A 57,671-nucleotide genomic window follows, 5' to 3' on the forward strand; every position below is an offset into this window, starting at 1 on the left:
ATAGGATTCGTCTTCCATTATATGCTGTAGCACTCGTTGCTTTTTTCTTGCCATTTATTTATAAGATTAATTGTAGAAATATAAAGTCAATTTATTGCGTTAAGCTTAAAAGTAACTTATTAAATTCAGTATAAACGAAATAATCTAACCCATTTTTAGAAATATTTTTTACTTTTTTTTGAATCCTTATTTGTAATTGCTTTAAAAATGAAATTTCTTCAATAAAACTTCCAAAGGAATTTGATGAATATCGATATTGAATCAATTTAACAATTTCCCATTTAGTCAAATTATTTGCATTAATAAAGAAGTTATAAAATTTTTGAACATTAAAATGGTTTAGGATGGATGATGATGACCAAGCGCTATCTTTGTTAGTAAGTTTATGGTCAAAAAGTTTAAAATCAGTATAATATAGATTTTCAAGATTCTCAGCTTCAAGAAGAATATTTTTTAATCTTATTTTTTCATTAATTTCAAGACAAGCATTTTTAATTGCTGTAAAGTTTTTAAAGAATTCAGATTTTTTGTCAACTTTAAGAAACATCTCAAGGTGAGGAATAAATACATAATTATTTATCCCCTTCTTTATCCCCATTATAACTCTTTTTTCTAAGGTTTCTAAAGATTTAAATTTTAAAGGATTATCAAATCTTGCTAAATAGTAAAAGATAGTTGAATAATCACCAAGTTTGTAAACTCCCTGATCTGTATATATTAATAATTGCTTTGTCAATTGTCTATATTCTTTATCATTTAAATCAAAAATATTAGAAGGGCTCAACTTATTGAAAACTAAATAGTGTTCGGGAATATTTTGATCTTCAATATTATATATTGTTTTTAAATCCTCCAAGAAATCCTCGCTTTCAAAAATTTTCTTTCCAATAATAAAATTATAAATAGATTCAAAAAAATGATATTCTGTGTCTTTATAATATTTTTCAAGAAAAATTTCTGTATATGTTTGTTTATATTCTTGCGCTTTGTTATTACTATTTTGTATAGCTCTTTTTAGACTTAATTTCCTTATAGCAATGGCAGTTAAACTATTTTTTGAATCACTAACATCTTGTTTATTATCACTGGATAAATCACCATTTCTATATTCAATAGAAACACTAATAATAAATCTGAGAGCCTTTTTCAATATACTATTTTTATTCTGCTTCAAAAATTTATGTTGATTAGAGATGAGTTCTATTAAATAAAAAACTTGTTTGAAATAAAGTAGGATAAAATTGAGGGTTCGGAGATTATTAGAATTGGTTTCAAATACCTCCAAAAAGAATTTTTCTTCTCTTTTCAAAAAATCTGTATAGAACATGTCTCCACTGAATTTGGTTTTAATAATATTATCGTAAACAGACTTTATATCAGGATTAAATTGAACTGTATTTCCTATAACTTTTTCTTTCAATTTATCAAACTTTTCTTTTTCCAATTTACCACTATTAGCAATAACTATTATTTTAGCATTGTTGCCCTCTGTTAGAGAATTTATAAATCCAATTAGAATTTCAATATTAAAGTCTGGATCCATTCTTTCCAAGTCATCAAAACAAATAACTAAACCATTAAAATTAATAAGGTCTTTTTTATCAATACCTATCTCTGAAACAATGTCATAATATTGATCTATATTTTTAAATTTCAATATTCCTTTAATGAATATTTTAGCAATTGCAGCACTTATCTTTACTTTTTTATTTCCTAAAATAGGATATAACGAGAGAAGTATTTGTGATTGTATTTCGTCAATTGATGAAATACCAAACAATGATACAACTATAGATTTATATTTCTTTTTATTATCAAAATAAGTGGGAAAAGTCTCAATTTCTTTTTCTAAAATATTTTTGTAATAATACGTTTTACCAACTCCCCAATCTCCCGTTATTAACAGTGAATTATTAGTTTCATTTTGTAAATAGAATTTGATAATCCCATCTAGATGTGTCATGTAATTTATATTTAAAATAATTAAATTTCAAAATACAATTTTTCTTCAAAAGAATGTAGCTAGAAAAGATAAATTTTGCTATTTAAAAATACAAGGGTCAAAGGAAAGGCAACAAAATATATCCTAGAATTCATAAAAAAAAATGAAGCAATCCTTTATAGTAGAATTTACCTCAATTTAACACCAATAAAATATTTGAGTGTAGGGATATTCCCCACTGAATGTAAAGGTATACCCTTAGGCGAGGTCTTTTTTCTATCCCCTACCCAAACTGTCAACATTTTTTCAAAAGTAAGTTTTACTTTATTTGGTTTTTGTAGATCTGTTTTTATTTTCCACTTACATTTTCTACTGGCTATACTCTTCAAACTATATGTCTTATTGATCTTTTTTTGACAGTTTTTGTTTTTTGCGGTTTGTACTTAAAAATATTTTAAAAACTTTAATTTTTAGATTAAAATCTCTGTCAGTTGGCATGAATATTGACTTTATTAGTATGGCAAAGAACTATTTCAGGTTCTTTTTTCTACATAGATTTTCACAATATATATAAAAAATGCCTAGAAGTATTGGCGTACTGCTAGGCAAGTCAATAAATTTTAAAACCAACTTAAAACTTATCAACATGACAAATTTAAAAATTTGTCTTGATTCTTGCAGTATCTATGTAGGAACATATCAGAAGTACAACAACAGAAACCTTTACGGAAAATGGCTCAATCTTTCGGATTATTTAGACTATGACAAGCTATTAGAAGCAATGAAAGAACTTCACCAAGACGAACACGATCCAGAATTTATGTTTCAAGATTATGAAAACTGTTCTTTTTTTGAAAAGCTAGGATTAATTGCAGAAAGTCATTTATCCAATGAAATATTTGAAATAGCAGAGCAAATAAATGATTCTAACTATGAACTTGAAATTTTTGAGGCTTATGTAAATTGTATTGGAAAAATGGATTTTCAAAGTGTTTATGATGGTGTAATAAATTATTATATTGGTGAATATTCAGACGATGAAACATTTGCACAGTATATTTTAGAAGAAAGTATTCCTGAAAGTTTGCCCAACTATATTTATATTGATTGGGAAAGTACAGCAAGAAATATAATGTGTGATTATTTTGAAAGTAACAGACATTATTTCCGAAGTTAAATAAAGATTATTCAGTTTACTTGTGTTTACTTTTAAACTTGACCTATACCTTGACCCATTACAAAACAAAAGCACCTACATTTCTGTAAGTGCTTGATTTAAAAAGTGGTCCCACCTGGGCTCGAACCAGGGACCACCTGATTATGAGTCAGGTGCTCTAACCAACTGAGCTATAGGACCTCAAAACTTGGTTAAATTTTGTGTTTGCAAAAATAGCAAAATTTCTTTTACTACAAAATTTTTTATTGCTTTTCTTGGCAAAGTTCTACCAGCACACCGTTTGTAGATTTCGGGTGCAGGAAGACAACTAATTTGTTATCAGCACCTTCTTTCGGTTCTTCGGAGATAAACTGAAATCCTTCTTTTTTCAATCTTTTCACTTCTTCCAGGATATTTTCAACCCCAAATGCCAGATGATGGATGCCTTCGCCCTTTTTATCGATAAATTTTGAGATCGGACTTTCAGGATTACTGGCTTCCAACAGCTCAATTTTACTTTCTCCGGTTTCATAGAAAGACGTTACCACGCCTTCTCTTTCTACGGATTCTTTTTTATAGGATTCTTTTCCTAATAGCTTGGCAAAAAGTTCATCAGAAACGCCTAAAGACTTTACGGCAATACCAATATGTTCTAGCTTCATAAATACTAATAAATATAATTAAATCGTAAATTTGATACTGCAGTTGAATTTCAAAGTATCAATTCAAACAAAAGTACTAAATTTGCAGAAATTATGGAAAGTAACAGACAAAGAAAAGTAGCACAGATCATTCAGGAAGACTTCGCAGAACTTTTCCGCAAACAGGCTTCAGACAGCAAACAGAGCATATTGGTATCTGTTTCAGATGTAAAAGTAACTGCTGACTTAGGAATTGCTAAAATTTATTTAAGCATTTTCCCTCAGGAGTTCCGTAGCGCTGTGATGAAGGAGATTGAAGAAAACAAACCTCAATACAGAAACTTCATTGGCCAGAAAATGGCAAAACAGGTACGTATTATTCCACAGCTTAACTTTTATCTGGATACAGCTCTTGATGATGTTGAAAAACTGGAAAGAGAATTAAGAGGCGAAGGCGACAATCCTGTTTTATAGATCTTGAAGAATATTGCATTTTACATAGCATCCAGATACCTTTTGGCTAAAAAAGGCAGTACTGCCGTTACGTTTATTACGTGGCTGGCTGTAGGTGCCATGACGGTTGCTGTGGCTGCAATGTTCGTCATTATTTCCGTCTTTTCCGGATTGGAAGAACTGAATAAAGACCTTATTTCCAATCTCCATGCGGATCTGACTTTAAAAAGTTCTGCAGGGAAAACTATTAAAAACCTGGAACAGGTTAATTCGGTTTTAAAAAGCAATAAAGAAGTAAGCAGCTTCTCCCGTGTTATTGAAGAAAAAGTATATATCAACTTCAATGGAAAAGGAGACATTGCCTATTTAAGAGGGGTAGATTCTGCTTATGTCAAAGTAAATCCAATTAATAAAGATGTTTTCTACGGAACCTATCCCAGCTTCAAATATTCTAATGAAGTGTTGATGGAAAACAGCCTGGACAACAGACTTTCTATTCCTGTAGATTCCTCCAATCATTATGCAACGGTCTTTATGCCAAAACCTGGAACAGGGATCATCAATAAGGAAGAAGACATCTATAATAAAAGGGATATTTCGGTAACAGGTGTTTTCCCCGGAAAAGATCAACTGGACAATTACATCATTTCTCCTATTGAACTTACCGAAGAATTGCTCAGCCTGCCAAAAAAATCGGCTTACGAAATCGTTATTAAATTAAAAAATCCGGAGAATGCAGATGCTGTAAAACAAAACCTGCTTTCTTCTCTGGGAAAAAATATTGAGATCAAAACCAAGGAAGAAGAAAATGCTGCTTTCTGGAAAATGATCAACACGGAAAAACTTTTTATCTACCTGATTTTTGCACTGGTTATTTTCATTACAACCTTCAATCTTGCAGGAGCCATCATCATCCTTCAGCTCGATAAAAAAGAGCAGGCAAAATCATTGATATCGCTTGGCTTCCCTTTAAGCCATTTAAGAATGACCTATTTCTACACCGGAATCCTTATTGTGGTTTCCGGAGTAATTACCGGATTAATCCTCGGAACAGCACTTTGCTATTTTCAGCTTTATACAGAGTTCTTCAGAGCCAATGAAGTTCTTCCATTCCCGGTGAAAATTGTAGGAAAAAATTATCTTATCGTAGCACTTACAGCTTCCATCTTTGGAATCACTATTTCATGGTTCTTTTCAAAAATAAGTAGAGAATATCTTACTAAAAGCTAATATCATAGGATTATATATTACATTAAATTAATACATCTCGTTTCCATTTTTTTGTACCTTTACGCCCCAATTTAAAAAAATGAAACGAATTTTATCTTTTTTTCTATTAAGTGTTATATTTATCAACACTTCAGCACAGGCCCCTGCAGGATACTACAATGCTGCTAACGGGTTAACTGGCCCAGCTCTTAAAACCGCATTAAAGAATATTATTACAGCTGGACATCAGGATCATGGATATGGAGGTTTATGGACGGCTTATCTTACTACGGATCGTGATTATTTCTACGAAAATGACGGTACAATTCTAGATATCTATTCTGAAAAACCTAATGGTCCGGATCCATACAATTATACCCCTGTTACCAATCAGTGTGGAAACTACTCAGGCGAAGGAAGTTGCTACAACAGAGAACATATCATTCCTCAAAGTTTATTTAATGAAGCATCTCCAATGGTTTCAGACATCAATTTTATCCGTGCGACAGATGGAAAGGTTAATGGAATGAGATCTGATTACCCATTTGGAATCGTAGGAAACAGTGTTTCATTTCAATCTCAAAATGGTTCTAAACTAGGTACTTCAGCTTCTTTGGGTTATTCAGGTACTGTATTTGAACCTATCGATGCATTTAAAGGAGATGTTGCCAGAATGATTCTTTATTTTGTAACAAGATATGAAGAAAAACTTCAAGGTTTCTCTTCAGGTGGAATGCTTGGAAACGTCGCATTTCCAGGGTTACAACCGTGGGCGCTAAACCAATATCTGGCATGGAATACTATGGATCCTGTATCACCGGAAGAAATAGCAAGAAATAATGCATCTTTTGCGTATCAGGGTAACCGAAATCCTTTTATCGACAATCCTAATTATGCTAATTTGATCTGGAGCAACATCACTCCTGATACAGAAGCTCCTACTGCCGCAACCAATTTAGTTGCCAGCAATCCTACTTCAAATACGATGGATCTTACATGGACAGCTGCAACCGATAATATTGGGGTAACCGCTTATGATGTGTATGCAAATGGATTATTAAAATCTACAGTTTCCGGTATATCAACATCTACTACAGTAACAGGATTATCTCCACTTACAGCATACAATTTTCATTTAATTGCTAAAGATGCGTTTGGAAATACTTCACCACAAAGTAACATTGCAGCAGGAACTACACTTGACGGACCTGCCGGAGGGGGAAGCTGTGGAACTGAAAACTTCTCAAATATACCAACTTCTACAAACCCTGCTTATGCCACAAGAGTTTGGACCAATAATAGCATAACATGGACTGCAGTTGACTCAAGAGTTGACGAGACGATCAATGGTAAGGCAATTACATTAAGAATTGGAAACTTATCCAGTTCTGTTCTTACAGGAGGAATCCAGAATTTAACAGTAACAACTGCATTAAAGTATGGAAGCGGATCCGGTGTTCTAAATGTAGAAATAAACGGAAATCTAGTAGGTACAATTCCTTATAGCGGAACAGCCAATGCAACAACGACAACAACCATTCCTAATATCAATGTAAGCGGAAATGTAGTGATCAAAATTACGAATCCAATTACAAGTCAAAGCGCGCAAAGAGTTGCCATAGATGATCTTAGCTGGACATGTTTTAGTACTTTAGCAACTGTTGAAACTAAAAAAGACAAATCTCAGTTCACGATCTACCCTAACCCGGTAAGAAATAATGAATTATTTGTAAAAGGGGAAAACCTTAACAAAGTTTCAAAAGCGGACATCTACGATCTTTCCGGAAAATTAATTGAAACAATCATTAATCCTTTCAAAAACACAAACAAAATCAGCCTTAAAGGGTTAACCAAAGGAACTTATATCCTGAAAACAGATAACTTCTCTACTAAATTTATCGTAGATTAATTAGTAAAAAATATTTCAACCCAAAGGCCGGATTTATCCGGTCTTTTTTTTATTTTTGATCTATGGATTCCAATAAAAAATTAGGATTGATAGGAAGAAATATTTCCTATTCTTTTTCTAAAAAATTCTTCGAAAATAAGTTCCAAAAGCTCATGCTGAAGAACTTCTCCTACGATATTTTTGATTTGAATGAAATCAATGAAGTGGAAAACCTTTTTTCTTCTCCGGAGCTCTTAGGATTCAATGTCACCATTCCTTATAAAGAAAAAATAATTGATTATCTTGACGAATTAAGTGATGAAGCGGAAAAAATAGGGGCTGTCAACTGTATTCTTATTCAGAATGGCAAAAAGACAGGGTATAATACGGACGCTTTCGGCTTTGAAAAAACGCTTCTCTTACACAAAAAACCTTCACAGGATAAAGCACTGATCTTAGGAAACGGAGGCGCAGCAAAGGCTGTAAAATATGCGCTAGACAAGCATAACATTCCTTCTGTAACGGTTTCAAGAAGCACAGAAATTAACTTTGAAAATCTTGATAAAGAAACTGTTGCAGCATACAAAATAATCATTCAATGTACACCTGTAGGTACTTTTCCAAATGTTAAAGACTGTCTGTCTTTCCCTTTTGATGGTCTTTCTCCAGAACACCTGGTGATCGATCTGATCTACAATCCCAATTACACCCAATTCATCATCAATGCCTCTGAAAAAGGAGCAAAAACAGTCAACGGGTATTATATGCTTGAACAGCAAGCAGAAAAAGCTTGGGAAATTTGGAATTTTCAAAAAAAATAACATAAATTAGTGCTTTAATTGGCCTTAAAGCTATATTTAAAGGATATTAACGCCACTCACATAAAAGATTTGCTATGACTACAGAAAACAATCTTTCTGAAAACGAAGAAAAGAAAAATCCTAACGAAGTATCTCAGGACACATCAGAAAACACAGTTTCTCATGATGCAATCCCACATGAAGATGAAGCAGAGCACCTGGAAGAACATGAAGAGGTAGAAATTTCCCTTACTGATGCTTTAAAGGAAATGGAAAAAATCATCAACACTCCTAACGCCGGTGAGAATTTTAAGAGATTCAACCAGCTGAAGGAAAAAGCAAGTCATTACATCCATGATGAAGTGGAGGATAAAAAGCATGAATACGCAGAAGCCGGAAATGCTCCTGAAAACTTCAGTTATGAGCACCCTTCTCAGGCTAAATATTCCGCATTGGTTAATATTTTCAGAGAAAAACATGACGACTTCCAGAAAGGACAGGAAGAAGAGCAAAAGAAAAACCTTGAGCACCGTCAAAGCATTATCGAGAGACTTAAAAATTTATATACCAGTTCTGAACCAGGAATTAATCTTTTTAAATCCATTCGTGAGATCAAAGAAGACTGGTCAAGAGCCGGACAGGTTGCAAAGTCTGAATTTAAAATTCTCAACAACAATTATTTCCACCACCTGAATCAATTTTATCAGATGCTGGATCTGAACAAAGAATTTTTGGAGCAGGAATACAGTCATAACCTGGAAAAAAGAGAGCATATCATTGCCCGCGCTAAAGAACTGGAAAATGAACCCGTAATTCAGAAGGCTTTAAATGAACTTCAATATCTTCATAAACTTTGGAAAGAAGAGGCTGAACCTGTTTCAGAAGAATTCCGTGAGAAAACATGGGAAGAGTTCAAAGAAATTTCAAATAAAATTCACGAAAGAAAATCTGAGCTTTCCGCTTCTATTGAAAAAGAGCAGACTGTGAATCTTGAAAAGAAAAATGAGATCATTACTGAAATAAAGAAACTTTCCGAACCATCAGAGACTCCTAATCACAATTATTGGCAAAACGCTATTAAAAGAGTTGAGGATCTTCGTTCAGAATTCCTAAAAACAGGAAGTGTTCCAAGAAAACTTTCCAACCAAAACTGGAATGATTTTAAAACAACACTAAGAGGTTTCAATACAACGAAAAACAACTATTATAAATCGTTGAAAGGATCTCAGCAGGCTAATCTTGAAGAGAAGTTAAAATTGATCCAGACGGCACAGGATAATATGAATAACGAGGAATGGGATATCTCAGTTCCTTTATTCAAAAAACTACAGGAAGACTGGAAAAAAATAGGGCACGTTCCAAAGAGCATGACCAATAAAATCTGGGATGAATTCCGTGATGCATGTAACGCGTTTTTCAACAATTACAGAGAGAAAAGCAATACTTCTACCGACAACTGGAAAGAGAATTATAAAAACAAAAAAAATCTTCTTGATGAATTGAAAATGGTTTCCAATGAAGAAGGCAGTATCGAAAAAATTGAGCAGATCAAAACTTCATGGAATAATATCGGTAAAGTTCCGAGAGATAAAATTTCAATCAACTCAGAATTCAATAAGACTTTAAGAGAGAAATTGAAAATAAACAAAATCAATGAACTTGAACTGAAAGAAGAAGGCTTATCTGAAAACCAGCTTACTGACAAAGCAAGAAAGATCAAAAATCAAATTTCAGATCTTGAAGGAGAAATCGTAAAGCTGGAAAACAACCTTTCTTTCTTCAACAAACCATCAAGAGAAAATCCTCTTTTAAGAGATACTTACAATACTATTGATGAGAAAAAAGCTCATTTGGAAACATTAAAACAGAATCTCCACAGCATTATCAGCGGAGATTAATAGATAACAAAATAAATAAAGGCGGAGCAAAGCAATTTGTCTTCGCTTTTTCTTTTTATAGAATATGAACAACGACGAACTTTATATCAAAAGATGTATCGAACTGGCACAGAAAGCCCTTGGTAAGACCTACCCTAACCCTCTTGTAGGAAGTGTAATTGTACACAACGGGGAAATCATAGGTGAAGGATACCATCATAAAGCAGGAGAAAATCATGCTGAAATCAATGCGATCAATTCCGTTAAAAATAAAGAACTGATCCCGGAATCAACGATCTATGTATCTCTGGAGCCTTGTGCTCATTATGGAAAAACACCACCCTGCGCTTTAAGAATCAAAGAATTAGGATTTAAAAAAGTTGTTATCGGCGCGATGGACTCCCACGATAAAGTAAATGGAAAGGGAAAGAAAATCATTCAAGACGCAGGAATTGAAGCCACTTCAGGAATTCTTGAAAAAGAATGTATTGAACTTAATAAGAGGTTTTTCACGTATCATGAAAAGAAAAGACCTTATATCATTTTAAAATGGGCAGAATCAGGTGATGGCTTTTTGGATAAAGATTTTAAACCTACTGCCGTTTCCAATACACTGGTCAATCAGTTCGTTCATCAATTGAGAGCCGACGAACATGCTATTTTAGTAGGAACCAAAACGGCTTTACATGACAATCCAAGTCTTACAGTAAGAAATGCCGAAGGGGTAAATCCTGTCAGAATTCTGATTGACTTTGATTTAAAAGTTCCGGAAACCTTCAACATTTATAAAAACGAAGCAAGAACACTGATTTTAAATTCTGTGAAAGAAAGTACTGAAGGTCATATTCAATTCATAAAAATCAACAAAGATCATTTTCTTCCGGATCTTATGGATGCATTGTATAAAGAACAAATACAGTCTGTCATTATTGAAGGCGGTCGTTTTACACTACAACAGTTTATCGATGCTAACCTTTGGGACGAAGCTCTTATCATTAAAAATAAAAGTCTGATACTGGAAAACGGAACAAAAGCTCCGGAATTTGATCATACAGCGGCCAAAACCGAAGATTTCAGGGATAATACAATTTCTTTCTTTAGACAAAAATAAAACCTTTTTATCACCTTTAAATGAAATAATTTATTTACATTAGTTTTACAAAAAAATTACTATGAAAAATCTAAAGAAAGTTTCAAGACAAGAGTTGAAAAAAGTATCTGGAGGAAATGCTCCTCAATGCTGTTCTTTTTATCCACCTTCATTACAGCATTGCTGTGCAACTCCTTCCAGTATGAGCTGCCCACCACCTTGGGTAGACGGAACATTCCCATGCTAGTATTGTAAAATGGAACTAATTAACCAAACAAAATATTACTATGAAAAATGTAAAAAAAGTATCCAGAGCCCATATGAAAACCATTAAAGGAGGTGTTTTTGTAACATGTACATTACCTAATGGGCAGCCTACAAGATGCAGAGATTACTGCCCAACAGATTTTTGCGGTCCTACAAGCTATATGTGCCTGATTCCAATGGATCTTTGTGGAGATCAAATGTAAGAGTATAATTTCACATTCAAAATACATAAGCCGTCAAGATTTGACGGCTTAATTTATGATTATGGTGCAGAATACTAAAGCATTTAATATTTTTGCATAAACAAAGCAGGAACTCCAATGACGTTTGAATACAAAACCATAGAAAAACCCATAGAAGATATTCTTTTAAAAGAAAAAGGAAGCAAGTTCATCGGATTTGCTTATCCCGTAAATAATGAAAAAGAGCTAAAGGCAGCTTTAGAGAAGGTCAGGGAAGAACATCCGAAAGCCACCCATCACTGCTACGCTTTCAGAATGGGATTAAATGGCGAAAACTATCGTGCTAATGATGACGGAGAACCTTCCGGAAGTGCAGGTCTACCTATTTACAATCAGTTATTGGCGAATGAAATTACAAATATTCTTGTGATTGTGGTCCGCTATTACGGAGGAACTAAACTTGGTGTTTCCGGGCTGGTAAAAGCCTATAAAGAATCTGCAAAGATTACATTGGAAGAAGCCCATATTATGATCCGGGAACTGGAAACGGAAGTTGAGATTCAGTTTAATTTCAATCAACAGAATACGATCTTCACCCTACTTTCAAAATTTGATGCCAAAGTGTTGAATTTTGATGCCAACGAGAACTGTATTCTCACGGCTTCGCTGAAACTGGCCCAAAAAGAAAACATCTCGGAAAAACTATCCGAGATGCAATATGTTTCATTTGAATTTAATGATTAATCCCTTCTTCCACCAAGAAGTAAAGACCCCCAGTAAAGAAGCTGTGCCAGGGAGCCCAGCGCTGCAACAACATAAGTTCTTGCTGCCCATTTTAAACTATCCTGTACCCCAACAAATTCTTCTGCAGTTACAGTTCCTGTATCTTTAAGCCATTTCATTGCTCTGTTACTAGCATCATATTCCACTGGCAATGTTACAAAAGCAAAAAGTGTTGTCATCGCAAACATCGCTACTCCAATTGCCAGAACAGTAGTATTTCCGTTTGGATTTTCAATAGTTCGTGATGCTGCCATTACCGCGATACCCGCTATAAGGACAAACTGCATCAGATTGGAACTTATATTAACGATAGGAACCAGTTTTGAACGTAAGTTCAACATAGAATATCCTACGGAATGCTGTACGGCGTGTCCGCATTCATGAGCTGCTACTGCGGCGGCGGCGGCATTTCTCTGCATATAAACCCCTTCAGAGAGGTTTACTGTTTTATCTGCCGGATTATAGTGGTCCGTCAACTGCCCGGGAACTGATATTACCTGAACATCATTAATCCCGCTATCTCTCAACATTTTTTCCGCTACTTCTTTCCCCGAAAGTCCATTTCGAAGGTGCACATTGGAATAATATTCAAATTTCGATTTCAACCGGGATGAAACCCACCAGCTCACCAACATTGAAATACCAATAATGATATAATAACCCACCATTTTATTTAGATTTTGTGTTTAATTTTTATCCATAATCAAATAAAAACTGTGCCAAAGTATAAGATTTTATTATTTATATTTGTGACTAAATTACCATCAAAAGTTATGTCTAAGGTTTCAATTATTGAAGTAAAAACAGCTGATCAACTCAAGCAATTCGTAAAATTTCCGATGGATTTGTACAAAAACAACCCGTACTATGTCCCATCTTTTATAAAAGACGAAATGAAAATATGGGATGCGAAAGAAAACCCGGCCTTACAGTATTCAGAATCTAAGCAGTTTCTGGCGGCAAAAGACGGTAAAGTAGTGGGTAGAATTGCTGTAATCATTAATCATAAAGAAGAGAAAGAATTAGGGAACAAAAAAGTACGTTTTGGCTGGATAGATTTCACTGATGATGCTGAAGTTTCCAAAGCTTTAATTCAAACCGCTATAGATTATGCCAATGAGCACAATATTGAAATGATTGAAGGACCTATGGGCTTTACCAATCTTGACAAAGCAGGCATGCTGACCATGGGATTTGATAAACTGGCAACAATGATTGGAATCTACAACCATGCCTATTATCCAAAACACCTTGAAAATCTTGGATTAACCAAAGAAAAAGAATGGGTAGAATATGAAATGAATTTCCCGAAAGTACTTCCGGAAAAAGTGGAGAAATTTAGTGGTCTGATTGCTCAGAAATACAAATTGAAAGTTCTTAAATTCAAGTCAAAAGAAGAAATCCTTCCTTATGTAGAACCCATGTTTAAGCTTTTAGATGAAACGTATAAACATCTTTCTACGTATACTCCCATTTCAGAAGAACAGATCAAAACATACAGAGAAAAATATTTCCCTTTTATCAATAAAAATTATGTAATCTGTGTGGTAGATGAAAATCAACAGTTGGTTTCTTTTGCTATCACAATGCCTTCTTATTCAAAGGCGCTTCAGAAATCAAAAGGAAAATTATTTCCATTGGGATGGTGGCACTTTTTACAAGCCGGGAAAAAGAATGATCGTGCCAATTTCTATCTTATCGGCATTCATCCGGAATACCAGAGACGTGGCGTAACGGCAATTATTTTCAAGGAAATTTTCGTACGGTTTACCAGTATGGGAATTGATTTTGCTGAGACCAATCCTGAATTGGAAGAAAACAAAAGCGTGCAGGTACTTTGGCAGGATTACAACCCTGTAAACCATAAACGAAGAAGAACATACTCTTTAATGGTAGGCAACCCAAAATAGGCCTTCTATAACTACTTCATACGAGCTGATGTTTTAAGGAACTCTAAACCTCAATACATCGCTCGTTATTCACAGTCACCACTTTCCTCTGATTTTCGTAAATTTACAGTATGAAACCACAACTCATTATTTTCGCTGTTTTGATCGCCGGATTTATTTGTTATAATATCTTTTTCCAGTTAAAAGATGACAGAATGAATACCATCATCAATATTGCTTTTGCCAGTATTCTTTTTGGATACATCTCATTTATAGCCTATACCCTTTTGAAAAAAATGAAAAAATAGACCCCAATTCTACAATGACCAACCCTTCAATACTTCTGAGAAAGGGAAAGTGGTAGTATTTCAAAATCACATGAGAGGATTTGTCTTTTGGGAGTGACTACAAAAAAAGGGGGAAAAACGCATCATAAAAACAATCATAAAAAGCTAATTTTTATTGATTCTAAATTACCGATTTAACTCATTTTCACCCGACTTTTAAGCTGATAAATTTCATGCTTTCTTGTTTATTCGCTAAATTTGCAAATTGAGATAATAATGCAAAAATGAATTTACCTGAAAGTTATATTCCAATCCTTATCCAGGCTGGTGTAGCAGTAGGATTTGTAGCTGTTTCTTTGCTTGGGGCACATTTCTTAGGGCCACAACAGAAAAAAGGAGACTCTGTAAAAAACCAAAGCTGGGAATGCGGGATTCCTGTAGAAGGAAATGCTAGAACACCGTTTTCTATCAAATACTTCCTGACAGCGGTATTGTTCGTCCTATTCGATATTGAAATCGTATTTTTTTATCCTTATGCGGTAAACTTCAGAGAATTCGGCATGGAAGGCTTCCTTGCCGTACTTACATTCGTTGCGATTTTCTTCGTAGCGTTTTTCTATGTTTGGAAACGCGGTGCGCTGGATTGGGATAAGTAGGATAATTAAAAATCAAAAATTATAAATTTTAGATCGGATTTTAAGCATAGAAAATGATGTTTTAATCTACAATCTGAAATTTAAAATCTAAAATCTAAGAGATGTCAGATAAAAAACCAGTAATAAGAACAGATGCACCTGCTCCCGAAGGCTATGAAGGAGAAGGGTTTTTCGCAACAAAACTGAGCAGTGTAATCGGGATGGCTAGAAAGTTTTCACTTTGGCCATTGCCATTTGCAACCTCTTGTTGTGGTATCGAGTTTATGGCTACCCTGAACCCCACTTATGATGCTTCAAGATTTGGTATGGAAAGAAACTCTTTCTCTCCAAGACAAGCAGATATGCTCATGGTTTGTGGAACTATATCAAAGAAATTGGGACCAGTCCTGAAAGAAGTTTACACTCAGATGGCTGAGCCAAAATGGGTAGTCGCAGTTGGAGCTTGTGCTTCCAGCGGTGGTATTTTTGATACCTATTCTGTACTTCAGGGAATTGATAAAATTATTCCGGTAGATGTGTATGTTCCTGGATGTCCTCCAAGACCTGAGCAGATTATTGAAGGAGTAATGCAGGTACAGGCTCTTGCAGAGAGTGAAAGTATCAGAAGAAGAGATATGCCTGAATATCAGAAATTATTAGATTCTTACAACATAAGCAACTAAACGGAGATGACAAACGAATTTGTATTAGAAGCAATCACAAGAGAATTTCCGGAATCTGTCATTTCAAGCTCAGAACCTTATGATATGCTAACGGTTGAAGTGAAGAAAGAAGATATTAAGAAAATCATTCATTATCTTAAAGATTCATCTTTGGAATTTAATTTCCTTACGGATATTTGTGGTATTCATTACCCTGAATTCCCTGACAAGGAAATTGGTGTTGTATACCATTTGCATAATATGATGGCCAATTTCAGATTACGTCTGAAAATCTTCATGTCCAGAGAAAATATAGAAGTAGATTCTCTTACAGAATTATATGCAGGAGCTAACTGGATGGAAAGAGAAACGTATGATTTCTATGGGATTAAATTTAAAGGACACCCGGATCTTAGACCTATCTTGAATATGGAAGATCTTGGATACCACCCAATGTTGAAAGAATATCGCCTTGAAGATGGTACCAGAACCGACAAGGACGATAATATGTTCGGAAGATAAAAAATATAAATGATTACTGATGATTGAGCCTATCAATTATCGCTTATCAATTATCAATTATATATTATGAAAGATAACTCATTATCTAATATACTAAACCAGTACGAAAGTAAGGAACAGATTGACGGACAATTATATACCCTCAATTTAGGACCTACCCACCCTGCTACTCACGGGATTTTCCAAAACATCTTAACGATGGATGGAGAGAGAATTCTTCATGCTGAACAGACGGTAGGATATATCCACAGAGCATTTGAGAAAATTTCTGAAAGAAGAAACTATTCTCAGATCACTACCCTTACTGACCGTATGAATTACTGTTCTGCACCGATCAATAACCTGGGTTGGCACATGACAGTGGAGAAGCTGATCGGAGTTAAAGTTCCAAAACGTGTAGACTATATGCGCGTTATCCTTATGGAACTTGCCAGAATTGGCGATCACCTGATTTGTAACGGGGTAACCGGAATGGACTCAGGAGCCATTACAGGTCTTACTTATATGTTCATCGAAAGAGAACGTATTTATGATATGTATGAGCAGATTTGTGGAGCAAGGATGACAACCAATATGGGAAGAATCGGAGGATTTGAAAGAGATTTCACGCCTAAGTTCCATGAGTTACTGAAAGATTTCTTAAAAACCTTCCCTGCAAGATTTAAAGAATTCGGTACCTTATTAGAGAGAAACAGAATTTTCATGGACAGAACCATCGGTACAGGAGCCATCTCTGCCGAGAGAGCTTTAAGCTACGGTTTCACAGGTCCAAACTTACGTGCAGCAGGAGTAGATTACGATGTAAGAGTTGCACAGCCTTATTCATCATACGAAGATTTCGACTTTATTATTCCTGTAGGAACTTCAGGAGATACTTATGACCGTTTCATGGTTCGTCAACAGGAAATCTGGGAATCCCTTAAAATCATCAACCAAGCATACGACAACCTTCCGGAAGGACCATTCCACGCGGATGTTCCTGATTTCTATTTACCTGAAAAAGCAGATGTTTACAGTAAAATGGAAGCATTGATCTACCACTTCAAAATTGTAATGGGAGAAACAGATGTACCGAAAGGAGAAGTTTACCATGCTGTAGAAGGTGGAAACGGAGAACTAGGATTCTATCTTGTGAGTGACGGAGGAAGAAGCCCTTACAGACTTCACTTCAGAAGACCATGCTTCATCTACTATCAGGCATACCCTGAAATGATTACAGGTTCTGTAATTTCAGATGCCATTGTAACGATGTGTAGTATGAATATTATTGCGGGAGAATTAGACGCATAAAAAGAAGAGGTCAGACATCAGATTTCAGATGTTAGACTCTTCGCTTTACATATAAATTTAAAAATCTGATGTCTAGAATCTGACATCTGAAATCTTAGATAAAAAATGAGCGAAACAATAGCTTTTAAACCGGAAAGTTTAGCACAGGTACATAAAATTATCGCAAGATATCCTGAAGGAAGACAAAAATCTGCTCTTCTTCCTGTACTTCACATAGCACAGAAAGAATTCGGAGGTTGGTTAGATGTTCCTGTGATGGATTATGTTGCCGGACTATTAAGTATCCAGCCAATCGAAGTATATGAAGTGGCTACTTTCTATACGATGTTTAATATGAAGCCGGTGGGTAAATATGTTTTGGAAGTTTGCAGAACAGGACCTTGTATGGTTTGTGGTAGTGAAAAAATTCTGGACCATATCAGAACCAAACTGAATATTAAAGATGGAGAAACTACTGAAGACGGTATGTTCACATTAAAGCCTGCTGAATGTCTTGGAGCATGCGGATATGCGCCAATGCTGCAGCTAGGAAAATTCTTTCATGAAAATTTAACGATAGAAAAGGTAGATGAAATCCTTGATCTTTGCAGACAGGGACAAATTGCTTTAGACTAAAATAATTTTAAATCCCGAATTTCGGATTTAAGCTTAGTTAATTTTTTAAATAATTACAAAAAAGCTAGAAGCCAAAAGCCAATAGCTAAAAGCATAATAAACAATGAGTAAAAAACTTTTACTTAAAGACGCACATATAGAAGGTATTCGCTACTTTGAAACATACCGTAAACAGGGAGGTTACACTGCAGCTGAAAAAGCCTTGAAGATGACTCCTGACGAAATTCTTGAAGAAGTAAAAGCTTCAGGACTAAGAGGTCGTGGTGGAGCTGGATTCCCAACAGGGATGAAATGGAGCTTTTTGGCAAAACCAGAAGGTGTACCAAGACACTTGGTGGTCAATGCAGACGAATCTGAACCGGGAACTTTCAAAGACAGATATTTGATGGAATTTCTTCCTCACTTATTGATTGAAGGAATGCTTATCTCATCTTTTACTTTAGGATCAAATGTTTCTTATATCTATATCCGTGGAGAATATTCATGGATTCCGGATATCTTAGAAGAAGCGATCGAAGAAGCTAAAGCAGCAGGATTTTTAGGTAAAAATATCTTAGGAACAGGTTTCGATCTTGAAATCTATGTTCAGAGAGGTGGTGGAGCATATATCTGTGGTGAAGAAACTGCATTGCTTGAATCCCTTGAAGGAAAAAGAGGAAATCCAAGATTAAAACCGCCATTCCCGGCTGTAAAAGGACTTTGGGAAAGACCAACAGTGGTAAACAACGTTGAGTCTATTGCGGCAATCGTTCCAATCATTGATATTACAGGTGCTGAATATGCAAAAATCGGGGTAGGAAGATCTACAGGTACGAAATTGATTTCTGCTTGTGGAAACATCAACAAACCGGGTGTATATGAAATTGATATGACTATCACTGTAGAAGAATTTATCTACTCTGATGAATATTGTGGTGGTATTAAAGACGGAAAAAAATTAAAGGCTTGTATTCCTGGAGGAAGTTCTGTTCCGATTGTTCCAGCTAATTTATTGTTGAGAACTGTGAACGGAGAGCCGAGATATATGAACTATGAATCATTGGCAGATGGTGGTTTTGCTACCGGAACGATGATGGGTTCAGGAGGTTTCATCGTTTTGGATGAAGATCAGTGTATCGTAGAACACACCATGACATTGGCGAGATTTTATCACCATGAAAGTTGTGGACAGTGTACACCTTGCCGTGAAGGAACGGGATGGATGCACAAGATTTTGAAGAAAATCGAGAAAGGAGAAGGAAAAATGGAAGATATCGATCTACTTTGGGATATCCAGAGAAAAATCGAAGGAAACACCATTTGTCCATTGGGTGATGCAGCGGCCTGGCCAGTTGCAGCAGCAATTCGTCACTTCAGAGATGAATTTGAGTGGCATGTGAAAAACCCAGAGTTGTCTCAGACTCAAAATTATGGATTGGCACATTATGCAGATCCTATCCCAGCTGTTGAAAAAAATGCTTAGTTAAAATGAAGAAGTTATTAGTTGTTGGTTTAATGATGTCGAATTTTGTATTTGCACAAAATAAGAAAACAGATACTGCAAACTATAATAGATCCGTTGAAGAGGATTTATCATATGTAGCGAGTGAGAAACAGCAGATTAAAGCTGAAAAAAAGGAAAAGCCTAATCCATTAAGTAAGAAAGGTCAGGTTTTCGTTTTTTATGGCTGGAACAGAGCTGCTTATAGTAATTCCGACATCCACTTTACTGGAAACGGATACGATTTTCAATTGAATAATGTAACAGCACAAGACAGGCCTACAAAATTCGGAATCGTTTATTTTGATCCAAGTTGGTTTACCGTAACGCAGTATAATTTCAGAATAGGATATTTTATTAAAGATAATTTAGCACTTGTTTTAGGGATTGACCACATGAAATATGTGATGGATCAAAATCAAACCGTTAACTTTAAAGGACATATCTCAGATCCTGAATATGCAGCAATGGTACAAAACGGACAGGTAAACCTGGCAGATGAGAAGTTCCTTACTTTTGAACATACAGACGGATTAAATTATGAAAATTTAGGTCTTGAGAAATACAAAAATCTTATTCATAAGAAAAATATAGATTTAGTATGGTCTTACGGAGCCGGGATCGGGTTCATGTTTCCGAAAAGTAATGTAAAACTTTTTGGAAATGAAAGAAGTGACCGTTTTCATGTTGCAGGGATGGGAACCGATATCAGATCCAGTCTTAACTTAGTTTTCTGGAAAAACTGGATGCTTAGAGTAGAAGGAAAAGCTGGTTATATTAATATGTGGGATATTAAAACTACATTAAATAACAAACCTGATAAAGCCCGCCAGGATTTTGTTTTCGGACAAGTTCTAGCAGGAATTGGATATACATTTAATACTAAGAAATATAAATAACAAAGCCTATTGCTTAGCGCATAAAGCTTAAAGCATACGATATGAGCGAAGAAGTTAAAAAATTCAAAATAACGATAGACGGACAGACTACTGAAGTTTTGCCTGGTACTTCTATTTTGGAAGCTGCAAGACAAATCGGTGGTAAATCTGTACCTCCAGCTATGTGCTACTACAGCAAATTGGAGACCAGTGGAGGAAGATGTAGAACGTGTCTTGTAGAAGTTTCTAAAGGATCTGAAGCTGATCCGCGTCCTATGCCAAAATTAGTTGCCAGCTGCAGAACTAATGTAATGGACGGTATGGAGGTAAAAAACCTTAGTTCTGAGAAAGCTCAGGAAGGAAGAAAAGCCGTTACCGAGTTCTTATTGGTAAATCACCCGCTGGACTGCCCTGTTTGTGATCAGGCTGGAGAATGTCATCTTCAGGATTTAGGTTATGAGCATGGAAACCTTCAGACGAGAACTGAATTTGAAAGAAATACTTACGAAGCTGATGATCTTGGACCGAACATCAAATTGAATATGAACCGTTGTATTCTTTGTGCAAGATGTGTATTGACAGCTAATCAACTTACAGAAACAAGAGAGCACGGTATTCTTTTCAGAGGAGACCACGCGGAAATTTCTACTTATTTAAATAAAGCTTTAGATAATGACTTCATCGGAAACGTTATTGACGTGTGTCCTGTAGGAGCATTAACAGACAGAACAGCACGTTTCACAAGCAGAGTTTGGTTCACAAAACCAATGAATGCTACATGTAAATGTGATAAGTGTTCCGGAAAAGCTGTAGTATGGATGAAAGGAGATGAAGTGGTAAGAGTAACTGCAAGAAAAGACCAGTGGGGTGAAGTAGAAGAATTCATCTGTGATACATGCCGTTTCGAAAGAAAAGAATTATCAAACTGGAATATCGAAGGTCCTAGACATATCGACAGACACTCTGTAATTTCATTGAACCACTATGAAAAGCCTAAAGATGAGCTAAGAGTTTTAGACAATCCGATGGCTAAAGAAATCAGTGAAAAAGACGAACAATAATTAATAAGACATCAGATTTCAGATACCAGACTTCAGACAACAAATTAATCTGACATCTAGCATCTGACATCTTAATATCTAAATAAAAATGGATTTACTTACATTTAAACTTATACTTGTACTAGCACTTTTCCTGCTATCGTTAACGATTGCAGCCTACTCTACCTGGGCAGAAAGAAAAGTTGCCTCTATCATGCAGGATAGAATTGGTCCTAACAGAGCTGGACCTTTCGGATTACTCCAGCCTCTTGCTGATGGTGGAAAGTTTTTCTTTAAAGAAGACTTTACTCCGGCCAATGCAGAAAGATTCCTATTCGTATTAGGACCTGCTTTGGTAATGTTTATTTCATTGATTACAGGAGCTGTTATTCCTTGGGGTAAAAGTTTAAATATCGCAGGTACTTCTTTTGATCTTCAGGTTGCTAACATTGACGTTGGTGTCCTTTTCATCATCGGAATGGCTTCCATCGGGGTTTACGGAATCATGATCGGGGGTTGGGCTTCGAACAACAAATATTCATTATTAGGTGCTATCCGTGCTTCTTCTCAGATGATTTCTTATGAATTGGCAATGGGATTAGCACTTCTTTCTATCATTATGATGACAGGAAGTTTAGATTTAAAAGAAATCACCGAAAGTCAGACTACTGGAAAATTATGGGGAGTAATTCCTTGGGTTTCCGGTATGAACTGGAACATTTTCTACCAGCCGATCGCTTTCCTTGTTTTCTTTGTAGCCGCTTTAGCAGAAACCAACAGACACCCTTTCGATTTACCTGAGTGTGAATCTGAATTGGTAACAGGATACTCTACAGAATACTCTTCCATGAAATTAGGTTTATATATGTTCGGGGAATACGTGAACATGTTTATTTCTAATGCTTTCATGGTCGTTCTTTTCTTTGGAGGGTATAACTATCCTGGTATTGAATGGGTAACTCAGAACTGGGGTGAAAACGCTGCAGGGATCTTGAGTGTTGTAGCATTCTTAACGAAGACTGTAATCGGAATTTTGATCTTCATGTGGATCAGATGGACGCTTCCAAGATTCAGATACGATCAGTTAATGCATTTGGGATGGAAAACATTAATTCCAATGGCATTGGTAAACCTATTAATTACAGGAGCTGTAATTTTAGCATTTGCAAACTAAGAAAATTTGAAAATGAGCTGACTTGAAAATTTGATAATGAAATCAAAATTTTATCTTTAGCCTATCATATTCAATCATCAATATTAAATAATTAAGATAGCAGACAAGATTAGTCTAAAATCTGGTGTCTAACATCTAATATCTATAATTAAATGAAACTTACAAACAGATCAAAAGTTGTTTCCAATAAAGAAATGACCCTTGCTGAAAAAATCTACTTGCCTGCGATCTTTACAGGGATGGGGATTACATTTAAGCATGCTGTAAGAACCGTGATAAAGGGTGCTCCCGCAGTATATTCGTATCCGGAAGTACAGAAGCCGAGAACTACCATCTGGAGAGGCCAGCACGTTCTGAAAAGAGACGAAGAAGGCAGAGAAAGATGTACAGCTTGCGGACTGTGTGCGGTAGCTTGTCCTGCAGAAGCCATTACGATGACTGCTGCTGAAAGAACTAAAGAGGAAAAAGGTCTTTACAGAGAAGAAAAGTACGCTTCAGTATATGAAATCAATATGCTAAGATGTATTTTCTGCGGAATGTGTGAAGAAGCTTGTCCTAAATCTGCGATCTATCTTACCGATAGATTGGTAGATGTAGAAACCAACAGAGGTTCTTTCATTTACGGAAAAGATAAATTAGTTGAAAAAATAAATGAAAGGATTGATATCACGACAAGACAATCCGAGAAACAAAAAAATGCGGTAAAATAATGGATCAGTTTTTATTTTTCTTGGTGGCGTTTTTAGCAGTGGCAAGTGCGGTTTACTTCGTGTTTGCAAGAAATCCTTTATATGCTATTCTGTCATTGATTGTTACGATGTTTTCAATTGCAGGAATGTACATTCTTTTGAATGCTCAGTTCCTGGCAATTATCCAGATTATAGTGTACGCAGGTGCCATCATGGTACTTTTCCTTTACATCTTAATGATGCTTAACCTTAATAAAGGAGACGAAAGTAAGAAGAACAATACTTTAAAATTTGTTGGAGTTTTTACTGCAGGTATTCTTTTAGTAGGAGTATTAGGCGTTTTCAGAGGAGTAAAAGACAACCATATTGTGGTTGAAAATGTAGACAGAGGTGTTGGTCTTACGAAAAATCTGGGTAGACTTTTGTTTAATGAATATGTTTTACCGTTTGAGCTTGCTTCCATCCTAATTCTGGCAGGTATTGTAGGCGCGGTATTAATCGGTAAAAAAGATTTATAAAATTATGGGAGAAGTAAATACTTTTATACAAAGCGTCCCTTTGGAATACTTCATCATTCTTTCATCAGTATTGTTCTGTCTGGGAGTAATGGGAGTATTGCTTAGAAAAAATGCTATTGTGATTCTGGGCTGTGTAGAGCTTATGCTGAATTCTGTAAACCTTTTATTGGCAGCTTTCTCAGCGTACAAAGGCAACGGCGACGGACAACTTTTAGTTTTCTTCATTATGGTGGTAGCAGCTGCTGAAGTAGCGGTAGGTTTGGCAATTATTGCGATGCTATATAGAAACACCCGTTCTGTAGATGTGAGTATATTTAATAAATTAAGAGGATAGGAATGGAGAATCTAGTATATGCAATAGTACTCTTACCACTTTTAGGGTTTCTTATTAACGGTTTATTCGGGAAAAATCTTCCAAAAATATTGGTGGGATCTTTGGCTACAGCAATGGTTTTCGGATCTTTCTGTATCGCTGTAAGTCTTTTTATGAATTTCAATTCTGAAAGCCAGCCTGTAATCGTAAAAGCTTTTGAATGGTTTAGAGTAAATGGTATTCAAATCAATTTTGGATTCCAGATTGATCAGCTTTCTTTAATGATGGTGATGATCATTACAGGTATCGGTTCACTGATCCACTTATACTCTATCGGATATATGAGTCATGATAAAGGGTTCTACAAGTTCTTTACTTATCTGAATCTTTTCATCTTCTCTATGTTACTTTTAGTGATGGGAAGCAACTACCTTATCTTATTCATCGGATGGGAAGGGGTAGGTCTTTGTTCTTACCTGTTGATCGGATTCTGGTACACCAACGAAGAATACGGTAAAGCAGCAAGAAAAGCTTTCATCATGAACAGAATTGGTGACCTTGCTTTGTTGATCGGTATCTTTATGATTGCCTCTCAGACAAATGCTGTAGATTATCTTTCTGTAGCAGAAAATGCTTCAAAATTTGAATTAGACGGAACAGTGATCATCTTTATCACAGCGAGTTTATTCATCGGTGCTACCGGTAAATCGGCTCAGGTTCCTTTATATACATGGTTACCGGATGCGATGGCCGGGCCTACTCCTGTATCAGCGTTGATCCACGCGGCAACGATGGTGACTGCAGGGATTTATTTGGTAGTAAGATCAAACTTCTTATTTACTTTAGCACCTACAGTACAGGGAGGAATTTTACTGATCGGGTTCTTGACTGCTGCTTTAGCAGGATTCTATGCACTTCGTCAGAACGACATCAAAAAAGTATTGGCATACTCTACCGTTTCACAACTTGGATTTATGTTCATTGCCTTAGGTCTTGGAGCATATACAACAGCAATGTTCCACGTAATGACACATGCATTCTTTAAGGCTTTATTATTCTTGGGTGCAGGTTCAGTAATCCACGCAATGAGCAACGAGCAGGATATGCGTTTCATGGGAGGTCTTAAGAAATATATTCCTCTTACACACGCTACATTCCTGATCGGAACATTAGCCATCTCAGGTTTCCCTTTATTATCAGGGATGATCTCTAAAGACGAAATTTTAGTAGCGGCTTTCGCAAAAAATCCAATCTATTGGGTAATCTTGTTTGTTTTAGCGGCAATGACTGCAACCTATATGTTCAGACTATACTACCTTACATTCCATGGAGAATTCAGAGGTACTGAAGAACAAAAACACCACTTACACGAAAGCCCGTCAAATATGACATTACCATTGATCGTATTGGCTATTCTTTCTGTAATCGGAGGTTTTATCAACCTGCCACACTTCATCGGGCACGGGCACTATGCCAAACTGATGGAATGGTTAAAGCCTGTTCTTACGGAACAAAGCTACAGCCAGATGGAAGCTACTCTTTCCGGAGTACCTTTCAATACTGAAATGATCTTATTAGCAGCTACAGTGCTTATGTTCTTTACAGTATGGTTCATCGTTAGAAATACTTATGTAAGTAAGAAAAAGATGGCTATTGCAGAAGAGAACTACACCGGATGGGAAAAGCTTTCTGCTAAGAAATTATATATTGACGAACTTTACAACGCATTGATTGTAAAAACTGTTGAAGGATTAGGACGCGGAGGAAAAATGTTTGATAAGGGTATCTTAGACCGTTTTGTAAACTTTGTAGGTGATGGTGCTGAAGACAGCGGTAAAGCTATGAAGCGTGTACAGAACGGAAATGTAGAGACATATATCCTTATCATGTCTTTAGCGGTGGGAATTATATTAATTGTTAACTTTTTATTACAATAATAATGTCTTGTTTATTATTAACATTATTACTATTACCCCTAGTAGGTTCGGGATTAGTTTTTGCATGGAAGAGTAATTCCAGCAAATATTTGGCGCTTGGAATTGCATTGATACAAATGCTTGTAACATTCTATATACTTTCGGATTTCGATTTTACTCCGACAGTAGACAGTGTATTGCAGCATGAGATCAATTATCCATGGTCACAATTTATGAAGAGCTCTCTTCACTTCGGTATCGATGGAATGAGCATGCTTCTTTTATTATTGACCAATATTCTGGCTCCAATTATTATTTTATCTTCTTTCAATGAAAATGTAAACTACAGAAATACATTCTACGGATTGATTCTGTTGATGCAGTTCGGTCTTATAGGAGTATTTACTTCTCTAGACGGATTGTTGTTCTACATTTTCTGGGAAGTAACATTGATTCCAATTTGGTTTATCGCCGGACTTTGGGGACAAGAAAATAAAAGGTTTGAATTCACTACGAAATTCTTCGTATATACATTCGTTGGATCTTTATTTATGTTAATCGGATTGATCTATGTGTACAACCACTCTGCATCATTCGCTTTAACGGATCTATACAATGCACAACTGAACGAAACACAACAGACTGTGGTATTCTGGTTTATCTTCTTTGCATTTGCAGTGAAATTACCGGTATTCCCTTTCCATACCTGGCAGCCTGATACCTATACCTACTCTCCTACTCAAGGATCGATGTTGTTATCCGGGATCATGCTTAAGATGGCAATCTATGGTGTAATGCGTTATTTACTACCCATCACTCCTCTTCCGATTGCGGGAATTTCAGGGCAGATCGTGATCATCCTTGCTATCGTAGGAATTGTTCACGGAGCTTTGATTGCTATTATCCAGACGGATATGAAGAGAATCATTGCCTATTCATCTTTCTCTCACGTAGGACTGATGGTAGCCGGGATCTTTGCTTCAGCAGTAGTTACTCTTAGAGGAACTTTCAATGTAGAAGGAGCAGAAGGAGCTTTGGTACAGACTTTCGCTCACGGGATCAACGTCGTAGGATTATTCTACTGTTGTGATATTTTATACAAGAGATTTAAATCAAGAGACATCAGACAAATGGGTGGTTTAGCTAAAGTAGCTCCTAAATTTGCAGTATTGTTCTTGATCATTATATTAGGCTCAATGGGAGTTCCATTAACTAATGGATTCATTGGGGAATTTATTCTATTAAAGTCTGTATATGATTTTAACGGAACAGCAGCAGTAATTGCTGGTCTTACGGTAATTCTTTGTGCGGTGTATTTATTGAGATTCTACGGAAAAGCAATGTTCGGAGAAGGAGATGCAGCAGTTTTAAGCACAGCAAAAGATTTATCCGGCGTAGAATTTTCTGTATTGGCAAGTTTAGCGGTTTTTGTGATTTTACTTGGTATTTTCCCACAACCGGTAATCGACATGGTGGGTAGTTCGGTGAAGTTTATCTACACAGCAATGGCTAATTAAGAATTTAAAGATTTAAAAATTAAAAAATTAAGAGATTAAGAAGCATAAAAGAGGAAAGACAGGAGCCTATTGAACCTGAAACTTGAAACCTTAAACTTCTGATCTCACATCTCAAATCTATATTATGAGTGTTTTAATTATTGTTTTCCTAACGGCAGTTATTGCGTTATTTTCAGGAGTTTTCGAACAAGGAAAATTCGCAAGATACATTGGGATTTTAGGATTAATCATCGCATTGTACGTAAGTTTTATGCCTGAATGTGCGTTCTTCGACCATTACAAGCATATGTATGAGTACAGTGACAATACGGCGTTATTTACTAAAATTTCAATCGTAACAACTTTATTATTATTCTTCCTGGGAGGTTTTGCATTCAGCAATCACAGAAGCCACCAGTCAGAATTATATGCATTGATGCTATTTGCATTATGTGGAGGGATTATCCTTTTCGGATATCAGAATCTGGTAACGATGTTCCTGGGTATTGAAATCCTTTCTATTCCATTATATGTAATGGCTGGAGCTAACAAAACTGATCTGAGATCAAACGAAGCTTCTATCAAATATTTCCTAATGGGTGCATTTGCAACAGGTTTCTTACTGTTCGGTATTGCGTTCATCTACGGAAGTGCTGGAAGTTTTGATCTGTATAAGATCCATGATTTCGGAGTAGCCAACTCAGGGAATGTAATGTTCATCTTAGGAGTATTACTGATTCTTTGTGCATTGGCATTCAAAGTAGCTTTAGCCCCTTTCCACATGTGGAGCCCTGATGTATATGCAGGTTCTCCATCATTGATCACCGCTTTCATGGCAAGTGTGGTAAAGATCTCTGGATTCTTTGCGCTCTTCAGATTGATGACTCTTGGTTTCGCCGGAGTTACCCATGAATGGATCAACGTTTTAGGCGTATTCTTAATCATTACTTTATTATTGGCAAACGTTATGGGTCTTGCTCAGACGAATGCAAAAAGAATGCTGGCTTACTCTTCAGTTTCTCACGCAGGATATATTGGATTGGTATTCTTCGGAATGACAAGCCTTTCTACATATAACCTTGCCTTTTACCTATTTGCATATTCTTTATCTACAGTAGGAGTTTTCATGTGTCTGATCTGGGTAGAGAAATTAAAAAGAGAAACATCTTTTGGAGCCTTCAAAGGATTGGCAAAAACTGAACCTTTATTAGCAACAGCATCATCGATCTCTATGCTTTCAATGGCGGGAGTTCCGTTAACAGCTGGGTTTATGGGGAAATTTGCTTTATTCTCCCAAGCGATGAACGGTGCTGCTTTCTTAGTATTGGTAGCCGTATTAGGTTCTGCCCTATCTATCGCTTACTATTTAAGACTGATCATTTCAATGTTCTTCTTTAAAGAGTCTACATTCAAGTCATCAGAAAAAGTAACACTTACTTACAACATTGTTGCGGTAGTTATCATTGCAGCGATTATCATTCTGGGAATTTTCCCTGACCTTTTTGCAAGAATGTTCGGATTGTAAAATCTGAATTTTAAGATAATAAAAAGCACAACTTTTCAGTTGTGCTTTTTTATTGTAAGCAGGGTGCATATATGGATAAAAACAAAAGCTTATATTTGAAAAAACAAAACCAGGAAACTCCGCATACACTTAACTTTTGTATCTGTTAATTTATACACCACGCTCTTTTAATTGAATATGAAAAACATTTTTTACCTCATATTTTTCACGCTGCTATCCATCTCTTGTCACTCTCAGAATACTAAAGATTATAATTTCGGGTTTGAATCAAAAACAGGAAATAATCTCTTATCTGACGGCTGGTTCAGCTGGGGAAACAATAAGGTAAAAATAGAGTCAACCCAACCTCATTCAGGGAAAAAATCGGTAAGTCTTCAATCTGATACGACAGACCGTACTGGAGGAATGGCGTATATTCTTATGAACAGCTACCGGGGAAAAGAAGTAACACTGGAAGGTTATATCAAAACAGAAAATGTGGAAAACTCCGCAGGCTTGTTTATAACTTTTGAAGATCAACAGGAAATTAACATTGAATCAAAAGACATCCAAACCGAAAACCTCAACGGAACTACAGATTGGAAAAAATACACGGTAACCGCTATTATACCTGAAGCCTCCAATACCATTATGATTGGTGGATTTCTTAAAGGAAAAGGCAAAGCCTTGTTTGATCAATTTAAACTTTATATAGACGGAAAAAATATTGAAGAACTTTCACCTCAAGACTTATCCCAATCTCCCGATGAATTCTTTCTCGATTCTCAATTCAGGATTAACGGGCTCCATAAACAACAAATCAATAACCTATATCAATTGGGGAAAACGTGGGGATATTTGAAGTATCACAGCCCGGAAAATTCAAAAGGAAATCTCAATTGGGATTATGAGCTATTTCGTTTTCTACCCTATATAAATTCTAAAAACTTTGACGCCTTATTATACAGCTGGAGCAGATCTTTCAGTACCGGTATAAAAACAGACATCAAAGAAAATTATTATATTGATTGGGTTCCGAATGAAGGAAATCCAATATTTAAAAATGAAGAGTCCTATCCACGGATGAAGTGGAATGATGACGGAATGAAACTTCTTGCATTATTCCGTTACTGGAATAGCATCAATTATTTTTTCCCTTATAAAGACGTCATAGGAAAGAACTGGGATCTTGTTTTGAAAGATTACATTCCAAAAATAGTTCATACCGATGATGAACTCAGTTACAAACTGGCATTGCTGGAACTTACTAAAGAGATCAATGATACCCATGCCTGCATTTACGATTTCGGAAGTGTTATTGATGAATTTTACGGCATCAATGAAGCCCCTTTGAAAACCCGATTTATCGGTGATCAACTGGTCATCACAGACATCTGGAAACAAAATACAGCATCGGGATTTGCCGTGGGAGATATTATCACAGAGATCAACCACAAAAAAGTAAATGATATTCTGGCCGAAAAAGTAAAATATATCCCTGCTTCCAACAAAGCTGCTCTTCTCAGAGATATCAGCAGTATCATTCTCAAAACAAATGAAAATGATATCGCCATAACCATACAACACCATAATGGAACACTTTCGGATATCAGTTTAAAAACAATACCCGGCCAGGATGAAATTGTGGAAAAAAGTATTCCGACACATAAAGAATTGGATCATAATATTGGGTACATCTACCCTGCTGTCATCACAAAAGAGGAAATTCATACGGTGATGAAAAAATTTATGAATAAAAAAGGAATGATCATTGATCTCCGATGTTATCCTAGAGAGTTTTCAACCTCCATCCTTTCCGATTATTTTTTTCCCACTTCCCAAGAATTTGCTCAATTTAAAGCAACATCATTACACCATCCCGGAAAATTTGAGGTGAATGGAAATGCAAAAATTGGGAAAACAAACCGTAATTATTACAAAGGTAAAGTAGCTATTTTAGTGGATGAAACAACGCAAAGCGCGTCAGAATTCCTTGCAATGGCCTTACGCACAGCTCCCAAGTCTGCTGTGATTGGTTCTCAAACAGCAGGTGCAGACGGAGATGTTTCCAAAATACTTCTTCCTGGTGGAGTAAGCACTTCAATAAGTGGACTGGGAATATATTACCCTAATGGAAAAGGAACCCAAAGAACAGGCGTTTCTATTGATATTCAGGTCAAGCAGACCTTACAATCCATACGAAGCGGAAAGGATCCTCTGATCGAAAAAGCAATAGAATTTATTAATCAATAACCTAGTAATCTGTCTTTCCAAAAAACAGCAAAGAATTACAAAATACATTGCAATATTTCCCAAAGTATCTGTAAATTATGTACAATAAAATAAAATTTCCACTCTACCCATATTCCGCTTTTTTCATAACTTTACTCTAAATTTCAGCTCTTGGCTAATCTCTACAAAAAAGACTCTCCTTTTCAGGTTTATATATCATTCAAAAAATATTTGGATGTTCTGGAGCATATCCGATATAACGATAGATTGGAATATAGAGTCAATTATGCAGAATCCCTGATCGAGAGTACCAAAAATTTTAAAGAACTTCGGGAAGGATTTGAGGATACGGCTCTTCTCGAAAAACATGAAGACCTCATCAGATTGCTGCTTGCCGATCTTTTCCCAACCGGTCTTACCAAAAATGAGATCAAAGCGGCAAGTATTCCTCTTTCTAACATCACATTCAATTATACAGAAAGGTTTAAAGATATTCTTAAAGATGCAGGAAAAGACTTCGAAATAGAACTCAGAAATATTTCAGATAATGAATTTTATGTGTTCTGCTGTTGTCTGATTCTTCAGAGCTACTTTAAAAAAGATATTAAAAGCACGATTCCGTTGTATTATGATATTCCCAACAAACAGGGAATCATGAAACATTATAAGATTACTGTCAACTCAGACTTTACGGAAATCAGCCCCACAGAAGATGCCAGGATCCCATCTGATGATATTTTGGAAATGCTTCTGGAAAACCTGGATGATTTTAAATTGTGGAAAAAATATTTCCCTTCCCAATCATGGATATTAAAAGGATTCACCATCATTTCACTGGTAGACTGTACCTCTGAAGTTGCACTTTCTGACCTGAAATCAAGCATGATCGAGATTGATCCTGAAAATTTGAATCCTAACGAAAACCTGACTGAAATTTTCAAATCCTATTTTGATGTCCCTGAACTTAGCTTTGGGCTGATGACTTTCAACAAAAAAGAACAGAAACTTGATAAACTTCCTATTTACGAAAGTCTTCTTACCAATCATATTCTTGATTTCTGGATCAACACTTTTGATGAAGAGACCCGTAAGAGTACATTTAATAATTTAAATCATAATTCAAAACCAGTAGTTGTTTCCAATGTAAACAAACTCGATGAAAATGTAAAACAGCTTCCTTCCTTTAGTATTTTAAAGGATAATAACGTCAACAGCTTTATGGTAATTCCGATCATGAAAGATGGAGAGCTCCTTGCTATCATGGAGTTTACCTCTCCTATTGCCGGAAGTTTCAATGGGTTGAAACTTAAAAAACTGGAATTTTTCACGGATATGGTTCTTTTCTCTCTGAACAGATTCTACTTTGAGAAAAACTATCAGATAGAAGCCATTATCCAACGTGAATATACGACGATCCACGACAGTGTAGTCTGGAAGTTCAGAAATGAAGCTGAAAAATACTTCACGGCATCACTGGGAAAAAAAATATATACCTTAAAGCAGATCTCATTTAAAACCCTTACTCCGCTATTTGGTGTTTCAGATATTCGTTCTTCTTCGGAAAAACGCTATAACCTGATGCTGCAGGATCTCAATCAGCAGATTGAATGGCTTAACGAGATTTTTCTACTCACCAATTCCGATTCTGAAAAATTTCTGCTGGCACTGGATATTTTTGAAAATGAACTGAATAATGAGATCAAAGCTGATACGGAACAGCGCTTCCAGAGATTACTAAGGGAAGAGATCCATCCTTTTCTACAGGGAAAACTTGAAGTAAGGACTTCCAGAGAAATAAAGGCAAAGATCAAAGACTATTTTTCACATATCTTTGCCCCAACAGACCTGTTTTACAACCATCGAAAAAAACTGGATGACTCTATCACTCTGGTTAATAGAAAGCTTGCTGATATGCTTGACGAAAGCCAGGTAAAAGCGCAGGAAATTTTCCCCCATTACTATGAAAGGTTTAAATCCGATGGTGTGGAACATAACCTGTACATTGGTCCTACGATTGCTCCCGAGCTTCACTATAACTCAAAAGTTGTTCACAAACTAAGATATTGGCAGCTGAAAACCATCTGTAAAATGGAGCTTGATTTCCAGTCTTTCAAAAAAGATCTTCCTATACAGCTGGATATTGCCTCGCTGATCTTTGTGTATAATGAAAAAATAGACATCCGTTTCAGAATGGATGAAAAACGCTTCGATGTAGACGGAGCCTACAATTCTTATTACGAGATCATTAAAAAGCGTCTGGATAAAGCTCATGTCAAAGATTCTTCGGAACGTATCACCGCTCCCGGAAAAATCACCATCGTCTATTTCGGAATGGAAAACCAGAAGGAATACCTGGACTACATCTCAAAACTTCAGAAAAAAGGAGTTCTACAAAGTGATATAGAATTCTTAAAGGTAGAAGATCTTCAGGGAATTACGGGATTGCTGGCGCTGAGAGTGTCTTTTACACTTCCGCAGGAATAAATATTATTTTAATCTATAAAATAAGTATCCGGTTTCTTCAATTCTCCCTGAGGAATTGCTGCCTGTTCAAAAATAGAAAACTCTATGGTACGGCAAATACTGTTCAGGGCAAGGTCATTTTCTTCCTCACCAAAAGGTTCGCCAATCTCCTGGATAATGGCATCGAGAGCAATAAAGGTATAGCTGATCAACAGAACGATCAGAGGCATCATCCATCCTAAAGAATCTACCAATCCAAAAGGAAGCCAGAAACAATACAGATATACAGTGCGGTGCAGCAAAACACTGTAAGCAAACGGTAACGGAGTATTGTAAATTCTCTCACATCCTCCGGAAATATTAGAAAACTGATTCAACTGATGATCCATAGAAGTCATCACGATGGTATCTATATTTCCTTTTTTATTTTGCTCGTTGAGCCAGTCGGCAATAAATCCCAGAATAATACTTGGAATAAACTTTTTATCCTTTACCTGCGCCAGTTGTTCCGGAGAAAGTAATCTCTCAAGATGCTCTGTACCGGTTTTATCTCTCAATTGAAAGTTCAGCGACCAGGAAAATGCGGAGATCAGCTTAATGATTTTCTGTTTTTCTTCTTTGGCTTCGGGGGAAGAGTCGTTTACTAATGATAAAATCTGCCTGGTCAAAGACCTGGTTTCAATCACAAGTGACCCCCAAAGTTTTCTTCCTTCCCAGAAACGGTCATAGCTCGCAGAATTACAGAACCCCATAAAAATGGCAAGAGCCAATCCTATCAGCGTAAAAATGGTAGGATTAAGATGTACTTTATAATCAAAGATTCTCCCTTTAAAAAAATAGATAGCCAAAGAAAACAGCGTGATCATAGTGAGCTGAACTACAATTTTCTTCAGCACAGATCCTTTCCATATAAATAGCATTTTCAGCCAATTCGTTCGCTGTCTGACTATCATTTGTTATTTATTTATTTTGAATTAAAGACTAAGGAATGCGATCCCAAAAGACAAAACGGAAATAATAATCCCGGCCATAAAGATTTTATAGGTAATGGATAAAAGCTTGTATTTCCTGTCAAGAACTTTCCCCAGATAGTATAAATCTTTTACCATAGAATCATAGATATAATCTCTGTCTTTGATCAGGTCTTTCATCGCATTATGATAGTCATCAAACAACATCTGCTGAAAGTTCCCGAAGAACAGCAGGTTTACTTTTCTATTCGCAATATCCTGATTGGTAAACGTAGTTTTGGTCACATTCGGTTTGGTAGACAAGATCGCAAATATGATGGTCAGTACGCTTGACAACAGCAATATGAAGCTTGGAAGAATCAAATGTGAATTTTTAGGAGCATCCAGCTTTGGAACCAATACAGAAAGACAGACCGAAATAATAATCGCATTTACTGATAAAAGGATATTGGCTTTACTATCTGCAATATCGCTCAGTCTCGTATGATTGTTAAGGGTTACTCTGAATAAAGTATCTACACTTCTGTCTGATTTTTCTTTTTCCTTTTTTCCTTCTGAAACCTCCTTCTTACTCTCTTTTTTATCTTCTTCTTTTTCCAGCTTCTTTTCGATCTTTTTAATGTTCTTCTTTTTCAGAGGTTCCCAGTTTTCTTTGGCATAATCAGTATAAAAAGTATGCTTATTCTTCAGCATATCCAGATTTCCGGCATTCCATTCTTCATTGGAAAAACATCTTACATTCGTCAATTCCCATTCTTTTCTCAAAGCATCGGAAATATCACTGTAATCATGACCTGCAAAATGACTGAAATCGGCATCTTTTACGATTTTTTCCAACAAATTCTGAGGTTCGTATTGTATTTTCGTAGCCAGAATCAGTTTTTCAACATCTGCAATATAGTTTTCCGGATAATTTTCCTGGTGTAAAAAGGCTTTCATAACCTCTACGCTCCTTTCCTCGTGGTTCATAGCACATTCTATATACCCGGTATCATGAAACCATAATGCGACGAGTACCTTCTCCTGATCCTCTTCAGAGACAGGAGTATTTTTCATGATTTCCTCCGCCTTATTGACTGTATAGGCAGTATGGATAAAATTATGATAAAAATATACTGAAGATAACTTATCTTTGAATAAGATTTCAACATAATTTTTAGCTTTGTGTAGAATGCTCATTCCTGAATTTTTGTTAATGTAAATTTATGAATTTATCCTTTAAAACTCATCTAAAAAATACTTCTATTGTTCTTCGAACAGTAATGTCCGCAGGAGCCCTTTATTCCTGTGCTACCTATAACGTGCAAAAGGGCAAAAACTTATTTGAAGTAAAAGATTCTGAAATAAAATCTGAAAATGATTTTAAAGTTTTTCTGATTGGAGATGCTGGGAATGCAGATGAACCTCAGGCACAAAAAACTCTGAATTTACTAAAAAGTAAACTGGACTCTGCCGACAGCAACTCTATGCTGATCTTTCTGGGAGATAATATCTATCCTAACGGAATGCCCAAAGAAACAGATAAAGAGTATGCTTCAGCTAAAGAAAAACTGGAAAATCAGCTTGCCATCACTAAAAACTTCAAAGGAAAAACATTAGTCATTCCCGGAAATCACGACTGGTACAACGGATTGGAAGGATTGAATACCCAGGAAGGACTGGTAAAAAAATATCTGGATGATAAAAAAGCATTCCTCCCTAAAAACGGATGCCCAATTGACGATATCAACCTATCCAAAGACATCAAACTCATTGCCATTGATTCTGAATGGGTGATTGCCAACTGGGACAATTATCCGGGAATCAATAAAAACTGTAATATTAAAACCCGCGAAGATTTCTTTACCGAGTTTAAAGATCTTATCATTAAAAATCAGGGTAAAAAAATCATTGTAGCTTTACACCACCCTATTATCAGCAGTGGAACGCATGCAGGCTTTAACTCTGCGAAATCTCATCTTTTCCCTTTAAAAAGTAAGATACCTGTTCCTGTCGTTGCAAGTGTCATCAATATACTAAGGAGTTCCTCCGGAGCGAGTCCTGAAGATATTAATAACCAGCATTATGCAGACCTGGCTAACAGACTGAAGAGTATCGTTCAGGATAAAGAAAACATTATTTTCGTTTCCGGACATGATCATAATCTTCAATATCACGAAGACGGAAACTTCAGACAGATCATCAGTGGTGCAGGCTCTAAAACAGATCCTTCTACCATTGTTGAAAAAACTGACTTCTCTTACGGTGGAAGTGGTTTTGCAGTTTTAAATTTCAGAAAAGACGAAAGTACAGATATTGAGTATTTTTCAACAAAAGAGTCACAGCTTAAAAAACTGACTCATATTTCAGTCATTTCCAAACCGGATGCATTTGTCAATAATTTCCCAAATTCTTTTCCGGCAACATTCTCTTCAACCATTTATCCGGTACAGCTTACCGAAAAAAGGAAATTTTACCGCTGGCTTTGGGGAGACCATTACAGAAGGTATTATGGAATTCCGATTGAAGCTCCAACAGCCAACCTTTCAGAGTTGAACGGAGGATATATTCCTTTCAGAGAAGGAGGAGGAAACCAATCCAACAGTTTACGATTAAAATCAGCAGACGGACAGGAGTTTGTGATGCGTGGCGTGAAAAAAAGTGCTATTCGTTTTCTTAATAATATGGCTTTCCAAAAAAGTACATTAGGAGAGGAGCTTGCAGATACTTTCCCTGAAAAATTCCTGCTTGATTTTTATACGACCAACCATCCTTTTACTCCGTTTACCATTGGGAATATGTCAGAAAAACTGAATATTCTGCACAGTAATCCCAAATTGTATTATATCCCAAAACAGCATGCTTTGGGGAGATATAACGAGAACTATGGAGATGAAATGTACATGATTGAAGAGCGTTTTTCTTCTGATCCGAAAACATTGGCCTATCTCGGCAATGCAAAAGATATCGTTTCCACAGATGATGTATTGAAAAACCTCAACAAAAGCAATAAATATTCTGTTGACAGAGAATCTTACATCAGAGCAAGATTATTTGATATGCTTATCGGTGACTGGGACAGACACTCAGATCAGTGGAAATGGGCAGAATATGAAGTGGGCGACAAAGTTGTCTATAAACCTATTCCTAAAGACAGAGATCAGGCCTTCAGTAGATATGATGGGGCTGCATTTAAAGTGATTATGAATGTTCCGGCCATCCGCCATATGAAAACCTTTACAGAAGACATCAGCAGTGTAAAATGGCTGGCTATGGAACCCTATCCAATGGACTTGGTATTCTTAAAAGGGGCTGACCAAGAGGAATGGGAAACGCAGGCAAAATATATTCAGGAGCATCTTACCGATGCGGATATTGATGATGCTTTCCATAACCTTCCGAAAGAAGTACAGGATGATACCATCGCTGAAATCCAGCGAAAACTGAAAATAAGAAAAACAAAACTCCAGAGCTATGCGACTCAGTATTATGATGTATTGCAGAAAAAAGTTCCTCTGGCAGGCACTGTAAATCCTGATAAATTTGTCATCACCAAAAACGGACATTCTGTTCTTGTACAGCAATATAAACTGGGTAAGAATAAGGATAAGAATGAGCTTGTTTTTGAAAAGACCTATCACGATTCAAAAACAAAAGAACTGTGGATCTACGGGCTGGAAGATGATGATATCTATGAAGTAAACGGAACCGGAAGTCCTAAAATGACGATCAGACTGATCGGTGGGTATAATCATGATACCTACAACGTTGCAGATGGAAGAAAAGTGAAGATTTACGATTTTAAATCTCAAAAAAACACTTACAATTCCGGAAACGCTACCAAAAATATTACAGATGATTATGATATCAACAGCTATAATTACAAGCACCCGAAATATAATTCCGTTGCCGGTTATCCCAATTTAGACTACAACCCTGATGATGGTGTCATTGTAGGAGTTTTGGCTAATTATACCGTTAATAATTTTATCCGTGATCCTTTTACTCAAAGACACAGCTTAAAAGCCAATTTTTATACGGCTACAGCAGGATTCAGTCTTACATATAAAGGAGTGTTCAAAAAAGCGATCTCAGGGTGGGATATCAATCTGGATGCATTTTATACAACGCCAAGATTTTCTCAAAACTTCTTTGGGCTTTCCAATGAAAGCGAGTACGACAAAGAAGATACGGAAAGAGAATACAACAGGGCCAGAATTTCTAAGTTCAACTTTGCTCCTTCCATCTCTCAGAAGAGCTGGATGAATCTCAGCCATCAGTTTCAATTGACTTTTGAGGATAATAAAGTACAAAGAAAAGCCGATCGTTTCATCAACCAGTCACCGGACGTAAGACCGGGGGTATTTAACAGCCAGCAGTTTGTAGGAGCCAATTATACTTTTGGCTATAAAAATGCTGATAATGCAGCCTTCCCAACTCTTGGGCTGGAATTCATGGTTAATGCCGACTGGAAAGCGACTCTTTCTGATTTTAATAAAAATTTCGTGACTGTAAAAGGAAAACTTGCTGTTGATCATAGAATAGATAAAAAAGGAAAATTTGTATTTGCAAACTCCAGCAATGTCATGTGGATCAATAATAATAATTTTGAATTTTATCAGGCGGCAACTATTGGTGGCAATAATGGTATGAGGGCTTTCAGAAACGAAAGATTCTCCGGAAGATCATACTTTATTAATAACTCGGAAATTCGCTGGGATTTCGGAAGGGTAAGAAATAATATTGCTCCAGCTAACATGGGAATCCTTATTGGGTATGATGTCGGCCGTGTATGGAATGACGGTGAAAATTCCAGAAAATGGCATCAATCTGCAGGTGCTGGGGTTTGGCTGAGTATCGTAGAAATGGTGTCCGCAAGGCTGAATTACTTCTATGGTTCAGATGGCGGAAGGGTTTCTGCGGGAGTAGGAATGAAGTTTTAAATCCTATCGGGAAAGAAGAAAATAACTCTAATTTTTCCATATCAAAAAAACAATTCAGAAACAACAGTAAATAACTAATAGCCAATATATTAAATTAATAAAAATTGTATATCTAAAAAATTATCAATTTAAATTAAATTTAATAATTCCAATTTTCAGCTCACATTTTTCATCAATAAAACAAATATGGCCTTTAGATAAAGGCCATATTTTCAGCTATATAGTCAAAATATACAGATAGCACAATATGTTTGTTAATTCCCTAAAAAACAGACATTTTAAAAACATTTTATATTTGTCCCCACAAAACAAAAAACCAACAATTGAATGAAAAATAAGCTATTATACATGGTGTTATTAGCCATGTCCATAAGTCTGAATGCACAGATAGGGATAAAAACTGCTACACCACAAAATACTTTACATGTCAACGGTTCCCTCCAAGTAGTAAAAGACCTGAATGTGGGTGGAGATGATAAGACAAGGGGAAATTCAGGAAACAAAGGAGAGTTTTTAATGTCAAATGGAACAGGAAATACTCCGGTTTGGAAAACTATTGAATCTGAAAACTTCTTAAAGGTAGTCTATGTTGGAAATAAAACGGATATCAATCCAACAAGTGGCAGTTACACCGGAACCCACTCTACACCCGTCAATACTCATGAAAGTTACTCACAAACCTATATCTTTAATGTAAGCAATAAGATTGACACTGCTTATTTGACTTATAATTCTACAACAGGTCTTTTCACGGTAGTAAAACCCGGGTTTTATAATATTGTTCCCTATGCGACCTATGACCTTAATTTAAATCCTGCAGGACAGACTGCAGGAACAGCTAATTCTTACATTCAGAAAGTTTCTCCGACCGTCACAACGCTAGCCGGAATCTCTACAGGACATGGAGAACGCACTACGGGATTGAATCATAATCTATCATCCATCAATTTCTTCAGTACAGGGGAGACATTCAGAATACGCTGCCGTTATACCCAGGATTTCCGATTATCCAGCGGTAATATTCACATATCATATCTTACACCGTAATCAACATTTCAATCACTTCAATTACATTCATATATTTAAAAAATCCACAGAGTAAATCTGTGGATTTTCAATTTTATTAAATTTTGTTCTTTAAAAAGAAAAAGTATACACATTTCCTCCTTCATTTTTCCCTTTCTCATCCGCGATCATTAATGTTTTATCATTAAGAAAAACAATGGCTTCCTTCTGAGAATTATGATGTAAAGGAATTTTTTGAATTTTTGCAGTACTGAAATTATCGGCAGTAAATCCGGTAAGAACATGTACATTTTTGTGCGTCAGCAATACAATTTTATCTTTCGTACTATTGATGGTAGCTGATGTAATCGCTGCATCATTATAGCCTCCTTCAAGTTTTAAGGTTCCTATTAGCTTTGCTTCAAAATCTCCTTCTTTATTAGGCACCTGGAATACCAGAAAAGTACCGTCAAAACCTTTGCTTCTGTTTTTGGTGAATAAGTAAAAGTTCCCATTCATTTCTACAAAAGCTTCACAGTCATACAACAGGTTTGATTTTTTCGGCGGAAACTCCGTCTGCCCCTGATAATGGAATTTTGTAGTCTGAACAACTTTTGTGGCCGTTTGTTTACTATCTTTCAAATCTGTTTTTAAAATGGCCAGGTCCTGTCTGTCATTATCATTATTCCCGAAATCTCCAATATAAACATTGCCTTCAGAATCGGATATAATGTCTTCCCAATCTGTATTTTCAGTATTTTCTACCGGTATTTTTGCCAGCATCTCTCCTTTATCGTTCACACCATATATTGCATTTTTATTCCCTCTATCTTCTATCATCCAAATAGTCTTTTTATCTTTTGACAAAGTAATTCCGGAAACTTCCTTCAACTTTTTGGGTAAGGAAAACTGTATTTTTAGTTCGTCCCCATTAGTAGGGGAATTCTGAGCTTTTGGATTGCAGCTCAATAAAAACAAAGCAGGTAGAATAAGCAAGCGTAACATATTTTTTATTTTTTTTAACTGAACATAAGAAGCATTAATTGTTCCAATCAGGAATTACGAAAGTTTTTTTGCCTTTTCCCAAAGGACATCCATTTCTTCCAAAGACATATCTGCAAGCTTTAAATTCTGCTCCTCAGCAAGTCCTTCCATCTTTTGGAATCTTGAAATAAACTTTAGATTGGTTCTCTCCAAAGCAGAATCTGGATTGATTCCTGAAATTCTTGCATAATTGATCAGCGAGAAAAACACATCACCCAATTCCTGTTCTTTTTTAACCAGATCCGTCTCTGCATGAAACTCCTGAATTTCTTCATCTACTTTTTTCCAGGCATCTTCCGCATCGTGAAATTCAAACCCGATACCTTTCACTTTGTCCTGAATTCTGTAGGCTTTTACCAGACTCGGTAAACTTTTTGGAACTCCTCCTAAGATAGATTTATTTCCTTCTTTTAATTTTAATTTCTCCCAGTTCTGTTTCACCTCTTCTTCGTCTTTCACAACAGTATTTCCGTAGATATGAGGATGGCGGAAGATCAGCTTTTCATTAAGAGAATTGATAACATCTGCTATGTCAAAACTTTCTTTTTCTGAACCGATTTTAGCATAAAAAACCAAATGAAGCAGCACATCTCCCAGCTCTTTCTTTATTTCATGTAAATCGTCCTGCAAAATAGCATCTGAAAGTTCATAGGTTTCTTCAAGGGTAAGATGGCGAAGTGACTGAAGCGTCTGTTTCTGGTCCCATGGGCATTTTTCACGCAAATCATCCATGATGTCCAATAATCTGCTAAAGGCTTCTAGTTTCTCTTGTTTCGTATTCATAAGTAATGGGAAATTCAATCTTATACAAATGTAAGGGATATTTTGGGTCTGTGGTAGAGATTGAGAATGAAAGTTGGGAGTTTCGGAGGGTAGGATGCGAGATATGGGTTGCGGGGCTGGTCAGATTCGAGGTGCGATGTTACAGGTTTAATGTTTAAAGATACGGACGAAATTTGAACTTAGTAGAAAATTCCCTAATCCCTAATCCCTAATCCCTAATCCCTAATCCCTAATCCCTGCTACCTAATATCTACTCTCCTGCTACCCAATAGTAAACAAAAAGCCTTGTCCGGAACTTCCAGACAAGGCTTTATATTTTAATTCAAATTGAATGAATTATCCTTGTTTTCTGTGTGTACTTTTAGGAGCTGATTTTGCAGCTGAAGTAGCTTTTACTTTTGGAGCAGCTGGCTTTTCTGCTTTTGGAGCAGCTTTCTTAGCTTCTTTTTCAATGCTTACTTCTTCAGCAGGCTCTCCGTCCAAAGTTTCAGGTTCTGCTTTTACAAAGCTATCAGGAGTGATATATCCAGCTTTATGAAGGATATTGTACCACTGAGCCAGTTTCTTAATATCAGAAGAGTATACTCTTTCTGTATCATAGTTTGGAAGAGATACCAGCATAAAGTCTTTCAACTCTGCATCAGAAGATTTGTGAGAGATCGTTTCCTTATAGTCGTTGTTTTTAGCAATATTTTCAAATACTTCAAACAAAGGAACTTCTTTCTCAAATGTAAACATGGCAATATTGTCCAATAAACTTACCTGGCTTGAGTTTCCAATGCTTACTTTTTTCTTGTTGGTAACATCTTCAATGATGAATCCGTTTCTTAATTGAGAAACTAATTTGAAAAGTCCTGGTTTTCCAGAAATTGAAATTATTTTTTCTAACAGCATAATTTTATTTTTTGTAAATTCTGCAATCAGCACTAGCTTTTTGCTTTTTATTATTTTTTTTAATCCTCGTTTAAATTATTTTGGAAATCTCATTTTGTAACCGATGCTCACTTCACCTTGAGAGATTTTTGTCAGCTTACCTTTTACCAGTTTTTTCTTCAAAGCACTCAGGTGGTCGGTAAACAGAACGCCTTCAATATGGTCATATTCATGTTGAATTACGCGGGCTCTAATATCGGAAAAAGTTTCTGTATGTTTCACAAAATTTTCGTCATAATATTCGATAACGATTGTTCCTTTTCTTTTCACATCTTCTCTCACATCCGGAATAGAAAGACAACCTTCATTGAACTTCCATTCTTCACCTGATTCTTCAAGAATCTGCGCATTGATGAACACTTTTCTGAAGTCTGCCAACTCATCTTTAATATCTTCATAATCCTCATCATCTGCAAGAGGCGTTACATCTATTACAAACAGACGGAGATCCAAACCGATCTGAGGCGCTGCAAGACCTATGCCATTTGCGCTGTACATCGTTTCGAACATGTTATCTATCAATTCTTGTAATTCGGGATAGTCTTTGTCTATATTTTTTCCTACTTTTCTCAAAACAGGATCCCCAAAAGCTCTTATCGGTAAAATCATCTTAATCTTTGTTCTAAAAAATTCTGCAATATGATCGTTGCACTTACTTTATCTATTAATCCCTTTTCCTGCCTCTTTTTTTTGCTTTTTCCACTTTGGGAAATAAAAAATGAAGCCATTTTGGATGTAAATCTTTCATCAAAACGGTGAACCGCAATATCCGAAAATTCTTTTTTAAATTCTTCTATGAATTTTAAAATATCAGTTTCTACTTCTGAAACATTTCCTTTCAAATCTATGGGAAGCCCAACCACTACTTCATCTACCTTATTTTCATTGAAATATTTTTTCAAAAATTCCATTAAAGAACGGTTTTCTACAGTCTCCAGCCCACTGGCTATAATCTGCATATCATCTGTTGCAGCGATGCCACAACGAGCCTTTCCGTAATCTATTGCAAGGATTTGTCCCATAAGACTGCAAATTTAGTAAAATTTACTGATTTTATTCATAACGCAGTTTTTTTATATAAATCATGTTTTATTCCATTATTTTTTTTATAATTTTAATCTTCCAAAAAACAATTATATGAAGAAACTCATCCTCGTAAGACATGCAAAAAGCGACTGGCCGGAGGAAACAGAGGACTTTGACAGACCTTTAGCAGACAAAGGTTTGGAGGATGCTATGCACATGTCCAGATTTCTGAAAAGCAACAGTATTTCCATTGATCATTTTGTGTCCAGCCCCGCGGTACGTGCACTGAATACCTGTAAAATTTTTAATCAAGCCTATCAGTTGAACTGTTCTACTGATGAAAAATTGTATAATCCTTCGGAAAGAAGCTTTGAATCTGTAATTTATGATCTGGATGACAACCTGAATTCGGTTGCTTTCTTCTCCCACAACAATGGAATTTCCAATTTTGCCAATTCCATCTCTGAAGATATTTTCCATTTTCCCACCTGTGGAGTGGCCGGTTTTGAAATAGACTGTGAATCCTGGTCCGAATTTGATGGCGCCAAAAAGAAATTACTGTTCTTTTATGAGCCTGGGAAAATATAACTTTACTTTCTTATTTTTTTATGTCACCATCATTATCCTTCTTTTCTCGTGTCAGAAACAGAAGAAAACTTACTATGAGTCTGTTGCACTGAATGACATAAAGCTTCCTTCTATCAAACCTGGAAGCTGGCGGTACAATCATGATGAACATTTCCAGACGTTTGAAGATTTTCAGAAATTAAAAAAAATAAAATCCGAGCCCGGAAAAAATATCATTTATCTTCAGCCTATCGGAACATTTGACGAAATTCAGAAAAAAGAAATAGCACTCACAAAAGAATATTTAAAAACATATTTTCAGCTGGAAACAAAAATACTTCCTGTTGTATCCAATAGTATTATTCCTGCAACAGTTAAAAGAGTTTCAAAGGAAGGAAATGAACAAATTCTGGCAGGCTATGTACTGGACAGTATTCTGATCAAAAGAAAGCCTAAAGATGCTGTAGTAGTAATGGGAATTACAGAAAAAGATCTTTTCCCAAAACCGGAATGGAACTACGTTTTCGGACTGGCTTCCTATGAGGATGGCGTAGGAGTAACCTCCATATACAGATTTGCTGGCGGTCAATTAACAGATTCTAATTTCAATGAGAGTCTTCTTAGATTAATAAAAATCAGTTCACACGAAATTGGGCATATGTTCGGGATCAGCCATTGCCTCAATGCCAATTGTGTGATGAACGGAACCAATTCATTACCGGAAACGGATTATCACCTTGCAAGAGCTTGCTCATTGTGTCAAAGGAAACTGAATTCAAGCATTTATTATGACAATAAAAAAAGACTTCTTGAACTAAAAAACTTCTTTGAAAAACAACACCTTAATACTGAGCTTACTTTAGTAAATCAGGATCTGAACCTTTTACAGTAAACCATAATTTCTTTTACATACTTCACATTCCCCTCCTCTGGAGGGGTGGCAAAAAATTTATTTTTTGACGGGGTGGTTAAGTTTCGGCTAAAGCCATTATCCCTGTAAACATGAAAAAAACGGGTTAAAGCCCATTCCCATTGAATTCTATCAGTTCTAATTTTTCAATTATTATTAAAATTAGTGGTATCTGTGAATAAATTAGTGGCATTCGTGGTTAACAAACAAAAAAGAACGGACCAAAGCCCGCTCTTTTGAATATTTTTCTACGATTTTATCTTTTATTTTTTCTTCAAATCCAGATCATCAAAATCAAAACTGAAATCTGTCACATCAGAAATCGCTTTCAGCTTTGCAGATTCTGCCTTTCCGTTTTCATCATAACTGAAAATAATGTAGGCATCTGCATCATAGCTTCTGTCATCCCATTTGATAATAAAAGAATTGTTGGAATAGGGAAGCAATTCTCCTTTTAATCTTGGAGAATTTTTACATGAAATTCTATACGTATTTCCCTGTTGTGCAATTTCAACATCGCCAAACCAAACATCATTATATGTTCCTGTAAACTGTTCTGCCTTCGGCTGAAGAGATTTTTCTTTTTTAAATGCTTCAGATTTTGCAAAAGCATCTTTCTTCTGTTTGTCGAATTCAGTCTCCATTTTAGACATTCTGTCACCATATGTTTTCAGCCAGTTTCTGTCTGCTACTCCAAGGTAAGAATCTTTCACGGTATTGGTAATGGTATTGAAAGCCGCTCCGGACTGTTGATTCGTCAATACGACAATTCCCAGTTTCATATCCGGAATTAAAGTAAACTGTGTAACCGTTCCGATCAATCCTCCTGTATGCTGTACCTGCTTGTGCCCTTTAACATCGCTTAGGAACCACCCTAAACCATATCCATAAAAACTTGTATCATATGGATTTTTCGCAGCTACCCTATCTGGAATCTGCAGGCTCCAAAGTTGTTGAACATTCTTATCAGAAACCAATTTTTTGCCATCTTTCGTGGTAAAATTATTTAAAAGACATTCTGCCCAAGTCGTCATATCTTTAATGTTACTTATAATTCCACCTGCAGCATTGGCTGTCTCATTCCAGTCGTGGGGAACAGCAATGGCTTTTCCATCTACAGGAGCATGCGCATCAATTTTATTGGTTGTTGCTTTTGCTCTGTTGTAGCTTCCAAAGCTTGAAGTCATCCCTACGGGTTTCATAATTCTCTGCTCAATAAATTCTGCCCAGCTTAATCCTGAAACTCTGTGAATCACTTCTCCGGCAACAATAAACATAACATTGTTATAATCTAATTTTGTTCTGAACGGGTTTTCCGGTTTTAGATATCGTACATTACGAACAATATCATTAACCGTTAAGTTTCCTCCTTCCGGGAAAAACATAAGATCTCCCTGTCCAAGCCCCAATCCGGCTCTGTGTGTGATAAGATCTTTTATCGTTACATTTTGGGAAACGTACGGATCGTACATTTGAAACTCAGGAATATATTTTGAAACTTTATCATCCCAGTTCAGTTTTCCTTCATCTGCTAAGATTGCTAATGCCGTACATGTAAAACCTTTAGAATTGGAAGCAATGCCCACCAGTGTATTGTCATCCATAGGCTGTTTGGAGGTAAGAGAACGTACTCCAAAGCCTTTAGAATAGATCATTTTACCATCTTTTACAATTCCTACGGACATTCCTGGTACATCAAAGGTTTTCAGGGTATTTTGGATCAGTTCATCCAGCTTTTTTTCTTCAACCTGTGCATTGGCCAATCCTACGGTCAAGAGAAAAATGAAAAAAGAAAGTTTCTGTTTCATTGTTTATTTTAATTTTCTCAAATTTACTAAATATTAAGCGATGCTCATTTTAGCAATGCTAAAACTTTACTTATTTTACCGATAAACCAGTTGTATTCATGAAAAAGCCTATTTGTATCTGTATTTTCTTTCTTTTCGCAGTCAGTGGTATTAAAGCCCAGGACAGAACTTCCAATCCTTTACTTCTACAAACCTGGAATCTCAGTAAAATGGACACTTATATCTATACGTATGAAAAGCAGGATGGCTTTGAAGCAAGAAGAGAAGGAATCAGATTTCAGAAAAATGGGAAAATCACGGGAAATCTGATTAAATCTACATTAAGATACGATACTTTGGAGGAACCTGTTACCAAAAAAAATGAAAAACCAGACCGTTACATCGGGAACTGGAAAAAAGTTTCAGATTCTACTGTGACTTTAGTATTTCCCTCCAATACCAATATGACCGGTACTTTTGTGATTTCAAAGCTTACAGAAAATCAACTGAAATTAAAAAAGGTTTTCAGTGCAGCTATAGAAAAGAAACTGGACTCTATCAGGAAAACAAAAAATATTACTGACTAAGATCCCGACTCAGTTTATGAAAGCTTGTTTATATTTGCAATCTTAAAAAAATAGTAAAAATGGCAGTAAACAGATTATGGGCTTTCTTCTTATTGATGATAAGCTGTAATTTATACTTTTCTCAGGACGTTACCATCAAAGACGATAAAGTTTTACTGGATGGAAAACAGATCCTGAAAGCTGAAAAGATCAATGTAGCCCAATATTCATTTTTCTCCATGAAAGATGACGAGGAAGTTCTTCTTTACCGATATATGGACAATGAAACGCCAAGGTATGTAAGTGATGATTATTTTATTCTGAACTTTCTCACTGAAAAAATAAAAGTAGAATCTACTGATATAGCCAAAATTGCCAATTTTATGAATTCCAAAAAAGGAATGGAAAAACTCATAAAATGGTTATTGAAAGAAAGAGTGATCAATCATGACGGTGAAATTAATCCTGACCGTGTAGCGGTATTCAAAGATAAGTACCACGAAAATATTACTGAAAGAACCCTTAGATAATGACAAAAATCCTTCTCCTTTCCGATTCCCATTCTTATATTGATGACCGGATCTTAGAATATGCTTCTCAGGCTGATGAAGTCTGGCATTGTGGAGATTTCGGAAGTCTAGAGGTGATTGAACAGCTGGAAAAGATAAAACCTCTGAGGGGAGTTTATGGAAATATTGATAACGCTCAAATCCAGGCTGAATTTCCGGAAGTGAATCGTTTCTTTTGTGAAAATCTGGAAGTGTTGATGATTCATATTGGAGGTTATCCCGGAAAATATACTCCACTCACCAAAAAAGAAATAGCCGAGAAAGCTCCGAAATTATTTATTTCAGGGCATTCACACATTTTGAAAGCGATGTATGATCAGAAAAACAGTCTGCTGCACCTTAACCCCGGAGCTTGTGGAAAACAGGGCTGGCATAAGGTAAGAACCATGATGCGCTTTGTGGTGGACGGTGAAGAGATCAAAGATCTTGAAATTATAGAACTCGGACCGAGAGTGTGATAAGTAAGGGGTAAGAGGGTTTGAGAATGAAGGAGTTTGTTTTCAATACATTTTACTTTTTACCTTTGCACAATAATAGATTCAGACAAGTCTTAAAAATTATGAAGATTGGCGATAAGGTTTCGGTGGTAGATGAAAATCTAAGCGGAGTTGTAACTTCCGTGAGGGGAAATATTGTGGTTTTTAAAGACGAATATGGCTTCACCCATCAGTATGCAAAAGAAAAATTAGTTCCAAAAGATGCTGATCTTTATGAAAATATCAGAGTGGTGAAAAAACCTGAGCCCCAAAAAAATATTTCTAAAAAACATCAGAAAAATCATTTGGTTGTAGACCTGCATTTTCATAATTTGGTAAAGAATCCAAATGACTATGACAGCTTTGAAAGATTGTTTATTCAAAAGGAAAAACTGATTGAAGTAATTCAGTTTTGCAGGAAAAATAATCTGAAGAGACTGGAAATTGTTCACGGCATAGGTGATGGGATTTTGCAAAGGATGGTTCACGATGTATTGGAAAGCCAGGTCAATATTGATTTTTATAATAAGGAAATACTTCACCATCAATCGGGTGCGGTAATGGTAGAATTTCACTAAATTTGCAGCAATTGAAATATGAACGTACTTAATTTACTTTTTACCAAAGACGGATTGATCTGCCAGATTGTTAAAAACAAAAACATTCTGGAGGAAAAGTCTTATTTCGTTACTGAAGAGACACCAGCCAATCTTATTGAGCAAAAGCTGGACGAAGTTCTTATTAAGCAGCGCTATGACGAAATCCATATCATTTCGGCATTTAATCATTTTACGTTGATGCCGGAAGGTTTTTCCGAGCATGATGCAGGATTTGATCTGATTGCCTTCAACGCTCCCACAGACAGAGAGAAAGAGGAACTGATGCTTTCTATCAACAAAAAATTCAACATTCAGTTTTATTATACTTTCCCGAAAAACTATTATAAGAAAATAAAAGAATTGGCAATACCTGTCCATTTCAATTTCTCCGGAGAAAAGTTCCTAAGTTCGATCAATAATAAAACCAATAAGGAAATCCACATTAACCTTTATCATAACCAATGTGAGTTTTTTGCCATTGACAATAAAAAGATCATTCTTTATAATAATCTGGATGTAAACTCAGAAGTAGATTTTCTTTACTTCATCATGTTTACATTAAGTAAAATAGGTTTCGGAATCAATGAAACCAGCTTTTATGCTTATGGAGAAACTACGGAAAATGAAACATTTATTTCCGAACTTCAGAAATTTGTTAAGAACCTGAAAATCGTTTTTGACAATATTCCCAACAAGAATTTTATACTTAATTAGGTTGCAGACAGCAGGTAACAATGATTAGAATACAATCACCTGCCACCTATGATCTATTACCTAAAACCTAAACAACAATATGTTCAGAATAATATCAGGAAAATGGAAAGCTAAAAAAATTGCAGCTCCTAAAAACTTTGACGTTAGGCCTACAACTGATTTTGCTAAAGAAGCTTTATTCAGTATCCTGGAAAATAAATATGACATGCAGTCTATTGCTGTCCTTGATCTTTTTGCAGGAATCGGCTCTATTACCTTCGAATTCGGTTCCAGAGGCTGCCAGAGTGTAACTTCCGTGGAAATGAATCCGAAACACACATCTTTCATCAATTCTACCGCTTCTGAGCTTGGTATGTCACTTCAGATCAATGTACAAAGAGATGATGTGTTTGACTGGCTTAAAAAATTCAGAAATAAAAAATCATTTGAGATTGTCTTCTCCGATGCTCCTTTTGAAATGGAAGAGAAAAAGTACTATGAACTGATTTCTCTTGTTTTAAACAATAAATATTTAAAAGAAAACGGAGTTCTTATTGTAGAGCACCAAAGCCGTATGAAACTGGATCATCCCAATTTAGTAGATACCCGAAAATACGGAAACGTGAGTTTCAGTTTTTTTGAACCCAATAAAGAAAATAATCAGGAACTTTAATTCCTGATTATTTTTTTTGAGATAACAGGAGCTTCTATACCCCATTTCGTAATCGCTTCCAAAACAGGAAGTAATGTTTTTCCAAAATCTGTCAATTCATATTCAACAACCAAAGGTGGTTTTTCTGTAAAAACTTTCCTATCTACAATTCCATCTTCTTCCAATTGTTTTAGTTGTAAACTCAATGTTCTTTCCGTAATGGTAGGAATAGACTTTCTTATTTCATTGTATCTTTTTGCACCATCAATTAAGTGGTGTAAGATTACCGCTTTCCACTTACCGCCTATGAACCTCATGGTGACACTGGTACAGCATGGGTAGGATTTATTATCTACTGTATACATTTATACTATCATTTTTTACCGTTATTGCAAAGTTAGTAAACTTAAATTACTTTTGTAACTATAAAAATGATAGTATAAAATTATGAATTTTTTAGACAAAATGAAAAACAGGTATACTGTAAAAAAGTATAACCCACAGGGAAAAGTCAGTGAGGAACAAATTACAGCTTTGAAAGAGATTTTAAACCTTAGTCCTTCATCTATTAACAGCCAGCCATGGAATTTTATTTTTGTGAATGATCCGGAAATGAAGAAGCAATTGGGCGACAAATCTTATTTTAATAAAGAAAAAGTGCTGGACAGCAGTCATGTTATTGTCTTTCAGGTAATCAAAAACATAGAAAACTTTGAAAAGCAAATTGAAGAAAACCTTCCGGAAGGTTCTGTTAATTATTACCGGACTATGGTAAAACCTAAGGGAGAAGATGCTATAAAATCATGGCTTGGACATCAGGTATATTTGTCTTTAGGTGTACTTTTGTCTGCCTGTGCGGCAATGGGAATAGATTCTACTCCAATGGAAGGAATTGAACCTGAAGGATATGATACTGTTCTGAGTAATGAAAAATACGAGACCTTATTTGCCGTAGCTATCGGGGAAAGAGATGAAACAGATGCCAATCAGCCTAAATTTAATCCAAAGAAAAGACTGAATGCTGAAAAAGTAATTGTGGAAGCGTAATTTAAATACAAATTTCACGATCTCTTTCACAAAAAACACGAACGAAATTAAGTATTATTTCCCACGGATTTCACAGAAGACACAGATTTTTAGTTACCTTTTAATTCTAAAGGCGTTATTATCTGTGGAATTTGTGAAATCTGGGAACTAAATGAAGCATAAAATTTTATCGAAAAATAAATCTTTGTGCCTTAAACACATGATTTCGCAATGACAAAATGTAATAAAGAAAAAAGTCTGCTTCAATAGGAGGCAGACTTTTTATCTATAATACTTTCAATTCTAAATCGATTGTTTTTCCGAAGAACTTCTTAGAGATCTTTTCAAAGTTCTTAGTAAGATCTGAAAGATAGAAATGATAATTCGGTTTGGGATTATTATCATTTAAAAGATGGTATTTATCCAGGATAATATTCAGATGATTGGCTACAATATTCGGGGAATCAATCACACGGACTCTGTTTCCGTAATACTGTTTGATTTCATCGATCAAAAGAGGATAATGGGTACAGCCCAGAATGAGCGTTTCAATATTTTTTAATTTGCTATTACTTAAATAATTATAAATAATAGCATGGGTAATCGGATGGTTTTTAAATCCTTCTTCAATAGCAGGAACAAGCAATGGCGTTGCCAGTTCATCCACTTTGATCCATTTATTATGCTTTCGGATACTCTTTTTATACAGTCCGGAATTCACAGTAGCTTTGGTGGCAATAACCCCTACATTATTGTGTATTTCGTAAGATACCTTTTCAGCAACAGGATTGATAACGTCTATCACAGGAACTTTCCCTGCAACGGACTGCATCACTTCATTCAAAGCATTAGCAGTCGCCGTATTACAGGCAATTACAATAGCTTTACAGTTCTGTGCCAACAGAAAATTGGTAATTTTTGTAGAATATTCAATAATAGCTTCCTTGGACTTTTCTCCGTAAGGAAGGTGTTTTGTATCTCCAAAATAGATCAGGTCTTCGTTAGGAAGAAGCCTTTTGATTTCTTTGGCAACGGTAAGACCTCCCACCCCGCTATCGAAAATACCGATAGGCTGGCTTGGTGAAAGATGTGAATAATCTTGTTTTTTAGTTTTCAAATGAACTGAAATTTTATACAAAAATAGTGAATTTTATGGCATATTTGTATACCTGCAAGCATTATACAATAAACAAATCAGCAGCAATTCCGTCAGCCATAAACCAATGCTTTTCAGGAATTTTTAAATGGTCATTTTCAATGATTAAAATACCTTCTTCTATTTTCGGTTTGATTTCTCTCTGAAAATGCTCCAGCATCCTCTCTGAGAATTTGTTTTTTAAACTGATAAGATCAACTCCCCAAATGGTGCGCAGACCAATCATAATCATTTCATTGAACTGATCTTCCTGGGAAAGAATTTCTTCTTCCTTGGCCAGCAGTTTATCATTAAGCTTTTTGATATATTGCTGGTTATTGGCTACATTCCAGCTTCTGACATCAAACCCGTTATAAGAGTGTGCCGAAGGTCCTATCCCCAAATATTCCTGATATTTCCAATAAGAAGAATTGTGACGGGAATAAAATCCTGGTTTTGCAAAATTGGACACTTCATAATGTTCAAAACCATTATCTTTTAAAAAGTCTGATAAGTAATAAAATTCTCTGTTTTGCTCTTCTTCTTTGGGACTTTTTACTTTTCCTTTTGAAATCCAGTTTTCCAAAGCTGTTTTGGGTTCTACTGTCAAAGCATATGAAGAAATATGCGGAACTTCCAGCGCTATTGTTTTATGCAAATTTTCTTTCCAAATCTCAAGGTTGGAAGTAGGAGAACCGTAGATCAGATCAATACTCAGATTTTCAAATCCAAAGTCCTGAGCACGCTTGATAGAACTCTCCGCCTCTGAAGCATTGTGAGCTCTATTCATTAATTTTAAATCCTCTTCAAAAAAACTTTGAGTACCAATAGACAGTCTGTTCACAGGAGTTCCGGCTAATTGTCTTAAAAAACTTTTATCCAGGTCATCGGGATTGGCTTCCAATGTAATTTCTATATCTTTCTCAAAACTGAAATACCGTAAGACTTCATCTATTAAAGAACTGATCTCATCCACTGAAAGAATAGATGGAGTTCCCCCTCCAAAATATAGGGATTTCAGGTTTCTGTTCTGTAACTCATCTTTTCTCAGTAATATTTCAGTTTTCATCGCACGAAGCATCTCATCCTTGAAATTCAGGGATGTTGAAAAATGAAAATTACAATAACTGCATTTTTGTTTACAGAACGGAATGTGAATATATATCATAAAAAAAGCTCTGAAATTTTTCAGAGCTCAAATTTATTTAAATTAAATTGATTAGTATCTAAATCCTCTAACATTAATAAAGTTGTCAAAGTTATAACCCAGACCAATCATGAAGCTGTTTCCACCATAGCTCTGGATATCAGATAATCCAAGGTTATAAGTAGCTCCGATCATGAATTTGTTGAATCTCACTTTTACAATTGGAGAAATACTCAGGTTCTGATTATCAAATCTGTTCTGAACCGTTCTGTAGCTTACCCCGAAAGAGAATGCGTTGATCTCGTTAGAGAACGTCGCCATAAGGTTCCAGTCGATCATTCTCGTTGAGTTTGTATTAAGGTTGATCAATGCTGATGGTGCTAATGTAATGTTATCAGCAATGTTCCAGTTATATCCTAAGTTTAAGAAGAATTTAATTGGAGAAGGCTCGTAGTTGTTTACGATAGAAGCATCATTACTCAATGCAATATCATTTACGGAAACACCCCCGAATAAACCTCTATAGGTAGCAGCCAAACCAAAGTTGGCATACACCATAAAGATGTTACTTTCTTCACCTCTCAATAATGGGTCACCTCCTTCTTCAGTATTGATTTTTGAATAATCAAAATTCATGTTATAGAAGTTAACACTTGTACCGAAAGAGAACTGGTCTTTTCTGTCTCCCTCGCTGCTCAGCGGAATAAAATATGAAGCACCGGCCGTGATACCACCAGCAGAAATAGGCCCGTTACTGTCTCTAAACACGGAAATACCAGCACCTACTCTATCAAAGATATTCGCATTAATCCCAATAGACTGAACATTCGGAGAATTACTAAATTTTGAAAATTGTTGTTGATAATTGGCGTTGAGCTGTACGTAATCTGATTTTCCGTATTGAGCTGGGTTGAACAGGAACTCACCATCCAGAAGATATTGCTGATAGTATGGTAGTGATTCTTGTGCTTTGTATGCATTTGACAAAAGAGCTAAACATACGATAGCATATAGTTTTCTCATAACAAATCTTGATTTCAATTCAACAAATATAAAAAAATTCTCAATATATTTTTAGTTTTCCAAATAATTTCTCCATTTTTTTACAGCATCCGTCATATCTTTGGGCATTGGGCTCTCAAAATACAATTCCTTTTTAGTCGTTGGGTGTATAAATCCGAGGGTATGGGCATGAAGGGCATGTCTTGGCAAAATCTCAAAAACATTTTTAATAAATTGCTTGTATTTGGGAAGATTCACTCCTCTCAAAGGGGTATGACCTTCATATCTTTCATCATTAAACAAAGTATGGCCTACATGTCTGAAATGCGCCCTGATCTGATGGGTTCTTCCCGTCTCAAGTTTACATTCCACCCAAGTCATATACTTGAACCTTTCCAGGACCTTATAATGGGTTACTGCGTGTTTTCCATGGCTGCCATCTTCATAGACAGACATCTGCATCCTGTTTTTAGGATGTCTTCCGATATGTCCTTTGATGGTGCCTTCCTCATCCTGAAGATTACCCCACACAAAAGCCCAGTACAATCTTTTCGTGGTTCTGTTAAAGAATTGTTTCGCCAGAAAGCTTAATGCATACTCATTCTTGGCGATTACCAGCAGTCCTGAGGTATCCTTATCAATTCTGTGAACAAGCCCTACTCTATCCAGATCAGACTTTTGACCATTCTTTTCAAAGTGATATGCCAGCGCATTCACCAGCGTTCCGTCCCAGTTTCCGAATCCCGGGTGTACAACCATTCCTGGTTCCTTATCCACTACAATAAGGTCATCATCTTCATAGATGATATTCACTGGAATATCCTGCGGAGTAATGACATTCTCCCTTGGAGGATGGGTAAGCAGTACCGAGATCTGATCTCCCGGCTTCACCCGGTAATTCTGTTTTACCGGAGCTCCGTTTACAATAACATTTCCGGCTCTACAGGTTTGTGAAATTTTATTCCTTGAAGAATTCTGTCTGTGTATTAAAAGGAACTTATCAATTCTTAATGGTTCCTGTTTATTGTCAACAGTGATATTAAGATGTTCATACAATCCTTTATTTTCCTCGTCAATATCGATGTTTTCGATACTGTTGGAATCTAATAATTCTTCATCTAAAAAATCTTCGTTATCTTCTGACATTCTTTTATATTTTTTACAGAAAAGGCTTCAACATTTTATAGTTGAAGCCTGTATTTTTGATATTAATCTGATCTTATTCTACGACTACCTTCTTAGCTTTCGGCTTTTGAGCAGGCTGTGTCGTTGTTGAAGCAGCTGGTTTGGCTGTACTTCCTGCAGTATGAGTGCCGTTTCCTACAGTCGTTTTAGGCTTTTCAGTTGCAGAAACAACAGGTTTAGAAGTTGTCGTCTGAGTCTTAGGAGTCTCAGTTTTTGGAACTTCCGGTTTTGGAGTTTCTTTTTTAGGTGCCGGAGGAGGTACTACGGGAGCTTCATAGCTTGGTTCGTTATGAACTTCTTCATACCGTACCGGAGGCAGTGATGTATCTACTTTCATACGATAGATAGAATTCAGCTGCTCTACTTTAGCTCTAAGCTCTGCCGGAGTTTTCTTACTTGCCCAAAGGTCAATCTGCATTCCCTGGTCACGAACATCTCCTGAAGCAGGATCCTGATAATAAATAATATCAGATTCGTCTTTGCTGCCATCTTCATGCTCTATCAACCCAACTTCAAACATACTTTTTGCGATAACTACTCTTGCTTCTTTTACAGAAAGTCCTACCACATTAGGAATAGAAATATTTCTCATAGGACCAGAGCCTACCACTACATCGATTACAGAGAATCTAGGTAAACGTGCTCCCGGATTTACAGCATTTCCTTTATATAAAATACGTAAAAGAGCATCTTTCTGGATACTTGGTTCATATATAGTATCTCCAATCTTAAGACCTACCTGATCTAACCTCTGGAATGCCAGCCCTGAATATTTATTGATA

The 57,671-nt window shown here is 36.0% G+C and carries 58 protein-coding genes and 1 tRNA gene (2 of these 59 cut by a window edge); 40 read left to right on the top strand and 19 right to left on the bottom strand.

From position 1 onward, the window contains the following. Together AC07UM_RS21170 and AC07UM_RS21175 are read right to left on the bottom strand one after the other, a co-directional pair. A protein-coding gene (locus AC07UM_RS21170; protein ID WP_494684521.1) for a DUF4365 domain-containing protein crosses the window boundary here: on the bottom strand, positions 1–54 show its 5' portion. 945 nt of this gene lie to the left of the window's left edge; the window shows 54 of its 999 coding nt (coding positions 1–54); it begins with the start codon at positions 52–54; its stop codon lies beyond the left edge, outside the window. A 37-nt stretch (positions 55–91) separates the two neighbouring features. Next, on the bottom strand, positions 92–1,963 hold the full coding sequence (locus tag AC07UM_RS21175; RefSeq protein ID WP_494684522.1) for a hypothetical protein: 1,872 nt from the start codon (positions 1,961–1,963) through the stop codon (positions 92–94). Between the two features lie 556 nt (positions 1,964–2,519). On the opposite strand from AC07UM_RS21175, the gene AC07UM_RS21180 reads away from it, so the two are divergent. After that, positions 2,520–3,119 carry an antirestriction protein ArdA gene (locus tag AC07UM_RS21180; RefSeq protein WP_494684523.1) on the top strand — a complete coding sequence of 200 codons (600 nt, stop codon included), beginning with the start codon at positions 2,520–2,522 and terminating at the stop codon, positions 3,117–3,119. A 106-nt stretch (positions 3,120–3,225) separates the two neighbouring features. Here AC07UM_RS21180 and AC07UM_RS21185 read toward each other — a convergent pair. Beyond that, positions 3,226–3,299 (bottom strand) — tRNA-Ile (locus tag AC07UM_RS21185). A 62-nt stretch (positions 3,300–3,361) separates the two neighbouring features. Next, positions 3,362–3,760, bottom strand: a complete 399-nt coding sequence (gene mce, locus AC07UM_RS21190; protein ID WP_126653567.1) for a methylmalonyl-CoA epimerase — start codon at positions 3,758–3,760, stop codon at positions 3,362–3,364. A 93-nt stretch (positions 3,761–3,853) separates the two neighbouring features. On the opposite strand from mce, the gene rbfA reads away from it, so the two are divergent. The 9 genes from rbfA to AC07UM_RS21235 all read left to right on the top strand — a co-directional run bounded on the left by rbfA (position 3,854) and on the right by AC07UM_RS21235 (position 12,249). Then, complete coding sequence (gene rbfA, locus AC07UM_RS21195) at positions 3,854–4,213, top strand: 30S ribosome-binding factor RbfA (protein WP_103234718.1); 360 nt, start codon at positions 3,854–3,856, stop codon at positions 4,211–4,213. 3 nt (positions 4,214–4,216) lie between these two features. Then, complete coding sequence (locus tag AC07UM_RS21200; RefSeq protein ID WP_494684524.1) at positions 4,217–5,422, top strand: ABC transporter permease; 1,206 nt, start codon at positions 4,217–4,219, stop codon at positions 5,420–5,422. Positions 5,423–5,501: 79 nt separating this feature from the next. After that, a complete protein-coding gene (locus AC07UM_RS21205; protein ID WP_494684525.1) occupies positions 5,502–7,310 on the top strand; it encodes an endonuclease in 1,809 nt (602 codons plus the stop codon). 62 nt (positions 7,311–7,372) lie between these two features. Further along, complete coding sequence (locus AC07UM_RS21210) at positions 7,373–8,110, top strand: shikimate dehydrogenase family protein (RefSeq protein WP_494684526.1); 738 nt, start codon at positions 7,373–7,375, stop codon at positions 8,108–8,110. A 74-nt stretch (positions 8,111–8,184) separates the two neighbouring features. Next, positions 8,185–9,987: a DUF349 domain-containing protein gene (locus tag AC07UM_RS21215; protein ID WP_494684527.1), complete on the top strand. Its 1,803-nt coding sequence runs from the start codon at positions 8,185–8,187 to the stop codon at positions 9,985–9,987. 64 nt (positions 9,988–10,051) lie between these two features. Continuing rightward, complete coding sequence (gene ribD / locus AC07UM_RS21220; RefSeq protein ID WP_494684528.1) at positions 10,052–11,077, top strand: bifunctional diaminohydroxyphosphoribosylaminopyrimidine deaminase/5-amino-6-(5-phosphoribosylamino)uracil reductase RibD; 1,026 nt, start codon at positions 10,052–10,054, stop codon at positions 11,075–11,077. A gap of 61 nt (positions 11,078–11,138) precedes the next feature. Next, positions 11,139–11,303 (top strand): bacteriocin-like protein, encoded by a 165-nt coding sequence (locus AC07UM_RS21225; protein ID WP_494684529.1) that lies wholly within the window; start codon positions 11,139–11,141, stop codon positions 11,301–11,303. A 40-nt stretch (positions 11,304–11,343) separates the two neighbouring features. Next, positions 11,344–11,526, top strand: a complete 183-nt coding sequence (locus tag AC07UM_RS21230) for a bacteriocin-like protein (RefSeq protein ID WP_494684530.1) — start codon at positions 11,344–11,346, stop codon at positions 11,524–11,526. A gap of 117 nt (positions 11,527–11,643) precedes the next feature. After that, entirely contained in the window at positions 11,644–12,249 is a 606-nt protein-coding gene (locus AC07UM_RS21235; RefSeq protein ID WP_494684531.1) for an IMPACT family protein, read from the top strand. Here AC07UM_RS21235 and AC07UM_RS21240 read toward each other — a convergent pair. Next, positions 12,246–12,956: a zinc metallopeptidase gene (locus tag AC07UM_RS21240; RefSeq protein WP_185147128.1), complete on the bottom strand. Its 711-nt coding sequence runs from the start codon at positions 12,954–12,956 to the stop codon at positions 12,246–12,248. The genes AC07UM_RS21235 and AC07UM_RS21240 overlap by 4 nt on opposite strands. Before the next feature lie 105 nt (positions 12,957–13,061). Here AC07UM_RS21240 and AC07UM_RS21245 point away from each other — a divergent pair, with 105 nt between their 5' ends. The 19 genes from AC07UM_RS21245 to AC07UM_RS21335 all read left to right on the top strand — a co-directional run bounded on the left by AC07UM_RS21245 (position 13,062) and on the right by AC07UM_RS21335 (position 33,912). Further along, positions 13,062–14,198 (top strand): GNAT family N-acetyltransferase, encoded by a 1,137-nt coding sequence (locus AC07UM_RS21245; protein ID WP_494684532.1) that lies wholly within the window; start codon positions 13,062–13,064, stop codon positions 14,196–14,198. Positions 14,199–14,308: 110 nt separating this feature from the next. Beyond that, complete coding sequence (locus tag AC07UM_RS21250; protein WP_185147129.1) at positions 14,309–14,485, top strand: hypothetical protein; 177 nt, start codon at positions 14,309–14,311, stop codon at positions 14,483–14,485. Between the two features lie 263 nt (positions 14,486–14,748). Continuing rightward, positions 14,749–15,120 (top strand): NADH-quinone oxidoreductase subunit A, encoded by a 372-nt coding sequence (locus AC07UM_RS21255; protein ID WP_103234088.1) that lies wholly within the window; start codon positions 14,749–14,751, stop codon positions 15,118–15,120. Between the two features lie 101 nt (positions 15,121–15,221). Then, entirely contained in the window at positions 15,222–15,782 is a 561-nt protein-coding gene (locus AC07UM_RS21260; protein WP_002983540.1) for an NADH-quinone oxidoreductase subunit B, read from the top strand. 6 nt (positions 15,783–15,788) lie between these two features. Then, complete coding sequence (locus tag AC07UM_RS21265) at positions 15,789–16,283, top strand: NADH-quinone oxidoreductase subunit C (RefSeq protein WP_103234089.1); 495 nt, start codon at positions 15,789–15,791, stop codon at positions 16,281–16,283. A gap of 66 nt (positions 16,284–16,349) precedes the next feature. Beyond that, on the top strand, positions 16,350–17,573 hold the full coding sequence (gene nuoD / locus AC07UM_RS21270; RefSeq protein WP_103234090.1) for an NADH dehydrogenase (quinone) subunit D: 1,224 nt from the start codon (positions 16,350–16,352) through the stop codon (positions 17,571–17,573). A 105-nt stretch (positions 17,574–17,678) separates the two neighbouring features. After that, positions 17,679–18,188 (top strand): NADH-quinone oxidoreductase subunit NuoE family protein, encoded by a 510-nt coding sequence (locus AC07UM_RS21275; RefSeq protein ID WP_494684533.1) that lies wholly within the window; start codon positions 17,679–17,681, stop codon positions 18,186–18,188. A 103-nt stretch (positions 18,189–18,291) separates the two neighbouring features. Further along, complete coding sequence (nuoF, locus tag AC07UM_RS21280; RefSeq protein ID WP_494684534.1) at positions 18,292–19,650, top strand: NADH-quinone oxidoreductase subunit NuoF; 1,359 nt, start codon at positions 18,292–18,294, stop codon at positions 19,648–19,650. Between the two features lie 5 nt (positions 19,651–19,655). Beyond that, positions 19,656–20,567, top strand: coding sequence for a hypothetical protein (locus tag AC07UM_RS21285; RefSeq protein ID WP_428145738.1), 912 nt, complete (start codon positions 19,656–19,658; stop codon positions 20,565–20,567). 41 nt (positions 20,568–20,608) lie between these two features. Then, complete coding sequence (locus tag AC07UM_RS21290) at positions 20,609–21,607, top strand: NADH-quinone oxidoreductase subunit G (protein WP_494684535.1); 999 nt, start codon at positions 20,609–20,611, stop codon at positions 21,605–21,607. 88 nt (positions 21,608–21,695) lie between these two features. Next, the gene (gene nuoH, locus AC07UM_RS21295) at positions 21,696–22,760 is read left to right on the top strand and encodes an NADH-quinone oxidoreductase subunit NuoH (protein ID WP_124530867.1); all 1,065 of its coding nucleotides are present in this window, start codon (positions 21,696–21,698) and stop codon (positions 22,758–22,760) included. 152 nt (positions 22,761–22,912) lie between these two features. Then, the gene (locus AC07UM_RS21300; protein ID WP_040996950.1) at positions 22,913–23,470 is read left to right on the top strand and encodes a NuoI/complex I 23 kDa subunit family protein; all 558 of its coding nucleotides are present in this window, start codon (positions 22,913–22,915) and stop codon (positions 23,468–23,470) included. Continuing rightward, complete coding sequence (locus AC07UM_RS21305; RefSeq protein ID WP_494684536.1) at positions 23,470–23,967, top strand: NADH-quinone oxidoreductase subunit J family protein; 498 nt, start codon at positions 23,470–23,472, stop codon at positions 23,965–23,967. The genes AC07UM_RS21300 and AC07UM_RS21305 overlap by 1 nt, the downstream gene beginning before the upstream one ends. A 4-nt stretch (positions 23,968–23,971) precedes the next feature. Beyond that, positions 23,972–24,301 (top strand): NADH-quinone oxidoreductase subunit NuoK, encoded by a 330-nt coding sequence (gene nuoK, locus AC07UM_RS21310; protein ID WP_089696983.1) that lies wholly within the window; start codon positions 23,972–23,974, stop codon positions 24,299–24,301. 2 nt (positions 24,302–24,303) lie between these two features. Then, entirely contained in the window at positions 24,304–26,217 is a 1,914-nt protein-coding gene (nuoL, locus tag AC07UM_RS21315) for an NADH-quinone oxidoreductase subunit L (RefSeq protein WP_103232052.1), read from the top strand. Positions 26,218–26,219: 2 nt separating this feature from the next. Beyond that, the gene (locus tag AC07UM_RS21320; protein ID WP_124530870.1) at positions 26,220–27,713 is read left to right on the top strand and encodes a complex I subunit 4 family protein; all 1,494 of its coding nucleotides are present in this window, start codon (positions 26,220–26,222) and stop codon (positions 27,711–27,713) included. A gap of 124 nt (positions 27,714–27,837) precedes the next feature. After that, positions 27,838–29,217 carry an NADH-quinone oxidoreductase subunit N gene (locus AC07UM_RS21325; RefSeq protein WP_494684537.1) on the top strand — a complete coding sequence of 460 codons (1,380 nt, stop codon included), beginning with the start codon at positions 27,838–27,840 and terminating at the stop codon, positions 29,215–29,217. 177 nt (positions 29,218–29,394) lie between these two features. Then, positions 29,395–31,449 carry a S41 family peptidase gene (locus tag AC07UM_RS21330; protein WP_494684538.1) on the top strand — a complete coding sequence of 685 codons (2,055 nt, stop codon included), beginning with the start codon at positions 29,395–29,397 and terminating at the stop codon, positions 31,447–31,449. 150 nt (positions 31,450–31,599) lie between these two features. Beyond that, positions 31,600–33,912 (top strand): GAF domain-containing protein, encoded by a 2,313-nt coding sequence (locus AC07UM_RS21335; RefSeq protein WP_494684539.1) that lies wholly within the window; start codon positions 31,600–31,602, stop codon positions 33,910–33,912. 8 nt (positions 33,913–33,920) lie between these two features. Here AC07UM_RS21335 and AC07UM_RS21340 read toward each other — a convergent pair whose 3' ends face one another. Together AC07UM_RS21340 and AC07UM_RS21345 are read right to left on the bottom strand one after the other, a co-directional pair. Beyond that, positions 33,921–34,844, bottom strand: a complete 924-nt coding sequence (locus tag AC07UM_RS21340) for a bestrophin family protein (RefSeq protein ID WP_494684540.1) — start codon at positions 34,842–34,844, stop codon at positions 33,921–33,923. 21 nt (positions 34,845–34,865) lie between these two features. Beyond that, on the bottom strand, positions 34,866–36,041 hold the full coding sequence (locus AC07UM_RS21345; protein WP_494684541.1) for a Pycsar system effector family protein: 1,176 nt from the start codon (positions 36,039–36,041) through the stop codon (positions 34,866–34,868). Between the two features lie 26 nt (positions 36,042–36,067). Here AC07UM_RS21345 and AC07UM_RS21350 point away from each other — a divergent pair, with 26 nt between their 5' ends. Together AC07UM_RS21350 and AC07UM_RS21355 are read left to right on the top strand one after the other, a co-directional pair. Further along, complete coding sequence (locus AC07UM_RS21350; RefSeq protein WP_494684542.1) at positions 36,068–39,784, top strand: metallophosphoesterase; 3,717 nt, start codon at positions 36,068–36,070, stop codon at positions 39,782–39,784. 327 nt (positions 39,785–40,111) lie between these two features. After that, positions 40,112–40,831, top strand: a complete 720-nt coding sequence (locus AC07UM_RS21355; protein WP_494684543.1) for a hypothetical protein — start codon at positions 40,112–40,114, stop codon at positions 40,829–40,831. A 90-nt stretch (positions 40,832–40,921) separates the two neighbouring features. Here AC07UM_RS21355 and AC07UM_RS21360 read toward each other — a convergent pair whose 3' ends face one another. From AC07UM_RS21360 to ruvX, 5 genes are all read right to left on the bottom strand, one after another. Continuing rightward, positions 40,922–41,794: a hypothetical protein gene (locus tag AC07UM_RS21360; protein ID WP_494684544.1), complete on the bottom strand. Its 873-nt coding sequence runs from the start codon at positions 41,792–41,794 to the stop codon at positions 40,922–40,924. A gap of 54 nt (positions 41,795–41,848) precedes the next feature. After that, a complete protein-coding gene (gene mazG / locus AC07UM_RS21365) occupies positions 41,849–42,616 on the bottom strand; it encodes a nucleoside triphosphate pyrophosphohydrolase (RefSeq protein ID WP_494684545.1) in 768 nt (255 codons plus the stop codon). 336 nt (positions 42,617–42,952) lie between these two features. Continuing rightward, entirely contained in the window at positions 42,953–43,510 is a 558-nt protein-coding gene (locus AC07UM_RS21370; protein WP_494684546.1) for a DUF5606 family protein, read from the bottom strand. 75 nt (positions 43,511–43,585) lie between these two features. Beyond that, the gene (gene def / locus AC07UM_RS21375; protein WP_494684547.1) at positions 43,586–44,158 is read right to left on the bottom strand and encodes a peptide deformylase; all 573 of its coding nucleotides are present in this window, start codon (positions 44,156–44,158) and stop codon (positions 43,586–43,588) included. Continuing rightward, the gene (gene ruvX / locus AC07UM_RS21380) at positions 44,155–44,571 is read right to left on the bottom strand and encodes a Holliday junction resolvase RuvX (RefSeq protein WP_103234334.1); all 417 of its coding nucleotides are present in this window, start codon (positions 44,569–44,571) and stop codon (positions 44,155–44,157) included. The genes def and ruvX overlap by 4 nt, the downstream gene beginning before the upstream one ends. Positions 44,572–44,686: 115 nt before the next feature. On the opposite strand from ruvX, the gene AC07UM_RS21385 reads away from it, so the two are divergent. Next, positions 44,687–45,163, top strand: coding sequence for a SixA phosphatase family protein (locus AC07UM_RS21385; RefSeq protein ID WP_494684548.1), 477 nt, complete (start codon positions 44,687–44,689; stop codon positions 45,161–45,163). Then, complete coding sequence (locus tag AC07UM_RS21390; RefSeq protein ID WP_494684549.1) at positions 45,144–46,034, top strand: archaemetzincin; 891 nt, start codon at positions 45,144–45,146, stop codon at positions 46,032–46,034. Before AC07UM_RS21385 ends, AC07UM_RS21390 begins: the two co-directional genes overlap by 20 nt. Before the next feature lie 281 nt (positions 46,035–46,315). Here the strand turns inward: AC07UM_RS21390 and AC07UM_RS21395 are convergent, their stop codons facing one another. Further along, positions 46,316–47,860: a serine hydrolase gene (locus AC07UM_RS21395; RefSeq protein WP_494684550.1), complete on the bottom strand. Its 1,545-nt coding sequence runs from the start codon at positions 47,858–47,860 to the stop codon at positions 46,316–46,318. Between the two features lie 98 nt (positions 47,861–47,958). On the opposite strand from AC07UM_RS21395, the gene AC07UM_RS21400 reads away from it, so the two are divergent. The 6 genes from AC07UM_RS21400 to rsmD all read left to right on the top strand — a co-directional run bounded on the left by AC07UM_RS21400 (position 47,959) and on the right by rsmD (position 51,415). Next, positions 47,959–48,426, top strand: a complete 468-nt coding sequence (locus AC07UM_RS21400) for a hypothetical protein (RefSeq protein WP_494684551.1) — start codon at positions 47,959–47,961, stop codon at positions 48,424–48,426. Positions 48,427–48,485: 59 nt separating this feature from the next. Beyond that, entirely contained in the window at positions 48,486–48,935 is a 450-nt protein-coding gene (locus tag AC07UM_RS21405; protein WP_494684552.1) for a hypothetical protein, read from the top strand. After that, complete coding sequence (locus AC07UM_RS21410) at positions 48,935–49,432, top strand: metallophosphoesterase family protein (protein ID WP_103234329.1); 498 nt, start codon at positions 48,935–48,937, stop codon at positions 49,430–49,432. Before AC07UM_RS21405 ends, AC07UM_RS21410 begins: the two co-directional genes overlap by 1 nt. Positions 49,433–49,533: 101 nt before the next feature. After that, a complete protein-coding gene (locus AC07UM_RS21415; RefSeq protein WP_494684553.1) occupies positions 49,534–50,028 on the top strand; it encodes a DUF8465 domain-containing protein in 495 nt (164 codons plus the stop codon). Positions 50,029–50,046: 18 nt separating this feature from the next. Continuing rightward, positions 50,047–50,763, top strand: coding sequence for a DUF3822 family protein (locus AC07UM_RS21420; RefSeq protein WP_124530895.1), 717 nt, complete (start codon positions 50,047–50,049; stop codon positions 50,761–50,763). A 79-nt stretch (positions 50,764–50,842) separates the two neighbouring features. Then, on the top strand, positions 50,843–51,415 hold the full coding sequence (rsmD, locus tag AC07UM_RS21425) for a 16S rRNA (guanine(966)-N(2))-methyltransferase RsmD (RefSeq protein WP_494684554.1): 573 nt from the start codon (positions 50,843–50,845) through the stop codon (positions 51,413–51,415). Here rsmD and AC07UM_RS21430 read toward each other — a convergent pair. After that, positions 51,412–51,759 carry a winged helix-turn-helix transcriptional regulator gene (locus AC07UM_RS21430; protein ID WP_124530896.1) on the bottom strand — a complete coding sequence of 116 codons (348 nt, stop codon included), beginning with the start codon at positions 51,757–51,759 and terminating at the stop codon, positions 51,412–51,414. The genes rsmD and AC07UM_RS21430 overlap by 4 nt on opposite strands. A gap of 82 nt (positions 51,760–51,841) precedes the next feature. Between AC07UM_RS21430 and AC07UM_RS21435 the strand changes: the two genes are divergently transcribed. Continuing rightward, positions 51,842–52,441 carry a nitroreductase family protein gene (locus AC07UM_RS21435; RefSeq protein ID WP_494684555.1) on the top strand — a complete coding sequence of 200 codons (600 nt, stop codon included), beginning with the start codon at positions 51,842–51,844 and terminating at the stop codon, positions 52,439–52,441. Between the two features lie 265 nt (positions 52,442–52,706). Here AC07UM_RS21435 and murI read toward each other — a convergent pair whose 3' ends face one another. The 5 genes from murI to AC07UM_RS21460 form a co-directional block, all read right to left on the bottom strand. Beyond that, positions 52,707–53,537, bottom strand: a complete 831-nt coding sequence (murI, locus tag AC07UM_RS21440) for a glutamate racemase (RefSeq protein ID WP_103234324.1) — start codon at positions 53,535–53,537, stop codon at positions 52,707–52,709. A gap of 61 nt (positions 53,538–53,598) precedes the next feature. Then, positions 53,599–54,723 carry a radical SAM family heme chaperone HemW gene (hemW, locus tag AC07UM_RS21445; protein ID WP_494684556.1) on the bottom strand — a complete coding sequence of 375 codons (1,125 nt, stop codon included), beginning with the start codon at positions 54,721–54,723 and terminating at the stop codon, positions 53,599–53,601. Positions 54,724–54,774: 51 nt separating this feature from the next. Then, positions 54,775–55,725: a PorP/SprF family type IX secretion system membrane protein gene (locus AC07UM_RS21450; RefSeq protein WP_236851604.1), complete on the bottom strand. Its 951-nt coding sequence runs from the start codon at positions 55,723–55,725 to the stop codon at positions 54,775–54,777. Positions 55,726–55,776: 51 nt separating this feature from the next. Then, positions 55,777–56,850, bottom strand: coding sequence for an RluA family pseudouridine synthase (locus AC07UM_RS21455; RefSeq protein ID WP_494684557.1), 1,074 nt, complete (start codon positions 56,848–56,850; stop codon positions 55,777–55,779). Positions 56,851–56,923: 73 nt separating this feature from the next. Continuing rightward, on the bottom strand, positions 56,924–57,671 hold the 3' portion of the coding sequence (locus AC07UM_RS21460) for a PASTA domain-containing protein (RefSeq protein WP_494684558.1). 347 nt of this gene lie beyond the right edge of the window; the window shows 748 of its 1,095 coding nt (coding positions 348–1,095); its start codon lies off the right edge, out of view; the stop codon is at positions 56,924–56,926.

The organism is Chryseobacterium sp. GW821-FHT04C04, from assembly GCF_059420365.1.

Bases quoted from the DNA above. Each gene is read 5' to 3' on its own strand.
- AC07UM_RS21175 (WP_494684522.1), bottom strand. From the start codon at position 1,963: ATGACACATCTAGATGGGATTATCAAATTCTATTTACAAAATGAAACT.
- AC07UM_RS21180 (WP_494684523.1), top strand. From the start codon at position 2,520: ATGCCTAGAAGTATTGGCGTACTGCTAGGCAAGTCAATAAATTTTAAA.
- mce (WP_126653567.1), bottom strand. From the start codon at position 3,760: ATGAAGCTAGAACATATTGGTATTGCCGTAAAGTCTTTAGGCGTTTCT.
- rbfA (WP_103234718.1), top strand. From the start codon at position 3,854: ATGGAAAGTAACAGACAAAGAAAAGTAGCACAGATCATTCAGGAAGAC.
- AC07UM_RS21205 (WP_494684525.1), top strand. From the start codon at position 5,502: ATGAAACGAATTTTATCTTTTTTTCTATTAAGTGTTATATTTATCAAC.
- AC07UM_RS21210 (WP_494684526.1), top strand. From the start codon at position 7,373: ATGGATTCCAATAAAAAATTAGGATTGATAGGAAGAAATATTTCCTAT.
- AC07UM_RS21215 (WP_494684527.1), top strand. From the start codon at position 8,185: ATGACTACAGAAAACAATCTTTCTGAAAACGAAGAAAAGAAAAATCCT.
- ribD (WP_494684528.1), top strand. From the start codon at position 10,052: ATGAACAACGACGAACTTTATATCAAAAGATGTATCGAACTGGCACAG.
- AC07UM_RS21225 (WP_494684529.1), top strand. From the start codon at position 11,139: ATGAAAAATCTAAAGAAAGTTTCAAGACAAGAGTTGAAAAAAGTATCT.
- AC07UM_RS21230 (WP_494684530.1), top strand. From the start codon at position 11,344: ATGAAAAATGTAAAAAAAGTATCCAGAGCCCATATGAAAACCATTAAA.
- AC07UM_RS21235 (WP_494684531.1), top strand. From the start codon at position 11,644: ATGACGTTTGAATACAAAACCATAGAAAAACCCATAGAAGATATTCTT.
- AC07UM_RS21240 (WP_185147128.1), bottom strand. From the start codon at position 12,956: ATGGTGGGTTATTATATCATTATTGGTATTTCAATGTTGGTGAGCTGG.
- AC07UM_RS21245 (WP_494684532.1), top strand. From the start codon at position 13,062: ATGTCTAAGGTTTCAATTATTGAAGTAAAAACAGCTGATCAACTCAAG.
- AC07UM_RS21250 (WP_185147129.1), top strand. From the start codon at position 14,309: ATGAAACCACAACTCATTATTTTCGCTGTTTTGATCGCCGGATTTATT.
- AC07UM_RS21255 (WP_103234088.1), top strand. From the start codon at position 14,749: ATGAATTTACCTGAAAGTTATATTCCAATCCTTATCCAGGCTGGTGTA.
- AC07UM_RS21260 (WP_002983540.1), top strand. From the start codon at position 15,222: ATGTCAGATAAAAAACCAGTAATAAGAACAGATGCACCTGCTCCCGAA.
- AC07UM_RS21265 (WP_103234089.1), top strand. From the start codon at position 15,789: ATGACAAACGAATTTGTATTAGAAGCAATCACAAGAGAATTTCCGGAA.
- nuoD (WP_103234090.1), top strand. From the start codon at position 16,350: ATGAAAGATAACTCATTATCTAATATACTAAACCAGTACGAAAGTAAG.
- AC07UM_RS21275 (WP_494684533.1), top strand. From the start codon at position 17,679: ATGAGCGAAACAATAGCTTTTAAACCGGAAAGTTTAGCACAGGTACAT.
- nuoF (WP_494684534.1), top strand. From the start codon at position 18,292: ATGAGTAAAAAACTTTTACTTAAAGACGCACATATAGAAGGTATTCGC.
- AC07UM_RS21285 (WP_428145738.1), top strand. From the start codon at position 19,656: ATGAAGAAGTTATTAGTTGTTGGTTTAATGATGTCGAATTTTGTATTT.
- AC07UM_RS21290 (WP_494684535.1), top strand. From the start codon at position 20,609: ATGAGCGAAGAAGTTAAAAAATTCAAAATAACGATAGACGGACAGACT.
- nuoH (WP_124530867.1), top strand. From the start codon at position 21,696: ATGGATTTACTTACATTTAAACTTATACTTGTACTAGCACTTTTCCTG.
- AC07UM_RS21300 (WP_040996950.1), top strand. From the start codon at position 22,913: ATGAAACTTACAAACAGATCAAAAGTTGTTTCCAATAAAGAAATGACC.
- AC07UM_RS21305 (WP_494684536.1), top strand. From the start codon at position 23,470: ATGGATCAGTTTTTATTTTTCTTGGTGGCGTTTTTAGCAGTGGCAAGT.
- nuoK (WP_089696983.1), top strand. From the start codon at position 23,972: ATGGGAGAAGTAAATACTTTTATACAAAGCGTCCCTTTGGAATACTTC.
- nuoL (WP_103232052.1), top strand. From the start codon at position 24,304: ATGGAGAATCTAGTATATGCAATAGTACTCTTACCACTTTTAGGGTTT.
- AC07UM_RS21320 (WP_124530870.1), top strand. From the start codon at position 26,220: ATGTCTTGTTTATTATTAACATTATTACTATTACCCCTAGTAGGTTCG.
- AC07UM_RS21325 (WP_494684537.1), top strand. From the start codon at position 27,838: ATGAGTGTTTTAATTATTGTTTTCCTAACGGCAGTTATTGCGTTATTT.
- AC07UM_RS21330 (WP_494684538.1), top strand. From the start codon at position 29,395: ATGAAAAACATTTTTTACCTCATATTTTTCACGCTGCTATCCATCTCT.
- AC07UM_RS21340 (WP_494684540.1), bottom strand. From the start codon at position 34,844: ATGATAGTCAGACAGCGAACGAATTGGCTGAAAATGCTATTTATATGG.
- AC07UM_RS21345 (WP_494684541.1), bottom strand. From the start codon at position 36,041: ATGAGCATTCTACACAAAGCTAAAAATTATGTTGAAATCTTATTCAAA.
- AC07UM_RS21350 (WP_494684542.1), top strand. From the start codon at position 36,068: ATGAATTTATCCTTTAAAACTCATCTAAAAAATACTTCTATTGTTCTT.
- AC07UM_RS21355 (WP_494684543.1), top strand. From the start codon at position 40,112: ATGAAAAATAAGCTATTATACATGGTGTTATTAGCCATGTCCATAAGT.
- AC07UM_RS21360 (WP_494684544.1), bottom strand. From the start codon at position 41,794: ATGTTACGCTTGCTTATTCTACCTGCTTTGTTTTTATTGAGCTGCAAT.
- mazG (WP_494684545.1), bottom strand. From the start codon at position 42,616: ATGAATACGAAACAAGAGAAACTAGAAGCCTTTAGCAGATTATTGGAC.
- AC07UM_RS21370 (WP_494684546.1), bottom strand. From the start codon at position 43,510: ATGCTGTTAGAAAAAATAATTTCAATTTCTGGAAAACCAGGACTTTTC.
- def (WP_494684547.1), bottom strand. From the start codon at position 44,158: ATGATTTTACCGATAAGAGCTTTTGGGGATCCTGTTTTGAGAAAAGTA.
- ruvX (WP_103234334.1), bottom strand. From the start codon at position 44,571: ATGGGACAAATCCTTGCAATAGATTACGGAAAGGCTCGTTGTGGCATC.
- AC07UM_RS21385 (WP_494684548.1), top strand. From the start codon at position 44,687: ATGAAGAAACTCATCCTCGTAAGACATGCAAAAAGCGACTGGCCGGAG.
- AC07UM_RS21390 (WP_494684549.1), top strand. From the start codon at position 45,144: ATGAGCCTGGGAAAATATAACTTTACTTTCTTATTTTTTTATGTCACC.
- AC07UM_RS21395 (WP_494684550.1), bottom strand. From the start codon at position 47,860: ATGAAACAGAAACTTTCTTTTTTCATTTTTCTCTTGACCGTAGGATTG.
- AC07UM_RS21400 (WP_494684551.1), top strand. From the start codon at position 47,959: ATGAAAAAGCCTATTTGTATCTGTATTTTCTTTCTTTTCGCAGTCAGT.
- AC07UM_RS21405 (WP_494684552.1), top strand. From the start codon at position 48,486: ATGGCAGTAAACAGATTATGGGCTTTCTTCTTATTGATGATAAGCTGT.
- AC07UM_RS21410 (WP_103234329.1), top strand. From the start codon at position 48,935: ATGACAAAAATCCTTCTCCTTTCCGATTCCCATTCTTATATTGATGAC.
- AC07UM_RS21415 (WP_494684553.1), top strand. From the start codon at position 49,534: ATGAAGATTGGCGATAAGGTTTCGGTGGTAGATGAAAATCTAAGCGGA.
- AC07UM_RS21420 (WP_124530895.1), top strand. From the start codon at position 50,047: ATGAACGTACTTAATTTACTTTTTACCAAAGACGGATTGATCTGCCAG.
- rsmD (WP_494684554.1), top strand. From the start codon at position 50,843: ATGTTCAGAATAATATCAGGAAAATGGAAAGCTAAAAAAATTGCAGCT.
- AC07UM_RS21430 (WP_124530896.1), bottom strand. From the start codon at position 51,759: ATGTATACAGTAGATAATAAATCCTACCCATGCTGTACCAGTGTCACC.
- AC07UM_RS21435 (WP_494684555.1), top strand. From the start codon at position 51,842: ATGAATTTTTTAGACAAAATGAAAAACAGGTATACTGTAAAAAAGTAT.
- hemW (WP_494684556.1), bottom strand. From the start codon at position 54,723: ATGATATATATTCACATTCCGTTCTGTAAACAAAAATGCAGTTATTGT.
- AC07UM_RS21450 (WP_236851604.1), bottom strand. From the start codon at position 55,725: ATGAGAAAACTATATGCTATCGTATGTTTAGCTCTTTTGTCAAATGCA.
- AC07UM_RS21455 (WP_494684557.1), bottom strand. From the start codon at position 56,850: ATGTCAGAAGATAACGAAGATTTTTTAGATGAAGAATTATTAGATTCC.